Below are 57671 nucleotides of genomic sequence, written 5' to 3'. Positions count from 1 at the left end.
GTGTATGCTCGTTGTTTTAAGGCTACAAAAATAGGCAGTTTTACACAAAAAAAAAGCATCCTTTCGGATGCTTTTTTCAATATTATTCAATATTCCTAAATATTATTTTAGAATTATTTTAGTATTTTTTAACCTAAAAAGGATTAAACTGTTGGTCCTCCTGCTAAAATTTCAGCATTGGCATTTTCTTCAAATTGTTTAAAGTTTTTACGGAAAGATGCCGCTAATTTATTAGCTGTTTTATAATATTCTTCATCATTATTCCACGCTTGGCGTTGGCTTAATAATTCAGTAGGAACTCCTGGACATTTTCTTGGCTGTGCCAATCCAAATACAGAATGTGTATGGTAGTTTTCTTCATTTACCTCACCTAATTCACCGTTTAAAGCTGCGTTAATCATCGCACGAGTGTATTTAAGCTTCATTCTATGACCAACTCCGTAAGGACCTGCTGTCCAACCGGTGTTTATCAACCAAACATTTACCCCTGTTTCTTTCATTTTTTCGCTTAACATTTCTGCATAACGAGTTGGGTGTAATGGCATAAATGGTGCTCCAAAACATGCCGAAAAACTTGGTAATGGTTCAGTAACTCCTGCTTCAGTTCCTGCAACTTTTGCAGTATATCCTGAAATAAAGTGGTATGCTGCCTGACCTGGCGTTAATTTAGATATTGGAGGCAATACTCCAAAAGCATCTGCCGTTAAGAAAAATACGTTCTTAGGGTTTTTTCCTGATGATGGTGTTTGAATATTTTCAATATGATGTATCGGGTAACTTACACGGGTATTTTGTGTAATAGAAGTATCGTTAAAATCAACAGCTCCGTTAGCATCTGTAACGATGTTTTCAAGAATTGCGCCTCTTTTAATAGCTGCGTAAATTTCTGGTTCTTTATCTTTCGATAAGTCAATTACTTTTGCGTAACAACCTCCTTCAAAGTTAAAAACAGTGTTTTCAGCTGTCCAACCATGCTCGTCATCTCCAATTAAACTACGGTTAGGATCGGTAGATAAGGTAGTTTTACCTGTTCCTGATAATCCGAAGAAAATAGCCGTATCACCTTCTTTACCTACGTTTGCAGAACAGTGCATTGGTAAGGTATTTTTAAATACAGGTAAAATAAAGTTTAAAGCAGAAAAAATTCCTTTTTTAATTTCACCAGTATAACCAGTTCCACCAATTAAAGCAATTTTTTTCTCGAAGTTTAAAATAGCAAAGTTGTGCTGACGAGTTCCGTCAACCGCAGGATCTGCCATAAAACCTGGTGCATTTACAACCGTCCATTCTGGAGAAAAACCTTTCAACTCTTCAACTGTTGGGCGTAAAAACATATTGTAAGCAAACATGTTGCTCCAAGGATATTCGTTTACAACTCTAATATTTAATTTGTAATCTTCATCTGCACATGCATAGCTATCACGTACAAAAACCTCTTTTTCTGAAAGGTAATCAGTTACTTTATCATATAATTTGTCAAATTTTTCTGAATCGAAAGGTAAGTTTATATCTCCCCACCAGATTTCATCTTTTGTAATATCGTCTTTAACAATAAAACGATCCATTGGCGAACGCCCAGTAAACTCACCTGTTTTCACAGCTAATGCTCCTGAACTTGTATTTTCTCCTTGTCCTTTTTCAATAGTTATATCGTGTAACTCGTCTGAAGTTAATTGATAGCGAACCGTAGCATTCTTAATACCTAAGTTTTCTATCGATATCGTTTTTGTATCAAGATTTGTCATCTTAAAATATTTTAGTTGTGTTAAGTTCACACAAAAATAGGGATTTTTGACCTTAACAGGTTAATTATTGATTTTTTTTATGACTAATTCTTTTTATTTGATAACTTTTTAATAAACTCAAAAGCCATTACAGACCACCCCGTTATTAGTAAAACACCTCCTAAAGGCGTTACAAACCAGATGTTTTTTGCAGGCACTTCTGCTAACTCAATGGCATAAATTGACCCCGAAAAAAGCACAATTCCTGCTATAAAAAGAAAACTTATCCTATTTTTTTGCTTCAAATTAAACTCATTAAACATATTTACAAAAAGTAAAACAAATACGTGTAAAAATTGATATCTGACCGCTGTTTCAAAACTTTGCAAGGCCTCTGGGCTCAATTTTGATTTTAAAGCATGTGCGCCAAAGGCTCCTAAAATAACTCCGAGTGCTCCTAACACCGATGTAATTGTTAAATCTCTATACATTTTTACTGATTTTGTTTAATTTTAAACTTTATTTTGATTTTTTTTAACGATATTGTGCTTTAAATAGAAAACAAAAGTACACTATATATGAGAAAAATATTAATTATTGGCGCTGGTAGATCTTGTTCATCTCTTATAAAATATTTATTAGATAAATCAACAGTAGAAAATTTACACATAACAATTGGTGATGTTTCGCTTAAAAATGCGCAATCAATTATCAATAATCATAAAAATGCAACTGCTGTAGAACTAGACGTTTTTAACCAAACGCAACGTACTACTGCTATTCAAAATGCCGATATTGTTATTTCAATGTTGCCCGCTCGTTTTCATATTGAAGTTGCCAAAGATTGTGTTGCCTACGCAAAACACATGGTAACGGCTTCTTATATTTCTGATGAAATGAAAGCTTTAAATGCTGATGTAAAAGCAAAAGGCTTGGTGTTTATGAATGAAATTGGTTTAGACCCAGGGATTGATCATATGAGTGCTATGCAGGTAATTGATAAAATCCATGAAAAAGGTGCTAAAATGTTACTTTTCGAATCGTTTTGTGGTGGTTTAGTTGCCCCAGAGAGTGATACAAATTTATGGAACTATAAATTTACTTGGAACCCTAGAAACGTAGTGTTAGCGGGGCAAGGTGGTGCTGCAATGTTTATTCAAGAAAACACCTCTAAATATATTCCATATCATAAATTATTTAGAAGAACAGAGTTTTTAACTATTGATGGGCATGGTAAATTTGAAGCCTACGCAAACCGTGATTCTTTACAATATCGAAGTATTTATAACTTAGAAAACGTGCCAACAATGTACCGTGGAACGGTTAGAAAAGTTGGTTTTTCAAGAGCTTGGAATGTATTTGTTCAATTAGGAATGACCGATGATTCTTATGCTATCGAAAATTCTGAAAACCTAACATACCGTGATTTCACCAATTTATTTTTACCCTATTCTCCTTCAGATTCTGTTGAATTAAAATTCCGTTCTTATTTAAAAATAGAACAAGATGATGTAATGTGGGATAAATTTTTAGAGTTAGATATTTTTAATCCGACGAAAAAAACAGGGCTAAAAAACGCCACACCTGCGCAAATATTACAAAGCATACTTTCTGAAAAATGGACGCTTGAAGCCGATGATAAAGACATGATTGTTATGCAACATAAATTTGGATATGAGCTTGATAATCAAAAACATCAGATAGAAAGCAGTATGGTTATTAAAGGTGATGATCAAACGTATACTGCAATGGCAAAAACCGTAGGATTACCTGTAGCAATGGCTACTTTACATATTTTAAACGGTAATATTACAAACCCTGGTGTACAATTACCAATTAAAAAAGAAGTCTACGAACCTATTTTAAAAGAACTAGAAGAGTACGGAATTGTATTCGTAGAAAAAGACGTTCCTTATTTAGGCTATAATCCTGAAACTATAAAAGGGTAAAACTTTAGCACTATTTAACTAAATTTTTATACAAAAGACATCCGTAAAATGGTGTCTTTTTTTTGGCAGATAAAACACTTAAAAATTAATTAAATGACCTTATATTTACACTTTTTAATCCCCTAAATTAGTACGTAATGAAATTAAAATTAGCACTATCTTTTATCATTTTTTCAAGTTTTTACGCAACTTCTCAAAATTTTTTTATTGTCAAAAACAACAACCTTTACGGAGTTGTTAATAATAAAGGAATAGAGATTGCTGCCCCAAAATACAATAGTATCGAACCTTATAATGCTGTAAGAAAAGGATGGGCTAAGGTAGATCTTAAAAATAAAGTAGGATTTATTGATAAACTTGGAAATGAAGTTGTAGAAGCTGTTTATGACTCTATTGGTAACTTTGGTATGTTTCAAAAAAAATGGGCACTTATAAAAGAAAATAATCAATTAGGATTTATTGACAATAAGGGGCAAAAAGTAATAAACACCAAGTTTGACAAAGTATATGATTTTGACTTATATAAAAAAGGCTGGGCTTTAGTAAAAATTAAAGATAAATTTGGTTTTATCAACAAAAAAGGAAACACTATTGTTAAAATAAAATACACCGAAATTGGCGCATTTGACACCTATAAAAAAGGCTGGGCTAAAGTTTGTGTTAACAAGGTAAAATACGGTTTTATTGACACCTCAGGAAAGGAAATAATTCCTGCTGTTTATGACAATATTGATGCGTTTTTTAAAACAAAAGACAGCGAAGAAATCGAAGAATAAAACACGATACTCTTTTATAAAAAAATCATGTTACCCTAAAAGTAACATGATTTTTTTTGTTTATGATTTTATCAAAAAAAAATTAAACACTCAAAAACCCCTCAATTAAATTCGGTTCTTGCGTTGTTTTTGGTACTTTAAAATCGAAATAATCATATAACGGAATTTCAAAACCTTTGTAATTTAAGTAATTATTTAACGCCGTATTTAATCCTTGACTATACAAATGATGCTCCGCCCCTGTTGGATCTTCATGATACAAATCATTTTCGGCAAATCCTTTAAATTCAGGACCTGTAATTTTAATTTCAAAAGCATCAGGATTTTTTCCTACAGGGCTATGACTTGTACAGGCAAACTGATGCCAAAAAGCCGATTGAATACAATTATGTTGAAATAACTGACGTACAACTTCTAACGAATCAATAGTTTCTTGATCGGTTTCAGTAGGAAAACCAAACATTAAATAGGCATGCACCATAATATTTTGATCAGAAAAAGCTTTGGTAACTCGTGCCACTTGCCCAATATCTACGCCTTTTTTCATTCTAGCAAGTAATCTATCAGAAGCCACTTCTAAACCGCCTGTTACCGCAATACATCCTGATTTTGATAACAACGAACAAAGCTCAGGTGTAAAGGTTTTTTCAAAACGAATATTTGTCCACCAGGTAATAAATATTTTTCGTTCTAGTAATTTATTTGCTAAAGCTTTTAGCATTTTTGGCGGCGCTGCTTCATCTACAAAATGAAATCCTGTAACGCCTGTTTCTGATATTATTTTTTCAATTTTATTCACCAAATCATCGGCGGTGGTGTTTTCGTAATTACCGATATAATCTAACGTAACATCACAAAAAGAACACTGTTTCCAATAACATCCGTGGGAAATAGTGAGTTTATTCCACTTTCCGTCCGACCACATTCTGTGCATCGGATTCATCACATCTAAAAAAGATAAATATTTATTGGTCGGCAAGCCGATGTAACTCGGCGCTGGTAAATTTCGATGATGAAATATCGTATTCGGAATTTTATTGGCATAAATAACTTCATTATTTCTACAGATAAACGTTCTTTCTAAAGCATCTTCATTTATTTTTCCATCTAAAAATTCGGTGATTCTTAACAATGGAGATTCGCCATCATCTAGGCTTATAAAATCGACAAAATTAAAAATTCGAGGGTCAGATAAACGCCTTAATTCAGTGTTACAATAACCGCCGCCCATCGCTATTTTTATCTTTGGATATTGTTGTTTTATAAATTGTGCACATCGCAAAGCGGAAAATAAATTCCCTGGAAATGGCACGGTAAAACAAATTAAATCATACGGTTTTTCGGTTATTTCTGATGTTATTTGCTCTTTTATTTTTTCATCTAAAAGATACAGCATTTCATCTTCAACTAAGGTTGTTTCGTAGGTTAGAAACTCATCAATAGTATCAAAACTAGAAGCCGATCGCCCTAATTGCTCGGCATAACGTGTAAAAGAAAAAAACTCATCGACATTGGCATTTATAAAATCGCCCAATTCTTCGATAAACAAGGTTGCAATATGTTTTGCTTTGTCTAGAATTCCTAATTTACCAAATTCGGTGGTTAAATCTTTCGCTAATTTGATGCGTCGGTGTCCGTGGGGTAAAAAATCTTTATGTACTATTTGATACGCCGCCGTAACTTCTTGCGCTCTCAAATAATTCATCACAGAATCTACTTTATCAATATAATCTTCCTGCTGATTTCCTACCAACGGAAAATCATTATTCCCAAGCATTTCCGCCTGTTTAAAAATAGCGTCTATAAATTCTTTGGTAAATACAGCGGTAAAAAGCTCGATGCTTAAATCCATTTGCGTAGCGTTTACATCTTTAGAATTTAAAAATCCTTTGATGTACGCCGTTGCGGGATATGCCGTATTTAATTGTGTGAAAGGTGGTGTTATTAAAAGTGTATTAATTGCCATAAATATAAATGAGTCGCAAAGATACTATCTGATTTAGGAATAGTGATTAAAAATTTTGGTTGGTTTTTTATGGTGGGGGTTTTGTGTTTTAAATTTTATTTGAAATCTATTATATTTGATGTAAAATAGACGTATTTTTTTTGTGATATTATCGAAACATAATACACAAACGCACAACGTAGAGACGCAATGCATTGCGTCTCTACCACCAATAAATGCATTGCGTCTCTACCATTCAATAAATTCAGATCACAATAAAAAAATCGACATCAAAACGATATAAAATGACAAAATTCAAAGGAAAATATCGCATAGAATCCAATAGATTGAAAGGTTGGAATTACGGTTCCAATGCTATTTATTTTATTACGATTTGCTGTAAAAACAAGGAATACTTTTTTGGTGATATTATCAATGGAAAAATGATCTTATCGGAAATAGGAAAAATTGTTGAAACACAATGGATAAAAACATTTGAAATGCGTCCTGATATGAATTTACAAACAGGCGAATATATTGTTATGCCGAATCATTTTCATGCCATAATAACCATTGGTGAAAACATTTACAATACCACCAATAAACGCATTGCGAACCCCACCAATAAATTCGGATCACAATCCAAAAATTTGGCATCCATAATACGTGGATTTAAAACAGGTGTAACGGTAAATGCACGAAAAACAACTGTTAATTTCTCATGGCAACCCAATTATCACGATCATATTATTCGCAACAATAAAGCATACCACAACATTTCAGATTACATTATAAATAACCCTTCAAAATGGCATGAAGACACTTTTTACCAAACAAAATAATAAAATTAAGCACTATTAAAACCCTTTATTCATGCTAAAATATCCTTATTTATTTCTCAGACAGCATACCTAAAAATTTTTGTGACAAATGTGACATAAATATCTAAAAATATGAATTAAATTTGTTTGAAAATTTACTTTCCGATGGAAGATATGCTATTTTACGACCGATTGCAATTTGCATTTACAATCACGTTTCATTATATATTCCCACAATTAACGATGGGATTATCCTTACTAATCGTGTATTTTAAGTGGAAATACTTAAAAAATAATATTGAAAAATATAACAATGCAGCAAAATTTTTAATGAAAATATTTGCTGTGAATTTTACCATGGGCGTGGTTACAGGAATTCCGATGGAATTTCAATTTGGTACTAACTGGGCAAAATTTTCAGAATTAACAGGCGGAATTATCGGGCAAACCTTGGCGATGGAAGGCATGTTTTCCTTCTTTTTAGAATCTTCCTTTTTAGCACTTTTTATTTTTGGCGAAAAATTAATGGGGCAAAAACTCCATCTTTTAACCGCTTTTTTAGTCTTTTTAGGTTCTTGGGCAAGTGGCTGGTTTATTTTAGCCACCAACGCTTGGATGCAACATCCCGTAGGACATGAAGTTTTAGCTAACGGAAAATTCGTCTTAGAAAATTTTGGCGATTTATTTACAAATCCGTGGTTGTTACCCGCTTTTTTACACAATCAAGTTGCTTCTGTTACCACCTCTTCTTTTGTGGTGGCGAGTATTGGTGCTTTTTATATTTTGAGAAATAAAAATGTAGAATACGGTAAATTATTTTTAAAAACAGGCGTTATTTTTGGATTTATTGCCAGTTTATTATTGGCATTCCCTACGGGAGATTTAAACGCTAAAAATGTAGCAAAATATCAGCCTGCATCTTTTGCGGCGATGGAAGGGATTTTTAAAACCGAAGAAGCGGGAGCCGAAATTGTGTTAATCGGGCAGCCAAATATGGTGGAGAAAAAACTCGATAATAAAATTGCAGTTCCTAATATTTTAAGCTTTTTAACCTATCAAGAATGGGATAAACAAGTGCCAGGAATGGATTAATTTAAAAAAGAAGAATTACCCGATAATGTTCCTGCGCTTTATTATTCGTATCATATTATGGTGGGTTTAGGAACGATTTTTATCGGAATTATGGGATTGGCAGTTTTCTTTTTATATCGAAAAAAATTATACACTTTCAAGCCATTATTATGGGTTTTAATGTTCTTAGCTCCTTTTCCTTATATCGCAAATATTACAGGCTGGTACACTGCCGAACTAGGAAGGCAACCGTATTTAGTCTATGGATTATTGAAAACAAGCGACGGAATATCGCCAACGGTTTCATCAGGAAATACCTTATTTACGCTTTTAGGATTTGTAGCCTTATATATGTTACTCGGTATCTTATTTTTACTATTAGTAGGAAAAACAATTCATCAAGGACCTAAACATCAAACACATTAATTATGGAAGTATTTTGGTTTATTATCATCGCAATTGTTTTGGCGGTATTTTTTATTTTAGATGGCTATGATTTTGGTACAGGAATCATTCATTTATTTATGGCGAAAAAAGAAAAAGACAAAGAAGTTATTGCTAAATCGGCAGGATTATTTTGGGATTCTAACGAAGTTTGGCTAGTTGCCGCAGGCGGAATGCTTTTTATGGCATTTCCTACATTTTACGCATCGGTTTTTAGTGGTTTTTACCTGCCTTTAATTATTGTTTTATGGCTGATTATTTTCAGAGCGATTGGGCTAGAATTTAGATCGCAGTTTAACGTTCAAATGTGGAAAGATATTTGGGATACTTCTTTTGGAGTTTCGAGTTTATTGCTTGCTTTATTTTTTGGAATTGCCTTAGGAAATGTAATTAGAGGCGTTAATTTAGGCGGTGTTGAAAACGGAATTTCTGCCTATGAAGCTCATTATTTTTTCTTACCTCTTTGGAATAACAGCTTTAGTCCACTAGCTGAAAACCCTGGTGTTATCGATTGGTTTACCCTTGTCATCGGAATTATTGCAGTGGTTACTTTGGCTATTCACGGTGCAAATTGGATTGTTTTAAAAACCAATTCATCTATTAATGAAAAATTAAAGAAAACCGTTTTTAAATTAAATATTTTACTGATTGGTTTAACGATATTTTCATTAATTATCTGGCAAATTGTAAACCCAAATTCCTTAAATAATTTTATTGAAAATCCTTTTTTATTGGTGTTTCCGCTTATTTATATTTCAGGATTAATTGGCTTATTTTTTGTACAGAAATTCAACAACGAAATCTATGCGTTTTCTTTTTCTACCTTACTGATTTTAGGAGGAATAACCGCTTCATTAGCATCACTATTTCCTGTAATTTTGCCATCAACAAATACCGTAAACGACTCTTTAACTATTTACAATACAGCTACCACTACCTACGGATTATCGGTAGCAACTTATTGGGGTGTGGTTGGTTTTATCTTACTTTTTGTATATATGATTGTGCAAAAAAAGATTATGGGCGGAAAAATAGACAACATGGATTACGGACATTAACTAGCTAAAAACATTAAAAAAACAGTATGACCGCTACTTTAATTTCGTTAATTAGTATTCTAATAGGAATATTTGGGGCTAATATGATTGGGTATTGTTTCAAAAAATATTCCTTTGGGCTTACAGGAAATACCATTGCTGGAGTTTTTGGGAGTGTTTTTTTAATTAAATCTTTTGGACGATTAGGTTTTAGCCCTAAATTTATAGTTCAAGTTGAACACATTAATTACGCCTTATTTTCCCTGAATAGCATCGTTTCTTTTTTGGGTGGCGCAGTGGCTGTTTTTTTAATTTATCAACTAAAAAATAAACTCGGTAAGAAAAAATAGTAAAAGGGTACAAATGCCTAGCCCCGATTGTAGCAATTGTTTGAGCTCCTTTTTTTTATTTAAAAAAAGAGCGAGTGCGGAAAGCGGGAAATTGCTTCAATTAAAAAATAAATATAACTTGATTATCAGCCTATTTCCTACTATTATTGCATTGTTAAATACGATAAATTAAAAAGTTTTTTTCAATACAATTTACTATAAATCAATAAACAACGATGAAAAAGTCAATTTTACTTAATTTTTCTTTCTTATTTTTACTATTTCAGATAAGTATTAGTACTGCCCAAGAAAATTTTAAAACTCCTTACGGAAACAATAAAAAAGTAGGGGAATTCGTAAAAATAAATGGTACAAAAATTTATTATGAAGCCTATGGAAAGGGCGAACCTTTGCTGATAATTCATAGTTGTGGTACCGATATTAAGGCGATGGAATATCAAATTGATTATTTTAAAGCGCATTACAGAGTTATTACTGCCGATAGTCGTGGGCAAGGAAAATCGAAGTTAAAAACGAAAAATTTAACCTACGATTTAATGGCTGAAGATTGGGAAGAATTGGCAAAACATTTAAAATTAGACACCGTAAATATTCTTGGCTGGAGCGATGGTGGAATTATTGGTTTAAAAATGGGAATCCGCAATAAAATTAAAATCAAAAAAATAGTAACCATGGGTGTAAATTTAAGACTAGACCCTACTGCTGTTAATAAGTGGGCAATTCAACAGGTGGTTGATATGCACTCTCAAACCATAAAAATGCTAAAAAAAGGCGATACTTCTAAAGACTGGGAAAAAGAATTGCAATTAGACCGTTTGTTGTTAAACCAGCCCAATATAAGCCATGCCGATTTGAAAAAAGTTACTGCTGAGGTTTTGGTAACTATTGGCGATAGAGATATTATTAAAAATGAACATGCCGTGGAAATTTTTAATAATTTACCCAAAGCACAATTGTGTATTATGCCAGGTGCAAACCATGGAATCCCTCGTAATAATGCCACGTTTTTTAACGAAATCGCTTTCAAATTCTTAAGCAATACCTTTGATTATTCGATGGATAAATAAAATAAAACAGGCTGTATTTATACAAAATACAGCCTGTTTTTCTTACATTTTTAAATAAAAATCTTTGGTAAGATTTATATAGGCATCGGTATATTGATGTCTTTGTTTTTCTATAATTAATAGTTCTTTCTCAATTGTTATCGCTTTATTTTCCTGATTATTATCTTCTTTTATTTCATCCGAAGAAAAAGAAAATGCCAATAAACTTCTTTTTATTTCTGAATTTTCAGTTCCTTTTACTCGGCATACTTTTTTCAAAAACAACTTGTGTTTTTTTGCTAAATCGATAAAATCAGCTTCTTCTTTAAAAGGAATTATTACCGAAAAAACACCTCTTTTTGATAGAATTTGAGCAACGCCTTTTAGCAATTCGTCAAATGATAATGAAGATGTAAAACGAGCTTTATTACGAGCTTCATTTTGAGTTTCAAAAGTATCGGTATAAAATGGCGGATTGGAAACAATTACATCGTAAAACTCCTGTTCTTCGGCTATTTCTTGAGCAAAATCGGCAAAAGAAGTATTGTAGCAAAACAAGCGATCGCCCCAAGGTGATTGCTCAAAATTAGCTACGGTTTGCTCGTAAGCATCGGCATCAATTTCAACGGCATCGACGGTCATCGCATCGCTTCGTTGTGCCAACATTAAACCTATAACTCCTGTGCCTGAACCGATGTCTAAAATGGTATCTGGGTATTCTGGTAATAAAGACCAAGCGCCTAATAAAACGCCGTCTGTGCCAATTTTCATGGCAGTTTTATCTTGATGTACTGAAAATTCTTTAAATTTAAATGGCTTCATTTATAGTATTTTTCCGAGGAAATTATCGGCATTAAAAAATAAGTACAAAACTATAATAAGTACTACGATTAAAAACAATCCTTTTTTTGACTCTGTTCTTTTGCGACTTCCAAAACGTCTTTTAAATTCCATTTTTTTATCTTTTAAATTAATTATGCCAACGTTTTTGTTGCTCGAAGCATTTCTCTTTTTCCTGGAGGTCCTGCCAATCGTTCTACGGTAAAACCAACGGCTTGCATGGCACGGCGCACGCTTCCTTTTGCGCAATAGGTTACTAAAATTCCATTTTCTTGAAGCGCTTCAAACATTTTTTCAAAAATTGCTTCTGTCCATAAATCGGGCTGATGTTCGGCAGCAAAGGCATCAAAATATATCAAATCGAATGCTGCTTTATCATCAATATCTTTAAAAAATTGTTGGCGTTTTGTTAGGCTAAATGTTGGGGTAATCTCGTGTTTTTTATCCCAAGAAAAATCGTGCATTTTATCAAAAATAGCCTGGTGTTTTTCAGCCTTTAATTCGGCTACATAATTTAATTTAGCTACTTCTTGCGCTATTACAGGATAGGCTTCTACGCCTACATAATTGACCTTTTTAATGCCTTCAGATTTGTTTTCTAAAAAAGTAATAAAACTGTTTAATCCTGTTCCAAAACCGATTTCTAAAATTGAAATTGCTGGTTTTGTTTGCAATGCCAATCCGCTTTTTATAAAAACGTGATATGCTTCTTGTATTGCTCCGTGTTTTGAATGATATTGCTCATCCCAATCTGGTAAATAGATGGTTGTAGAACCATCCGACGTAATAATTATTTCTCTTTTGATAATAAAAAATTTATTTTATGAATATTTCTAGTCGCTGTAATAAAATAGGTCATCCAAAGATATGTTATTTTTAATAATGTCATTTCGGTTTGTTGTTAAATGACATAGTATTTTCGTATTTTTGCTGTATAAACACATACCTTTTTATGAAATCTAATATTCGCGTTGAACTTGTAGAGAAATCAAAAATTGACACCGTAGACTTTAACAATTTAACATTTGGTAGTATTTTTTCCGACCATATGTTTGTTTGCGATTATATTGACGGAAAATGGAGCAATCCAACCGTTCAACCTTATGCAGAAATATCATTAAATCCTTCTTCGAAAATATTTCACTACGGGCAGTCTATTTTTGAAGGAATGAAAGCCTATAAAGATGCTGATAATAATACCTTATTATTTCGTCCTTTAGACAACTGCAAACGTTTAAACAAATCTGCTGAACGCTTAGTAATTCCTCAAGTTCCTGAAGAGTTATTTATGGCTGGTTTAGAAAAATTATTAGAAATTGACGATCAATGGATTCCTACAAAAGACGGAAGTTCATTATATATTCGTCCTTTTATATTTGCTTCTGGTGAAGGTTTTCACGCCTCGCCTGCGGATGCTTATAAATTGATTATTTGTACCGCGCCTTCTGGTGCTTATTTTGCTGGAGATATTAAGGTTTTAATTGAAGAAAAATACGCGCGTGCTGCTAATGGTGGTGTTGGTTTTGCTAAAGCTGGTGGAAATTATGCTGCACAGTTTTATCCTACAAAATTAGCGACTGATAGAGGCTATCAGCAAGTTATTTGGACCGATGATAATACGCATGAATATATTGAGGAAGCTGGTGCGATGAATATTTTTATCCGAATTAACGATACCTTAATTACAAGCCCAACAAGCGATAGAATTTTAGACGGAATTACTCGTAAAAGTATTTTACAAATTGCGGAAGATCAAAAAATTTCGGTTGAAGTTCGTCAAATTACCGTAAATGAAGTGGTTGAAGCGGCTAAAAATGGTTCTTTAAAAGAAATGTTTGGTGCAGGAACAGCGGCAGTTATTTCTCCAATTAATGGTTTTGGATATAAAAATGAAGATTATGACCTTCCAAAAATTGAAAACGGATATGCAGCTCGTTTAAAAAAATACATTACCGATATACAAACAAATAAGGCAGAAGACCCTTACGGTTGGAGCGTTAAACTTTAATAAAATACATTTTTATACAAAGCATCAGGTGCTTACTTGATGCTTTTTTTATTTCATTCTTAAATAAGCTGTTATTTGAGTTCAAAATCAGAAAAAAGATTTTAAATTTACTGAAAAATTACTGAGAAAAAATGAAAAATACCCTTCCAATATTATTGTCAATTATAGTAGGTATTGCCTTGTCTTTACTTTGTTTAAATACTTTTTTAAAACCTACTACAAAAAAAAATACTTCCCCAAAAACGAAGGAAATCAAGGAAATAAAAAGCGTTGAAAAAACAATAAACGTTAAAAATGAAGCCATAAATACTGACGCGATGCAAAACAGTTACAGCAACTGGAAAGCATATATGAAGGGAAATATTGACTTAATGGCAACCTTTACTCCGATTGATAATCAAGGCGAAGAAATAACTAAAGACCTCTTTTTAACCTTACTACGAACAGGGAATTACGTTGTTATTAAATCTGACAAAGAAGGACTTTTTCAATATGAATTAACGGAAATAAAGAAACCTGTTAATCAAAAAATAAAGAAAGCTATGATTAGTAAAGCTGGTATGGCGCATCAATATTTTAAAATGGAAGGTCAGAAATTACCAAATTATGATTTTGTTGATTTAGACGGAAAATCGCACAATAAAGAAGTGCGTACTGGTAAAATAACGGTTTTAAAATCGTGGTTTATTAACTGTAAAGTATGTGTCGAAGAATTTCCTCAGCTAAACACCTTAGTTGACACTTACAAAAGTGATGATGTGCAGTTTATCAGTTTGGCTTTTAATGAAAAGGAAAAATTAAAAGAATTCTTAAAAACAAAGTCTTTTAAATACGTTACTGTACCCGACCAAAAAAAATACTTATCTAAGCATTTAAAAGTAAAACAATACCCAACACATATTATTATAAATTCAGAGGGTGTTATTATTAAAATGGTTAACAATGTAAATACTTTAACGACAGAGTTAGAACGTATTTTAGAGTAAAAAAGAACTCTTTATACAAAATATAAAATGAAGCCTCATATTTAATGAGGCTTTTTTTAAGCTTCTAAAATTGCTTTTATATTGGGTTTAAAATAATTTGATCCTTTTAAAACCTTACCATCTTCACGGTAAATTGGCTTGCCATTTTCATCTAATTTACTCATGTTGCTACGCTGAATTTCATTGAATACTGCTTCAATTTTATCCTGCATTCCATGTTCAATAATTGTTCCGCATAAAATATATAGCATATCGCCAAGAGCATCGGCAACCTCAACTAAATCGTTGTTTTTAGCTGCTTCTAAATACTCCTGATTTTCTTCTTTCATCAACTCAAAACGCAAGTTTTTTCTATCCTCAGTAATCGCAACCGTTGGTTTGTTTTGAATATTTACTTTAAATGCTTCATGAAATTTTTGTACTGCTTTTATTTTATCTTTCATTTTTAGTTGAGTTTTTAGCTGATTTATTAAGCTGTTTTTGTTTTTATTCGATTAATTATATTTTAAATAGATACAATTACCAATTTGGCTATCTTCATTATAAAATCATTCTTTAACTTTGCCGAAAATACAATTTATGTTTATTCCTTTTGCCACCATAGAATTTACCACAGGTAGAATCATTTTTTCAAGCTTATTTGTGCTCGTTTTTGTTATCGCTATGTTTTATAGCTATATAAAAGATGCTAAAAATAATAAAAAACATTATAAAAATACTGCTTTATTTGTAGCGATAGGTATTGTTACAGCTATTGCCTTTTTATTACTTTCAAAATATTTAATTAACCGTTAAGTTATTTTTTATCGATTTTATTTAATTTCTTAGGATAAAAAAATTACAACAGAAAAATATAAAATCGCATCCGTCAACCTGAATTTAGTCTTTATTTAATTTTTAAACAGGCTCTAAATTATCTCTATAAATATGGATTCATTAACACAAATTATATTAGGTGCCGCTGTTGGCGAAGTAGTTTTAGGAAAAAAGATTGGAAACAGGGCGATGTTTTACGGAGCAATTGCCGGTACAATTCCTGATTTAGATGTTTTAGCTTCACTTTTTACCGATAAAGTTACCGCACTTTATTTGCATCGTGGTTTTACACATTCCATTGTGTTTTCGGTCGTTTTTGCCCCTATTTTTGCGTGGATTGTAACCCGTTACGAAAAACATAAAAATATTAAAGATTGGGCGTGGCTTTTCTTTTTAGGATTTATAACCCATCCTATTTTAGACGCTCACACCACTTGGGGAACGCAGTTATTTTGGCCTTTTGATATTCGCCTGGCCTTTAAAACCATTTTTGTTATTGACCCACTTTATACAGTTCCTTTTTTAGTGTTTTTAATTTTTGCGATGACACAAAAGCGGATAAGTGAAAAGCGTCGTTTTTATAATAAAATGGGATTAATTATCAGTTCGTCTTATTTAGTGCTAACTTTTTTATTAAAATGGTTGGCTTTTAATCAGTTTGAAAAAGCTTTAGAAAATCAAAACATCGAATATTTACAAATTGATACCAGACCTTCTGCTTTAAACACCATACTTTGGAGTGCTAATGTGCAAACAGAAGATGCCTTTTTATTGGCTAATTATTCTTTTTTTGATACAAAACCCATCACCTTTACCAAGCATTTAAAAAAGCATCATTTATTAGGAAATCTTGCTAAAAATGAATCGGTTAAACGGATGATTTTTATTTCTGAAGGTTGGTTTACCATCAATAAAAAAAATGAAGAACTTTATTTTAACGATTTAAGATTTGGGCTTTTAAGCATGCATCCAAATGCTGAAAATTTTGTTTTTAAATATAAAATGACCGTTGATACTTTAGCCCAAAAATCAAAAAAAGTAATTTTTACAGAACAACCGAAAGATAATCGTGATGGAAAAAAATTACTTACTGAATTATGGACGCGTTTAAAAGGAAATTAACCCCTTTATCAAAGCCAAAAAAAATTAAAGCCCAAAAAAAACCGATACTAAAATAGCATCGGTTTTTTCATTTTATTAAGAAATCGCATCCTGAATTACCATAGTTCTTCTGTTAATGCGATGCTGAAATAAATTAAGCATGACCAAAATGTAGTCTTTTTTAATTTTTAACAGGTAAAAAACTATGGTTTTTAGCGTAAAATTTCATTTGTTCTTCAAAGGTTTTAGGCTGTGTAACTTTTACATCGGTAATAATCCCTTTTGCATCGGTTATCGGTACTAAAACAGGGTTTACAAAACCGCTATAAGGCGCAGAAGTAAATTGCTTATTACGTTCTAAAACTTCCTTGTGTAATGCCTGATCCACTTTTACACCATAGCCCTCAACCAAGGCTTTTGCGGCATCAAAATCTCCTTCTGATTTAATTCGTTGCGCTTCTTTTAACAAACGACCGAAAATTTCACGAAGTTTCATATAATCATGTACAACAAAATAGGTTTTACCATCTTTAATTACTTTTTCAATAACATTATCTTTTTGTCCTTGTTCAAAAGCCCAAGCCGAAACCCATTGACGGTTTACCATGTGATCTTCTTCAATATCATCACCTAATTTAATACGGATTAATTGTGCCATTAAACCATTTCTGATATACCCATCGTAAGCTGCTTTTCCTACTTTTTTCCAGTCAGAAACCAAGCCTAATTCTTGTAATTTCGGGTCCATTAAATAATACAATCCGACTAAATCCGCCCTTCCTTCTTCCATGGTAGAAGCGTAATTTTTTAAGGTTTCTTTTGGTTGCCCAATGCCTTTATTTATCTGCCCAGAAGCATGCCCGATTACCTCATGTAAAGCAGTGTGTAATTTATCAGCTAATTTACCGTGTGCAAGCTCTAAAGCTACTTCCTCTTTACTATAAGCAAATTCTTTTAACCTTCCTGAACCCCCTGCATTTCCATAAGCGCCAATAATATTTCCTAACGAAACTGACTTTGAACCGTGCTGCTGACGGATCCAATTATTGTTTGGTAAATTCACCCCGATTGGCGTACTTGGCGAAGCATCTCCAGCTTCTCCTGCAACATTTACGGTTTTATAAGAAACTCCTACTACATTTTGTTTTTTATGTGCTGGCGATAACGGCGCATTGTCTTCAAACCATTGTACGTTTTCAGATAAAACCTTCATCTTTTTAGACATGTCAAAATCTTTTATTTGCACCACCGTTTCGTACGAACCTCTATATCCTTTTGGGTCATTATATACTTCGATAAAACCATTTATCCAATCAATATTTCCTTCTGTAGATGTTGCCCAAGCAATGCAATATTCATCCCAAACATCTAAACTTCCTGTTTTATAATACTCCATTAACAAGCCTAAAGCCTTTGCTTGTTTTTGATTTTCGGCAACTTCTTTTGCTTTGTCTAACCAAAAAATAATAGTGTCAATTGCGCCACCGTACATTCCGCACGATTTCCATACTTTTTCTACTAATTTTCCGTTTTCACGAACTAATTTCGAGTTTAAACCCGCTTCTATTGGCTTACTAGCGTCTTTTCCTTTGTATGCTGTTTTGTAAAAAGCTTCAACCTCTTTACTGGTAATATCTGCTCCGTAAAAATTAATTGCCGATGCCAAAACATTATCGACACCTGCTTTTTTATTTACTTTTTTAGCGTCTTTATCGTTAAAAATAACCTCTAAAGCTTCTTCGGATAAGTTTGCTTTTGTTTGCTTTAATAAATCTGCTAAATACTCTTTAGAAAAATCAGGTTTAATTTTATCGTTCGAATAATGATGGTGAATTCCGTTCGAAAACCAAACACGTTTTAAATAGGTCGTGAATTTTTTAAAATCTTCACTGTTTTTATCGCCTGAAAAATTAGTATTAATATGCTCTAAAGCTTTTCTAATTTCAAGATTGTAACGATAATTTTGATCCCACATAATATCTCGCCCTGCCAAACCTGCTTGGGTTAAATAATACACCAACTTTTTTTCTTTTAAGGTTAGTGCTTCAAATCCTGGAATTTGATACCTCAACACTTTAATGTCGGCAAATTGCTCTACCTCATAGTTAAATTTTAAAACATCAGAAACTTCTTTGTTTACTTCTTTACTTACTGCTTGTTTGGCATCTTTTTTAGTGTCTTTTTTAGTCTCTAGTCCACAAGAAACTAATACACTAACCGCTGCGGCAGTACAAAGTATTTGTTTGATTTTCATTTTTATGATTTTAAATTGTTTTTCTGCCGATAAAGATACAAATTTTAAAATTCAGGATGCTTAAAACAGCTTGTTGTATGGTCATTAACCATGCCTATTGCCTGCATATAAGCATACATTATTGTGTCGCCTACAAACTTAAATCCACGCTTTTTTAAATTCGTTGAAATTTGTGTTGACAAAACCGTTTTAGCAGGTATTTCGGCAGTTGTTTTAAAGTTATTATAAATCGGTTTTCCTTGTACAAAACTCCAAATATAGGTTGAAAAAGACCCAAATTCTTTTTGAATTTCTATAAAAAGTTTGGCGTTTAAAATAGCCGATTTAATTTTTAGTCGATGTCTTATAATTCCTTTATTTTGAAGTAATTCTTGGTATTTATCTTCATCGTAATTGGCAATTTTAGTGTAATCAAAATTATCAAAAGCGAGGCGAAAATTTTCTCGTTTCTTTAATATAGTAACCCAACTTAAACCTGCTTGAAAACTTTCTAAAATTAAGAATTCAAACAAAACAGCATCATCATATACGGGAACTCCCCACTCGGTATCGTGGTATTTTATATACGATAAATCATCCGTAACCCATAAACATCTTTTTTTCATTTTTTGATTTTTTGATTTTTTTAATTATGAAATGTACTATTTAAATAGCTTAAAAAAATATGCTTGTTCTACTTTTTTTTATCAAAACTAAAAATATACTGATAAGCCTAGCCCCGATTGAGCAATTGTTTGAGCTCCTTTTTTGATTTTTTTCAAAAAAGAGCGAGTGCGGAAAGCGGGAAATAGCTCCAAATAATTTTTATTTTTATACGGATAAAAAAGATAATGTTAATTCGGTTTTTTGTTAGATACTAAACTTGGCGTAAAACTGTATATTTGCTTAAAAAATTAATACTATTATATGAAATTTTTACGAAATTTACTCGCATCAATTACAGGCTTTTTTATCGCCATATTTTTACTGTTTTTCTTCTTTATCGCCATTGCCGCCGTTGTAGGCTCAGGGATGGGTTCTGATGAAAAAATAGTGGTAAAATCGAATTCTGTTTTACAGTTAGACTTGGCAATGCCTATAAAAGATTATGCGCCAAAAGATGATAATCCGTTAGCAGAAATCTTAGAATTAGCCGATGAAAAATTAGCCTTAAATAAGATTATAAATGCTATTGAAAATGCTAAAACCGATACTAAAATTAAAGGAATTAGCATTAAAACAATAGGTGTAAATGCTGGTATTGCACAAACACAAGCGATTCGAAATAAAATTGAAGAATTTAAAGAAAGTGGAAAATTTGTATATGCTTATAATGATGTTTATACGCAAAAAAACTACTATTTAAGTTCGGTTGCCGATAGTATATTTTTAAATCCTGTGGGCGCTATTGATTTTAAAGGATTATCAACAGAAATTTTATATTATAAAGATTTTGAAGATAAATTTGGTGTTAAAATGGAGGTAATTCGTCACGGGAAATACAAAAGTGCTGTAGAGCCGTATTTATTAAACGAAATGAGTGATGCCAACCGTGAGCAAACTACCTCTCTTTTAAAATCTATTTGGTCGGAAATTACGGCGGATGTTAGTAAAAGTAGAAATATTTCTGTTGAAAAATTAAATATTATTGCCGATAGTGCCAATGGTAGAAATGCCGAATTAGCTAAAGAAAATAAGTTAATTGACGCTATTATTTATGAAGATCAGTACAAAGAAAAATTAGCTATTAATACTGATAAAAAAGTACATACTATTTCTTTAGCTGATTATATAAAATCGGGAAAAGGACGCATTTCTTCTTCGGCTAAAAATAAAATTGCGGTTATTTATGCGCAGGGAGAAATTAGATATGCCAAAGGAAATGAAAATATTATTGGGCAAGAGGTTACCAATAAAGCCATTCGAAAAGCTCGTAAAGATAAAAATGTAAAAGCGATTGTATTGCGTGTAAATTCACCTGGTGGAAGCGCCTTAGCTTCTGAACTTATTTGGCGTGAATTAGAATTGGCGAAAAAAGAAAAACCTTTAGTTGTTTCTATGGGGAATTTAGCCGCTTCAGGGGGTTATTATATTGCTTGTAATGCCGATAAAATTATTGCTGAACCTACAACTATTACAGGTTCTATTGGTGTTTTTGGAGCAGTTCCGAACTTTCATAAATTAGCAGGATTCATGGGGATTAACGCTGAGCAGGTATCTACAAATAGCAACCCTAATTACAGTGTTTTTGAGCCGATAAACGACAAGTTTTATACGGTTACTAAACAAGGTGTTGAGCATATTTATACTGTTTTTGTAAACCGTGTTGCCACAGGAAGAAACATGACTTTTGAACAAGTAAATAACGTGGCTCAAGGACGTGTTTGGACAGGTAAACAAGCTGTTGAAAATGGTTTGGTTGATCAACTTGGTAACTTAAATGATGCCATTGCTGTTGCGGCAAATTTAGCCGAAATTGAAAGCTATAGAGTACGTAATTACCCTGTTTACAAAAAAGATTTTAAAGAAACTTTTAACCTTTCTCTTTTTGCAAAAGCATCAAAAGAAGATATTTTAAAAGAAGCTTTAGGTGATGAAAATTATGAGTTATATAACAACATTAATGCGCTAAAAAAATTAGAAGGAATTCAGGCGAGAATGCCATATATTCTTCAGATAAAATAAGTTTTTATCTTTTTAAAACCTCAACAAAAAAGCCTTGACACAATACATTGTGTCAAGGCTTTTTTATTATAAATATTTTAAAATTTAGTTATAACTATAAACAACATCAACACGAATAGGTTCGTTGTTTTCATTTTTATTATTGCTTGTTGCAACACCTGTTCCTTTTACAGGATATCCGTCGGCATCATAGGTGTACTCAATATTTAACGTTCCTACAATGTTCTGATCAGCATCTTTATAGACTATTTTTGTTACATTATTTGTAGGCAATAACGCTCTTGCTTTTAAAACTTCTGACGCTTGCGTATTGATTCCAAAATCTAAAGAAACGCCATCTAAAATTTCAATAAGACCTGCTGATTCTAAAGTACCAAAGTATAAATTTGGGTTGGTATCGTAGGTTAATTCTGCTGTTTGAGTTTCCATAATATATTCGCCTGTTTCGTAATTATAAACCATATCACGAAAAGCAATTTTACTTGGATTTTTATTAGCGTCATATTCTAAAACGTCTCCTGTTTCATATACATTATAAGGGGCTTTATATAAATTTTGAATCGCAAAATTTTCAGAATTACCGTTACCATCTCCTGCTTTTATAACACTTCCGTCGTTTAAATAGCTTACCGAAGCAGCTTCAGAACCTTCTGTTGCTGAAACATTTACTAATTTATTGTTTACATCATAAGTAAAACTAGAAGATGCCGACTCTTTACTATTCGCTTGGTTTATAGCTGTAATCATTTTTAATGTTTTTCTCTTTGCTAGCTCGTTTGCTGCTTCAAAATCGTCCGTAGCAGAACTCGTACAAGCAGTCATTAATCCGACTAGTAAACCGATTGCAAATACACTTTTTAACTTTTTCATTGGTTTTGAATTTTTAAATTAATTTTGCACGAAAATAGCGCATAAAAAAATACCTACAATATAAATTGCAGGTATTTTTGTGTTATTACTTTACTTTATAAAGCTTAAAATCAAATCGTAAGATTATTTCATAAGCTATTTTAAAGACTCTTTTACAAACCGAAATTTTCTTTGATTACATCAACATAATCTAATTTTTCCCAAGTAAACGTTTCTACTTCTTGCGAAACAGTTTCACCCATCGGGTTTGAAAAAGTTACTGTTTTAACTTCTGATTTTCTTCCCATATGCCCGTAAGCAGCAGTTTCAGAATAAATTGGCGTTCTTAATTTTAAACGTTGCTCGATAAAATAAGGACGCATATCAAAAATGCTTTCTACTATTTTACTGATTTCTCCGTCTGTTTTATCAACTGTTGAAGTTCCGTAAGTTTCTACATTAATACTCGTTGGTTTTGCAACTCCAATAGCATACGAAACTTGTACTAAAACTTCTTTACACAATCCTGAAGCTACTAAATTCTTGGCAATATGACGTGTTGCATAGGCTCCAGAACGATCTACTTTCGATGGATCTTTTCCTGAAAATGCGCCACCTCCGTGTGCTCCTTTTCCTCCGTAAGTATCAACAATAATTTTACGCCCTGTTAAACCAGTATCTCCGTGAGGTCCTCCAATTACGAAAACTCCTGTTGGATTAATATGATAGGTAATATTATCGGTAAATAATTTTTGAATATTCGCTGGTAATTTTGCTACTACTCTAGGTATTAAAATCGAAACAATATCTTTTTTAATTTTTGCTAACATTACCGCATCATCGGCATCAAAATCATCGTGCTGTGTAGAAATTACAATCGCATCGATTCTTTGTGGCACGTTATCGTCAGAATATTCAATAGTTACTTGCGATTTTGCATCGGGGCGTAAATAGGTAATATCTTTATTTTCTCTACGTAATTCGGCTAATTCGATTAACAAACGGTGCGATAAATCTAAGGCTAACGGCATGTAATTTTGCGTTTCATCGGTGGCATAACCAAACATCATTCCTTGGTCTCCTGCTCCTTGATCTTCAGGGTTTGCTCTTACTACTCCTTGATTTATATCTGGAGATTGCTCATGAATTGCCGAAAAAACACCACAAGAACTACCATCGAACATATATTCGCTTTTGGTGTATCCTATTTTGTTAATTACATCTCTTGCAATTTTTTGAACATCTAAATATGTTTTAGATTTTACTTCACCAGCTAAAACTACCTGTCCTGTGGTTACTAAAGTTTCACAAGCTACTTTTGATGCTACATCAAAAGCTAAAAAATTATCTATTAAAGCATCAGAAATTTGATCTGCTACTTTATCTGGATGTCCTTCAGAAACACTTTCCGAAGTAAATAAATATGACATAAAACTGCTATTTTTTTAGATTAGAAAAAAGAAAAACTTGAGATTGCTTAAATAACTTAAAAGGAGTAGATATTTACTGCTTTAGCTTTTTAGTATGAACTTGTGTTCAATGAGGTTGCAATCAGTCAAATTTTTCCTCGAAAATTATGGGGCTAAGTTATTGATTATTTTACACACACAAAAACAAACAGCTAAAAAACAAAATAGAAACTATTGATATTCTTATAATAAAAAGTAATTTAGGTAAAATTGCATTGCTAAAATATTTGATTACTTTTGTAGTATTATAAATAAGGAAATAAACTAATTAAAAACATAAAAAAATGGCATTAGAAATTACAGACGCAAACTTCGAAGAGTTAGTATTAAAATCAGACAAACCAGTATTAGTTGATTTCTGGGCAGCATGGTGTGGTCCTTGTAGAATGGTAGGTCCTATTGTTGACGAAATTGGTAACGAATATGAAGGAAAAGCTGTTGTTGGTAAGGTTGATGTTGACAATAACCAAGAATTTGCGGCTAAATATGGTGTAAGAAATATTCCTACTGTATTAGTATTTAAAAACGGTGAAGTTGTAGACAAACAAGTTGGTGCAGCTCCTAAAAAAGCATATACTGATAAAATTGATGCTGCTTTATAAGCCGTATTTTTTTATAAGATATCATTAATATATTAAAAGGTTTGGCTATTTGTCAAACCTTTTTTTTATTTAAAATTAAAATTTCCCCATATATGAAACACCTCTTTATACTTTTTGCTAGCTTATTAATTTGTGGCTGTAATCAAACAAAAAGCACCCCCATTTTAATTGAAAAAGGAATTTCGAAACAATTAGCAACTTACAGAAAACAACAAGTTGATGCTGTAAAATATGCACTAACATTTAATATCCCCGAAGCTAAATCAGATGTAATTCCAAGTACTTTAAAAGTATCTGCTACTATTAAAGACCTTAGTAATGATTTAATCTTAGACTTTAATGAAAAGAAATCAAACATTAAATCAATTATAGTAAACAATAAAAAGATTGAAATTATACATCAAAAAGAGCATCTTATTATTGCAAAAAAACTACTAATAAAAGGAAAAAACAGTATAGATATTAACTTTGACGCTGGTGAAATGTCATTAAATAGAAGTGATGATTTTTTATATACTTTACTTGTTCCTGACAGAGCAAGTACCTTATTCCCTTGTTTTGATCAGCCTGATATTAAAGCCAATTACACCCTAACGATTAGTGCTCCAAAAAAATGGAAAGTATTGTGTGCAGCTTTTGAAGCTTCACAAACTGCTAAAGGAAATTTTATAGAACACAAATTTAAAGAGTCTGATACAATGAGTACCTATTTATTTTCGTTTGTTGCAGGAATATTTAACCAGGTCGGTAAAAACCCTGGTGCTTTTGATATGCAGTTATTATATCGAGAAAATAACGAAGAAAAAATAACCGAAAGTATTGATGAAATTTTTAATATTCATCAAAAATCAATTGATTTCTTAGAAAAATATACGGCTTATAAATTTCCGTTCCAAAAAATGGATTTTGCAGCTATTCCTCCTTTTCAATATGGTGGAATGGAACATGTTGGTGCCATACAATATAAAGAATCTTCTTTATTTTTAGATAAAAACGCCACACAAAACAGCAAATTATCAAGAGCCAAATTAATTGCTCACGAAACTGCTCATATGTGGTTTGGAAACTTGGTTACCATGAAATGGTTTAACGATGTTTGGATCAAAGAAGTATTTGCTAATTTTATAGCTGATAAAATAATGAATCCTGTTTTTCCTGATATCAACCACCAATTGCAATTTATTATGGCACACTATCCTAGTGCTTATTCTGAAGATAGAACCCAAGGAACAAATGAGATACGTCAAAACTTAGATAATCTTAAAAATGCGGGTTCATTATATGGTCGAATTATTTACAATAAAGCGCCAATTATGATGCGTCAACTAGAGCAAATACTAGGAGAGCAGGCTTTTAAAGAAGGTATTCAGGAGTATATAAAAACGTATGCAAATAAAAATGCCGATTGGAACGAACTTGTGGGTATTTTTAATAAAAAATCAGCTAAAGATATTGTAAAATGGAGTAATGTTTGGGTTCACAAATCTGGAAGACCTATTATTTCAGATAGTATTACATATAAAAATGGCAAAATATCATCTTTTAAAATTTATCAAAAAGCAGAAGATAAAACCGCTAACTTATGGACACAATCTTTTAGTATTGCTCTTGTTTATCCGAAGGAAATAAAAACGTTTAACATTAGCTTGTCTGATAAAAAATTTGATTTTAATCAGGTTATTGGCTTAAAAAAACCAACGTATATTGTTTATAATTACAACGGGCTAGGTTATGGTGTTTTTCCTATTGATAGCAATACTGCTCCATTTTACAATCAACTAAAAGAGCAAGTAGCTAGAGGCTACGCATATATCAATTTATATGAGAATTTATTAAATAACAACATTACAGCTCAAAAAGCGTTTGATATTTTTTTACACGGAATGTTGGTCGAAAAAAACGAACTTATAGCCAGTTATATTTCGGGTAAAATTAACACAATATATTGGTCGTTTTTTACTAAAAAACAAAGAACTACGACACAACAAGAACTAGAGTCTAAATTACTTAATTTATTAAATTCAACGATTTCTAAAAATTTAAAAAGAACAGCCTTTGGTTTATACAAATCAATTGCCATTTCTGATCAAGGAAAAGAGTTTTTATATCAATTATGGGCAAAGAAAAAATCAATTCCAAATCTTTATATAAGTAGTGCTACTTTTACTGATTTAGCTACAAAATTAGCCGTATATAAACACCCAAAAGCAAGCGAAATATTAACAACCCAACTAACTAGAATTAGCAACCCTGATAAATTAAAGCGTTTTAAATGGTTACTGCCTAGTTTGTCTGAAAAAGAACAAGAAAGGGATGATTTTATGCGTCAATTATTTAAAAAAGAAAATAGAGAAAAAGAAGCCTGGGTACAAGCAGCATTGTATAATATACACCATCCGTTAAGGCAAAAATCAAGCATTAAACATTTTAAAACCTGTTTAACTATTTTAGAAGAAATTCAATTAACCGGCGATATTTTTTTTCCAAAACGATGGTTGAGCAGTTCTGTTGGAGAGTACAGTTCAAAAGAAGCTTTTAATATTTTACAAAACTTCTTGAAAGAAAACCCCAACTACAACCCTATTCTTAAAATGAAACTATTACAAACTACCGATAACTTAATTAGAGTTCAAAATAAATAACACTCAAAATAAATAAGATATCATTAATATATTAAAAGGTTTGGCTATTTGTCAAACCTTTTTTTTATTTTCGAAAGATATGATTGATATCAAAACAATTTCTTCGGATATTAAAAACCTTGAATTACTAGCCAAACAAGTAGTTGAAGGTTTTATTACAGGCATACACAAAAGCCCTTTTCATGGGTTTTCGGTAGAGTTTTCGGAACATAAACTCTATAATAAAGGCGAAAGCACCCGTCATATAGATTGGAAGCTATTTGCTAAAACCGAAAAACTCTACATAAAAAAGTACGAAGAGGAAACGAATTTAAGGTGTCATATTATTATTGACAATTCGGCATCGATGCACTACCCTATTATTAAAAACCAAAGAATCAACCACTTAAATAAAATTGGTTTTTCGGCAGTTGCCGCAGCCTGCTTGATGGAAATTTTAAAAAAGCAACGAGATGCCGTTGGTTTGAGTATTTATTCGGATAGCTACGAATATTATGCCCCCGAAAAAGGAAGTGAACGACATCGAAAAATGTTATTGAATCAATTAGATCATTTAGTAACATCAACAAGTAAGGCGAGCACAGAAACCTATCAATATTTACATGAAATAGCCGAAAAAATTCATCAGCGTTCTTTGATCTTTTTATTTACCGATATGTTTCAGACTACAAAAAATGAAGAAGAATTATTTGACGCTTTACGACATTTAAAATTCAATAAACATGAAGTAATTTTGTTTCATACCTATGATAAAAAGACGGAATTGCTATTTAATTTTGATAATAGCCCCAAAAAATTTGTAGATATTGAAACTGGGGAAGAAATAAATTTACATCCTGATAACATTCAAAAACAATATACCGAACTTAGCAAAACACATCACAAAAACCTAAAAAACAAATGCTTACAATACAAAATAGATTATATTCCTGTTGATATAAACGAAGGTTTTGACAAAATATTAACCACTTATTTAATAAGTAGGCAAAAAAAACATCAATAATCTTTTTTCAATTAAGAAAAAGGTCTTATATTTGCACTCGCTTAGAGTAATTAGCAACGGTCTGGTAGTTCAGCTGGTTAGAATACCTGCCTGTCACGCAGGGGGTCGCGGGTTCGAGTCCCGTCCAGACCGCAATATTATTTTAAGTAAACAAGTACAAAGCTAAAAGCAACGGTCTGGTAGTTCAGCTGGTTAGAATACCTGCCTGTCACGCAGGGGGTCGCGGGTTCGAGTCCCGTCCAGACCGCAATTAGTTAAGTAAGTTAAAGTATTGCTACAAGCAACGGTCTGGTAGTTCAGCTGGTTAGAATACCTGCCTGTCACGCAGGGGGTCGCGGGTTCGAGTCCCGTCCAGACCGCAAAAGCTTCTCATTTATTTGAGGGGCTTTTTCTTTTTTATACCCTACTCTCTTTTTAAATCTAAAATTACTTCGCTATACAACCCAAATCGTATTTTTTAGTATTCCAAAAACAGCTTTTTTATATTTCTCCACCATTAATCTTTACTATCAAACCACCAAGATATTACCAAACACTATTTATTTTTTTAAAAAAAAATTAAAAACAACTAATAAAACTACTTATATTTGTCTTTTATTTAGATTAAATAAATATAATGGATTTTAAAAAAATAATTTCGGAAACAAATTCCAACGCTATTTACCTTATTAATGAAGATGGTAACATACTCGATTTTTATTCCGAAGAAAATCAATCTGATACGCTAAAAGAAAAAACAGCTACTTTTAACACCGCTATTTTTAATATGAGTAGTCATTTTTTAAGCACTTTTTACAATGCAGAATTAAAGGAACTTATATTAAAATCTAATACTCAAAATATACTGCTAATTAAACACGAGCAACATATAATAGCACTTCTATCAAATGAAAATTTCAATATTTCATTAATAGAATTAATTTTAAAAAAGAATTTAACACCACCAACATAAAATAAGTAAAATGCAAAAAATTTTAGATGACTTAGTCAATAATGTAAAAGAAAACATCCCTGGTTACATCGCTATTAGTGTAGCTGAAATAGCTTCTGGTGAATGTCTTGTATCAAACTCAAATGTTCCTGAGTTTGACACAACATTAGCTGCCGCATATAATGTTGAAATAATAAATGCCAAACGAAAAGCCATAAAAACATTAGGTTTAGAGGAGAATTTAAGAGACATACACTTTAACCTTGATAAACAAATACATATAATTGATATTGCTCCTTCTGGGGAGTATTTTGTGTATTTAGCTATCGATTCTAAAAAAGCGAACATAGCACTTAGTAGAAAATTGTTAAATAAATACACTAAAGAACTAAACGATGAATTATAATGAGCTAATTTTAAAAGAGTGTAATTTTGATACTGAATTTATCGATTTTATTGATTTGTATCAAAATTTTTATAAAAATAGCATACTTGAAATTACCCCCAATCAAGTAGCTGAAAAAGTTGAAGTTTCTAAAAAACGTACTATTAAAGACTCCTTAGAGGATTTCTTTTTCACCCCAAAGTACAATGTTTTAGATATTCTTAAATTAAGCAAGGCTTAAAATTATTATGTATACATTTTAAAAGCTTCTCATTTATTTGAGAGGCTTTTTTTTAAATTCTCCCCAATAATTATGCTTAATCCAAGATTACAGCAAATTATCCTAATAAAACAAAAACCTATTAACACCTATCAATCAACATGTTAAAAAATTTAAGTCTAAATATCACGAAAAAACACGAACTTGCAATCTATAAACTTAATATCTACAAAAAAGAAAAATATGGGAATTAAACCAGGACCAAAAAGAACAGCAAAATCAACAGGTAAACCAGACAGACGTCAAAGAGATAATAAAAGTACTCCTGGAAATACTCCGTCATTAAAACCGCATAAACATAAAAAAGGAGACTAATAAGAATTTATGAGAAATAGAATTTGGACAGAATTAACTCAATCAAAACATAATATCGTATTTACTTCGATTTATTCTGATCGACAAAGATTTATTTTAAGAATTTTTAATATAGGAATTCTTACTTTTTCCTCTGCTGGAATTATGGGCTGGAAAATATGGAAAGACCTACCACTTATTGCTTGTATTCTAATTGCTGGAATTTCATTACTAAAATTATTGCAACCTCATTTAATTATGAATGAAAAACAGTTAAAAAACCTTGACGACATTCATAAGTTTTACGCCGATTACTACAACAAAATTGAAAAATTATGGTATCAATTCGACTCTAACCGAATAACAGAAGAACAAGCTACAAATGCTTTCTTTAAACTTAAAAAATTGGAAACAGATATTAACCCAATAATAGCATGCCTCGTTATCAGGCTCCACCACCACCACCACCACCGAAGAAAAATGATTAAAAAACACAAACTTAAATAGTATATAATTTATTACTACTTCTCAACCTACTCCAAAAAATCCACACAGATTTTTAAGTAGGTTTTTTGATGGATTTAAAACCAAATCAATTATAAATATTTAATATATTTACACTCCTAAAAACCAAAAAAATAAACCTGTAGGTTGATTTTCATGAAAATAAACAATATATTTGCTATAATAAAAGACAGTTTAATTTCTGTTAAATACATAAACAATGATACGGATGAATTTGAAAGAATTTTTGACGATTGGACAGATGTTGAATTTTTATCTGATTTTTTCGAAGAACATATCCTAGATCTACAAAGCGGTTTTTTTGGAGAAATAAATATTGAACAGGCAATTGAAAGAACTATTCAAGAAGCAGAAGAACTTGAACAAACAATATTAGAAATATCAGAAAGAGGAAAAACCAACGATTATGAAACACTTCAAACCCTATTTAAACCGCTAAACAACAAAGATTACAAACTTATAAATCATTTAAAAACAAAAGTATATGGCTCTGAACGTAAAAGCTGGTTAAGGATATATGCTATTCGAATTGCAAAAAATACGTTTGTTATTTCTGGCGGTGCTATTAAATTAACCCCAACGATGAATGAACGTGAACACTTAAAAAAAGAGTTACAAAAACTAGAAATAGTAAAAGAATACTTGATTGAAAATGGATTATTTGACCAAGATGACTTCGAGTATCTAGAAATAAAATAATTATGGCAATTAAAGACCTTAATAAAAAACTAAACACACTAACTTCCGATAATAAAAGTAATTGGGAGGATAAAGCTAAAAACCGATTAGCTAATAAATCTTGGTTAAAACATTCAAGAAAAATAGCTATTAAAATTAATACCTTCCTTAAAACTAATAATATTAAACAAAAAGAATTAGCTAAATTATTAGATGTTTCGCCTCAACAAATAAGTAAAATAATTAAAGGAAGAGAAAATTTAACTTTAGAAACAATCTCAAAAATTGAAGATGTGTTAAAAATTCAATTATTAGAATTAAATAAAACACAAAAAACGCAAATAAATTTACATAAAGATTTCAGTTATACAAAATCAACTTTTAAAACGAATAGTAATTATAAAATGTCTTCAGTAAAATCAAAAGTTATTACAGTTGATTTTTCAAAGAATACAGAACTTAATAAAAAGGTATCGTAATGAATGAAATTGGATTCAAATTAGAAAAAATAAACACGGAACAATTTGCTATAATTGAAGATGCTTATGATACTTGTTGTGAAGAAATTGGATTAGAAGCAATTGTGAAATTTGGCATAAATTCAGAAAATCCAGCAATAATTTCAATCATTAAGTTTCAATTTGAACAAAATAAAAAACCGTTCTTAATTATTGAGGTTTCCTGTGAATTTGGTATTGAAGAAACTAAATGGAATATTTTTAATAAAGGCACAAAAATACATATTCCAAAAGATTTTTTAGCACATTTAGCCATGATTACAGTAGGAACAACAAGAGGAGTTTTACATTCAAAAACTGACAATACCATATTTAATGAGTTTATTTTACCAACATTAAATGTTTCGCAGATGATTACCGAAGATGGCGAATTTGAGAAATAAAATCAAAAAAAACTTCAAATTTAAAATACCATATATATATTGTATAAAAAAGGCTTTTACAATATCTTTGCAATTCTAAAATTCCCACTTGTAAGGGAATTAAACATAACACATATATAATGATTAAAATCACACTACCCGACGGAACGGTTAAAGAATTTGAAGTAAACAGCACGCCAATGGACGTTGCTAAAAGTATTAGTGAAGGTTTTGCTAGAAATGTAATTTCGGCAAATTTTAACGGCACAACTGTTGAAACCACTACCCCACTAACTACTGACGGTGCTTTAATATTGTACACTTTTAATGACAATGACGGAAAAAAAGCGTTTTGGCATTCATCGGCACACGTATTAGCTCAAGCTATTTTAACCTTTCATCCTGATGCTAAATTAACCATTGGTCCTGCAATTGACAACGGTTTTTATTATGATATTGATTTAGGTGACCGTGTTATTTCTGAAAAAGATTTTACGGCTATTGAGAAGAAATTCTTAGATTTAGCACGTGGAAAACATGAATTTAAATTGCGTTCTATTTCAAAAGCGGATGCTTTAGCGTATTATAAAGAAGCAGGAAATCAATACAAAGTTGAGTTAATTGAAAATTTAACCGATGGCGATATTACTTTTTGTGATCATAGTGATTTTACAGATTTATGTAGAGGAGGTCATGTACCTAATACTGGAATTATCAAGGCCATTAAAGTGATGAACGTTGCTGGTGCGTATTGGCGAGGTGATGAAAAAAATAATCAATTAACACGTATTTACGGAATTAGCTTCCCGAAACAAAAAATGCTTACCGAGTATTTAGCGTTATTAGAAGAGGCTAAAAAACGTGATCATAGAAAATTAGGAAAAGAATTAGAGCTTTTTACGTTTTCACAAAAAGTGGGTGCTGGTTTACCTTTATGGTTGCCAAAAGGTGCTGCACTTAGAGGTCGTTTAGAAGATTTCTTAAAGAAAGCACAAAAGAAAGCTGGATATGAAATGGTGATGACACCACATATTGGGCAAAAAGAATTATATGTTACCTCTGGTCATTATGAAAAATATGGCGCAGATAGTTTTCAGGCGATAAAAACTCCTAAAATGGAGGAGGAATTTTTATTAAAGCCGATGAACTGCCCACATCACTGTGAGGTGTATAACTTTAAACCACATTCATATAAAGATTTACCTAAACGTTTTGCAGAATTCGGAACAGTTTATAGATATGAGCAAAGTGGTGAATTACACGGATTAACTCGTGTAAGAGGTTTTACTCAAGATGATGCACATATTTTCTGTACACCAGAACAATTAGATCAAGAATTTAAAGATGTAATTGATTTGGTACTTTACGTATTTAAATCGTTAGGTTTTAAAGATTTTACAGCTCAAGTTTCTGTTAGAGACATGAACAACCCTGATAAGTATATTGGGGATGTTAAAACATGGGAAATTGCAGAGCAAGCTATTATTAATGCCGCTACTGATAAAGGCTTAGATTTTATAGTAGAAGAAGGCGAAGCGGCATTTTACGGTCCTAAATTAGACTTTATGGTCAAGGATGCTTTAGGCAGAAGTTGGCAGTTAGGAACGATACAAGTAGACTATAATTTACCAAAAAGGTTCGAATTAAGCTATAAAGGAGCCGATAACCAACTACACGAGCCTGTAATGATTCACAGAGCCCCTTTTGGGTCTATGGAACGTTTCATAGCAGTGTTATTAGAGCATACAGGCGGAAATTTCCCGCTTTGGTTAACTCCAGAACAGGTTATCTTATTGCCAATCAGTGATAAATATGAAAAATACACGAAAAAAGTTTTAACTTTGTTAGAAAATTCCGAAATTCGCGCCCTGGTAGATAGCCGAAGTGAGAAGACAGGAAGAAAGATTCGTGATGCAGAAGTGAGCAAAATACCATTTATGGTGATTGTAGGTGAAAAAGAAGAGCAAGACGGAACAGTATCTGTAAGAAAACACGGTGAAGGAGATATTGGAACATTCACTATCGCTGAATTTATTGAGTTAATACAAAACGAAGTTAACAAAACATTAGTTCCTTTTGGAAACTAGAAACTAGCAATCTAAAAAGACACTAAATAATAGTAATAACCTAAAATCATGAGTCATAGCAATTAGAAGAAGGGGCGGACGTAGACCGCTAAGGGTAATTAAAGAAGATCAACATAGGATTAATGAAAAAATTAAATATGTTGATGAAGTTCGTCTTGTAGGCGAAAACATCGAAGTTGGTGTTTATCCTTTAGAAAAAGCCAAAGAAATGGCCATTGAACAAGAGTTAGACTTAGTTGAAATTTCACCTAAAGCTGTTCCTCCTGTTTGTAAAATTATTGATTATAAAAAGTTTTTATACGAACAAAAAAAACGTGATAAAGCTTTAAAATCAAAGGCAACAAAAGTTATTGTAAAAGAGATCCGTTTCGGACCTCAAACTGACGAGCATGATTACGAGTTTAAAAAGAAACATGCTATTAAGTTTTTACAAGACGGTGCAAAATTAAAAGCATTTGTTTTCTTCAAAGGACGTTCTATTGTTTTTAAAGAACAAGGGCAAATTTTATTATTAAAATTAGCGCAAGAACTAGAAGAGTACGGTAAAGTAGAACAAATGCCAAAATTAGAAGGGAAACGTATGATTATGTTTATTGCGCCTAAAAAGGCTAAATAAACTAAAAATCGTTCACAATATATAAGCAAGATAAACTAAAAAACAGAAATGCCTAAAATTAAAACAAAGTCTAGTGCCAAGAAACGTTTCAAAGTAACAGGTTCTGGTAAGATAAAAAGAAAGCACGCGTTTAAAAGCCACATCTTAACAAAGAAGTCGAAAAAACGTAAACTTAAATTAAGACATGCAACATTGGTTCACAAAGCCGATTTGTCTAACATTAAGCGACAGTTAGTTTTAAACTAATCGTTAGCAAGGGAATTTAATTAACCATGGAGTTAGGCTTAAGTATCGAATATTCGATCGCCTACTACAAAAAACATTTGAATTATGCCAAGATCAGTAAATTCAGTAGCCTCAAGAAAAAGAAGAAAAAAAATCTTGAAGGCAGCAAAAGGTTACTTTGGAAGACGTAAAAACGTTTACACAGTAGCAAAAAATGCGGTAGAAAAAGCGATGACATACGCTTATCGTGACCGTAAAAATAATAAGAGAAACTTCCGTGCATTATGGATTCAGCGTATTAACGCTGGAGCTCGTCAGTATGGAATGTCTTACTCTCAGTTTATGGGTAAAGTAAAAGCTAATAGTATCGAATTAAACCGTAAGGTTTTAGCTGATTTAGCGATGAACAATCCAGACGCTTTTAAGGCCATTGTAGAAAAAGTAAAATAAGTTTCATATACTTGCTTATACTAAAAACCCAAACTTAAACGTTTGGGTTTTTTTAAACCCCTTAGATTCCCATCTTCACATAAAATTCTAACCAATGAAAATTCTAAGAATCCTATTACTAATTCTTATAACGCAAAACATTACTGCACAAAAGCGTTTGTCTAAAACTCAAGTAGATTCATTACCAAATACTATAGAAAATCAGTTTATTAAAGCGTATCGATTATCTAATAATTGGCAAGAATACAAATTGATTAAACGTACGCATTTTATCAGTTTTCAAAAAAATATTCTAGATAGTGTTAGTGCGATTAAAAAAGATGTTGTTGCTAAACAACTTCAATTAGATGTGCAATTAAAAAACACCAATACTTTAAAAGAAGAAATAGTTACTTTAAAAAATAATTTATCTGTTTCTCTTGAAAAAGAAGATGCGATTTCAATTGCAGGCTTCTATTTAAACAAAACAACCTACAATACCATTCTTTGGAGTATTATTTGCGGGCTACTAATAGGGTTAAGTTTTTTCATTTTTAAATTTAACAGCAGTCATTCAATAACTAAAGAAAAAAAAGAGCTATTAGTTGGGCTTGAAGAAGAATTAGAACAATACAAAAGAAGCTCAATTGATAAAGAACAAAAATTAAGACGTCAATTACAGGACGAAATTAACAAACAACGTGGTGTTTAATTAATTATTTTAATGTATTAAGATTTAAAAATTAAATAAAGACTAGATTCTCGTCATGCTGAAATAAATTTAGGTTGACCGATGCAATTTAAACAGGCTCTAAGAATACAAAAAACCTCAAGAAACAAATCTTGAGGTTTTTATGGTAAAACACTATTTTAAAATACTATTATTTTAAGATAATCCTGAAATTACACCATTATTATCAATACTCATATTTTCTGATGCTGGTACCGCTGGTAAACCTGGCATACGCATCATTTTTCCTAAAATAGGAATAACAAACTGTGCTCCTGCTGCAATTTCTATTTCACGTACATTTACCGTAAAACCTGTTGGTCTTCCAATTAATTTGTCATCATCTGAAAAAGATTTTTGCGTTTTTGCCATACAAACAGCAAAATCGTTAAATCCTAATCTGTCAATTCTACGTAAATTTAATTCGGCTTTTTTATCATAGGTTACTCCGTCGGCACCGTAAATTTCTTTGGCAATTACTTCAATTTTATCTTTAATTGGACTTTTAAAATCATATAAAGGCTTAAATTGTGTTGCTTTATTTTCAACAACATTTACAACGGCTTTGGCTAAGTTTTTAGTTCCTTCACCTCCTTTTTCCCAACCTTCTGAAACCACTGCTTCAACACCTAATTTAGCACAAGCTTCAATAACAAAATTTACTTCTTCTGCTGAATCAGAAATAAATGAATTGATTGCTACTACTGGCTCAATATTAAATTTACGAATGTTTTCAATATGCTTTTCTAAGTTTTTAAATCCGTTTTGAACACGTTCTAAACTTGGCGTATTATATTCCTCTTTTTTTGCGCCTCCATGATGACGCAATGCTCTAATGGTCGCTACTAAAACAACACATTTAGGATTTAATCCTGCGTATTGCGATTTGATATTTAAAAACTTTTCTGCGCCTAAATCGGCTCCAAAACCTGCTTCTGTTACTACGTAATTAGATAATGATAATCCCATTTTTGTAGCGATAATCGTGTTGGTTCCTTGGGCTATATTTGCAAAAGGACCTCCATGAATAATCGCTGGATTTTCTTCTAAAGTTTGTACTAAATTCGGCTTAATAGCATCTTTTAATAAAATTGCCATCGCATCTTGTGCGTTTAAATCACGGGCAAAAACAGGTTTTTTATCAAAAGTAAAACCAATAAAAATATCACCTAAACGCTTTTTTAAATCTTCAAAATTCATCGCCATACAAAGTATCGCCATTACTTCGGATGCTGGGGTAATATTAAAACCGTCTTCACGAGGAATTCCGTTTCCTGTACCACCTAAACCAATGGTAATTTGACGCAATGCGCGGTCGTTCATATCAATTACTCGTTTCCATAAAATGGTACGAGGATCAATATTTAAATTATTCACCTTGCTTTGTAAATTGTTGTCAATTAAAGCTGCTAATAAATTATTCGATTTTTCAATAGCGTTAAAATCACCCGTAAAATGCAAGTTAATATCTTCCATCGGAACTACCTGTGAATATCCACCACCAGCAGCACCTCCTTTAATACCAAAAACAGGTCCTAAAGATGGTTCTCTTAGTACAACCGTTGCTTGTTTATCTATTTTATTTAACCCTTCGGTTAAACCGATTGAAACCGTTGTTTTTCCTTCCCCTGCTGGAGTTGGCGTTAAAGCGGTTACTAAAATTAAGTTGTTTTTTGCAATTTTAGCTTCATCAATTAAATTTAAAGGTAATTTTGCTTTGTACTTTCCGTACATTTCTAAATCGTCTTCTTTTACATTAAGTTTCGTAGCAATATGCTTAATGTGTTGTAATTCTTTTGCTTGTGCAATTTCAATATCTGATAAATGTGCCATCGCTAATTATATGATTTTATGTTATTAATTTACACTTTTAAAACGTAGTAAATATACACAATCTAATTCTTTTAAAAACTCATAACCAAGCCATTTCTTTTAATCAAACATAGATGAACCATATAAATATGGCAAAATAATTGGCAAACCTTTTTCGAAATACTATATTTGCTCGTTTTAAAAAAGAATTCGTTTAAATTAAAATAGATGCAAAACAAAGGTCTTATTAAATTATTTGCTGTCCTTTTCGGACTAGTAAGCTTGTACCAATTGTCGTTTACATTTTTTGCTAATAAAGTAGAAGATAGCGCTAAGGTATATGCAAAGGAGAACGCTAAGGGTAACAGCGGTAGAGAGTTAGCTAAGTTTGAAAGAAAATATTTAGATAGCGTTGCAAACGATCAGGTTGTAAACTTAGGTATTGGTCAATATAGCTATAACGACATCAAGGAGCGTGAAATGAACCTTGGTTTAGACTTAAAAGGTGGTATTAATGCTATTTTACAAGTATCTGTAAAAGATATTTTAATTGCTTTAGCAAACAATTCTGAAAACACTGTTTTTAGATCAGCGTTAGCAAAAGCGAATGAAGCTCAAAAAGACAGTCAAGAAAACTACTTAGACTTATTTTTAACACAATTCGAAACCTTAAGTAACGGAAGTATTAAATTAAGTGATCCTGCAATTTTTGGTACAAAATCTTTACGTGAAAAGATTGATTTTAATAAAACTAATGCGCAAGTAAAAGAAGTTTTACAACAAGAAATTAATAGTTCTATTAATACTTCTTTTGAAGTATTACGTAGCCGTATTGATAAATTTGGTGTAACTCAACCAAACATTCAACGTATCGGAAACTCTGGAAGAATTCAAATTGAATTACCAGGTGCTAAAGATATTGAGCGTGTTACAAAATTAATTACAAGTACTGCCGAATTACAATTTTGGGAAGTATATACAAATGCTGAAGTTCAAAACTTTTTCTTTAGTGCAAACGCTAAAGTTGCTGAATTATTAAAAGATGATTCAATAACAGCAACCACACAGGTTAAAGATTCTGCAAAAGCAGATGATATTGATGATTTATTAGGTGAATCAACTGATGCAGCTGCAAAAGCAAATACTCAAAAGAACTTATTTACGTATTTATATCCTAATGTAGCTCAAAATCAACAACAAATGAGCTCTTTAGTTGCACAGGCTAAAGTTCAAGATACGGCACAGGTAAATAGCTTACTTGCTCATAAAAGTGTACAAGCTTTATTACCTGCGAATTTAAAATATGTTAAATTTTTATGGGATTATAAAGCACAAAAAAGTGCTGACGGTACTGCTGAAATTATTGGTTTATATGCCATAAAATCAAACAGAAATGACAAAGCGACTATTGATGGTGATGTAATTTCAGATGCTAATCAAGATTTTGATCAGTTAAGCAAGCCAGTTGTATCAATGACAATGAATGCTAGTGGAACTAAAAAATGGGCAAAAATGACTGGCGATAACGTTGGGAAATTCGTTGCCGTTGTTTTAGATAACTACGTATATACAGCGCCTGTGGTAAACGGAGCAATTACAGGAGGAAGTACTCAAATTTCAGGAGGAACGATGACTGTTGAAGAAGCACAAGATATTTCAACAGTATTAAAAGCGGGTAAATTACCTGCTCCTGCTAGAATTATTCAGGCAGAAGTTGTTGGACCGTCATTAGGACAAGAATCTATTAACGCAAGTATTTGGTCATTCGGATTAGCGATTTTATTAATTTTAGGTTGGATGTTTTTATACTACGGTAAAGCGGGTATTTACGCCAACATTGCTTTATTAGTAAACATTTTATTTATCTTCGGATGGTTAGCCTCGTACAATGCGGTATTAACCTTACCTGGAATTGCAGGTATTATTTTAACAATCGGTATGTCGGTTGATGCGAATGTTATTATTTTCGAAAGAATTAAAGAAGCCTTAAGAGGTGGACAAACTTTAGAAACTGCCGTTGATGAAGGATTTAGTTTTAAAGGAGCTTTATCGGCAATTATTGATGCAAATATTACGACATTCTTAACGGGTGTTATTTTATTTATCTTCGGAACAGGACCTATTAAAGGTTTTGCTTATACCTTAATGCTAGGTATTGCAACTTCATTATTTACAGCAATTTTTATCACTCGTTTATTTATTGATAAATCTATTGAAAAAGGAACTGGATTACCTTTTAACACGAGTATTTCTAAAAACTGGTTTCAAAATATCAATATTGAATTTTTAAAGAAACGTAAGTTAGCTTATATTATTTCTGGATTCTTTATTTTAGCTGGATTGGTATCAATCTTTACCTTAGGATTAAAACAAGGTGTTGATTTTAAAGGAGGTCGTTCTTACGTTGTACGTTTTGATCAGCCAATGAATGCAACACAAGTTGCAACGAGCTTAAAAGATGCTTTCAAATCGGCTCCTGAAGTAAAAACTTACGGATCTGATCATCAATTAAAAATAACTACTGCTTTTAAAATTGATGAAGATGGTAGCGAAGTTGATGAAATAGTTCAAAAATCATTATTTACAGGATTAAAAGCGTATTTAGGAACTACTTCTTACGAAGACTTTAAACCAGGATTCGAAAAAGCAGGTAGCGGAATTATGAGCTACATGAAAGTAGAACCAACCATTGCTGATGATATTAAAAAATCAGCATTATGGGCAGTAATCGGTTCATTAATTGTAGTTTTCTTATATATTTTATTACGTTTTAGAAAAATAGCCTTCTCTATCGGTGCAGTTGTTGCTGTATTCCACGATGTATTAGTGGTATTAGGTGTATTTTCTATCTGCTACAAATTCATGCCTTTTGACATGGAAATTGGGCAATCATTTATTGCTGCTATTTTAACAGTAGTTGGATATTCATTAAATGATACCGTAGTAATTTTTGATAGAATTAGAGAATTTACTCAAGAAAAAACAACCATATCGGCAAGTTTAGTAAACAAAGCCTTAAACAGTACGCTAGGTAGAACCATAAATACTTCTTTAACAACATTATTAGTAATGTTAGCCATTTTCTTCTTTGGAGGAGATAGTATTAAAGGATTTATGTTTGCCTTAATTGTAGGAGTTGTTGTAGGTACGTATTCATCATTATTCGTAGCAACACCAATTATGTTCGATGCTTCTAAAAAAGCAGAAGCTGTAACAGAACAAGAAGAAAATCAAGAAATAGCATAACAACAATATCTATTTTACAAAAACCGTTTTGAATTTTATTCAAAACGGTTTTTTCATTTACTATCAAGCAACTATCTTTGCAAAATTATTTGCACTATTATGAAAATTACAAAACTTCACGATTTATACTTTAAAGAATTCATTTCTTCAAATGAAATAACTACGATTGTTAAAAGATTAGCAAAACAAGTAAAGGCTGATTTGCCCAAAAATGAAGTTCCTATTTTTATTGGAATTTTAAATGGGTGCATTGTTTTTGCTGCCGATTTTTTACGTGAATATAAAGGTGATTGTGAAATTAGTTTTGTAAAGTTGGCTTCTTACCAAGGAACAACATCAACCCAAAAAGTAAAAAACCTAATCGGTATTAATGAAGATTTAACCAACCGAACGGTTATTATTTTAGAAGATATTATTGATACAGGAACAACATTACAGGAGATTTATGAAATCTTCAAAACAAAAAATATTAAAGAATTAAAAATAGCAACACTTTTTTTCAAACCTGATGTTTACAGAAAAGAACTGCCTATAAATTATATCGGAAAAAGTATTGAAGATAAATTTATAGTTGGTTACGGCTTAGACTATAAAAATTACGGTAGAAATTTACCCGCTATTTACCAATTAACAACAGCACCAAAAATGAAAAATATCGTATTATTTGGCCCTCCAGGCGCAGGAAAAGGAACACAGGCAGATTTATTAAAAGAAAAATATAATTTAGTACATATTTCTACTGGTGACGTTTTTCGTTTTAATATTAAAAATAAAACTGAATTAGGTTTGCTTGCTAAAACCTATATGGATGATGGAAATTTAGTTCCTGATCAAGTAACTATCAATATGCTAAAAGCAGAAGTTGAAAGAAATGCTGATGCTAACGGGTTTATTTTTGATGGTTTTCCAAGAACACAATCGCAAGCGGAAGCTTTAGATGCTTTTTTAGGTGAAAAAAACGAACGTATTAACGGAATGGTAGCTTTAGAAGTATCTGAAGATTTATTAGTGAATCGTTTATTAGAAAGAGGAAAAACAAGCGGAAGAACTGATGATACTGACGAGAGTAAAATCAGAAATCGTTTTAATGAGTACAATACTAAAACCGCTATTTTAAAAGAATTTTACCAAGATCAAGGTAATTATTATGGTGTAAATGGTGTTGGAAATATTCAAGAAATTACACAACGTTTATCAGAAGTATTTGATACATTATAAAAATTACTATTTTTAAACGAAGAGCAATAATTTTAAAGAAATATAAAAAAACTTCTTTATCTTGCTCAAAACCATAGTAGTTATAACGATTACTGCTGTTTAAATAAAACAGCCAATAACTTAGAAAAAATGACTGAAGGAAATTTTGTTGACTATATAAAAATCTACGCATCTTCTGGTAAAGGAGGTCGAGGATCTGTGCATTTACATCGTGAAAAGTATATTACTAAAGGTGGTCCTGACGGAGGTGACGGTGGTCGTGGAGGGCACATCATTTTACGTGGTGATAAAAGTATGTGGACACTTTTTCATTTAAAATTTAAACGTCATTTTAGAGCTGAACCAGGTGGTGACGGTAGTGCAAGTCGTAGTACAGGGCACGATGCGAAAGACATTATTGTACCTGTTCCATTAGGTACTATTATTCGTGATGCCGATACCGATGAAATTTTATATGAAGTTTCAAAACACGATCAAGACGTGGTATTGTTAGAAGGAGGAAAAGGTGGTTTAGGTAACTGGCACTTTAAATCGTCAACAAACCAAGCACCTCGTTACGCACAGCCAGGTATTGACGGTATAGATGGATGGTTCCGTATTGAACTTAAATTATTAGCTGATGTTGGTTTAGTTGGTTTCCCAAATGCAGGAAAATCTACTTTATTATCAGTAATAACAGCGGCAAAACCGAAAATTGCGGATTATGCTTTTACAACTTTAAAACCCAATTTAGGTATTGTAGAACACCGTAATCACAAGAGTTTTGTGGTAGCAGATATTCCTGGAATTATTGAAGGAGCTGCCGAAGGAAAAGGATTAGGGCATTATTTTTTACGTCATATTGAACGTAATTCTACCTTATTATTTTTAATTCCTGCGGATAGTGATGACATTAAAAAGGAATATGAAATTCTATTAAACGAATTGCGTAAGCACAATCCTGAATTGTTAGACAAAGACCGTTTATTAGCTATTTCGAAAGCAGATATGCTAGATGACGAACTAAAAGAAGAAATTAAAAAAGATTTACCAGAAGGTATTGATGCTTTATTTATTTCGTCTGTAGCCCAATTAGGTTTACAAGAATTGAAAGATAAATTATGGGATATGTTGAATTAATTTTCAACCTTAATTTATTTCAACTAATTTCATATAAAAACCCTGAACAATTACTGTTCAGGGTTTTTAGTTTTTTATCAAACCGAATCCGTCATGCTGAGTTTAGTTCAGCATCGCATCCTGATTTGCCGTATTTTTTAACTTTTTTTGATGATTATTTGTCAATTCGAATAATTTTAATGACTAAAAGGAATTAAAACTGTATCGATAATTTGAATTCTTTTATCTTCATTTATTTTGATGATAAATACGTTCTCGATACTATTTTTTTGAAGGAAAAAAATCACTCGAACTGACAGTTTATCTAATTTTACAAAACCCTTTTAGCTTTTACAAAGGTTTTTCGCCAGTAATTATCTTGCAAAGAACTAATCATTACGCCACTTGAAGTGCTTGCATGAATAAAACGAATATTTCTATTTTTAACAGAAGTAACCAAACCAACATGATTTACACGCCCACTTCTTCTTGCAGTTTTAAAAAATAATAAATCGCCACGTTTTACTTTTTTAAGTGAAACCTGATACCCTTTGGCATACATTTGACCCGACGACCTTGGTATTTGTACTTTCCGATGTTTAAAAGATGTATAAATTAAACCAGAACAATCCATACCTCTTTTAGAAGTTCCGCCATATTTATAGGGAGCGCCTTTGTAACTTACCGCTGTCCAAATAATTTTATCGGCAAGACTTGCTGTTTTTGTTGATTTTACAGCAACTTTTTTAGTCGATTTTTTGGGGGTATTTTTAGGATATTTTTTGGTTGATTTTACCAATCGAACCGATCTATGTATCGATTTTGACGCTTTATGATATTTGCTTATATTTTTTGATGATCCACAAGAAATCATTAAAAAAGAAGCTATTAAAACATATATTATTTTTTTAATCATAAAGCTATGTATTCTTTTTTATCACTAGTTATTACTTTTTTAATCCGTTTACAATTAATTTTGCTGTTTTTGCAGATGCTCCTTTTCCTCCTAGCATTTCTTCTAAATCAAAATAAGCTAAAAACAGTTCTTTTCGGTCTTCAGGTTGTAAAATACGTTGTAATTCTTTGGATAAATTTTCTTTGGTAAAATCGTCTTGAATTAGTTCTTTAACCACTTCTTTATCCATAATTAAATTAACCAACGAAATATATTTTAAGGTAATAATTCGCTTTGCAATTTGATATGAAATGTTACTTCCTTTATAACAAACCACCTGAGGAACTTTAAACAAAGCAGTTTCTAGCGTTGCCGTACCCGAGCCCACCAAAGCCGTGTTTGAAATACTTAATAAGTCGTAGGTTTTATTGTTGATAAACTTCACATTTTTACTACCAATAATCGTTTTATAAAATTCATACGGCTGACTAGGAGCACCACCAACCACAAATTGATACTCAGAAAAATCATCGACTAAAGATAACATAACCGATAACATTTTTGTAATTTCTTGCTTTCTACTCCCTGGCAATAAAGCAATAATATCTTTATCTCCTAAATTATGCGTGGTTCTAAAAAGCGCTTCATCGATTTGTTTTCTACCTTCAATACCATCAATTAACGGATGCCCAACAAAAGTTACCTCGTAATCATATTTTTGATAAAATTCTTTTTCAAACGGAAGAATTACAAACATCGCATCAACATCACGTTTAATATCGGCTACCCTACCCGCTCTACTTGCCCAAACTTGTGGCGAAATATAATAATTTGTTTTAAAATCTTGTTGTTTAGCCCATTTAGCAATACGTAAGTTAAAACCTGAATTGTCTATAAAAAGAAGTACATCGGGCTTAAAATCAGCGATATCTTTTTTACAAAAAGACATCATACCTAGTATTTTAGGTAAATTTAACAACACCTCAACAAAGCCCATAAAAGCACGCTCTTTGTAATGTTTTACAAGTGTCCCGCCTACTTCTTGCATTAAATCACCACCCCAAAAACGAATATCTGCTTTTGGATCTTCTTTTAATAAAGATTTCATCAAATTAGCGCCGTGTAAATCACCCGAAGCCTCGCCTACAAGAATGTAATATTTCATATATTATACAAATTTTAAAATAAGTGTCGCTACTGCTATTGCAACAGTTGTTATTAAAACACCTCTAGCTCTATAATCTTGTTTCTTTTTTAAAAACACCCAAAAAACGAATAAATTAGGAAGTGCCGCCAACGCCAATACAGCGCCTAAAACACCCCCTTGTTTTACTTTTTTTAAAGTTTCGATAATTGTAGCATCCGAAATAAATTCTAAATACACAAAAAGACCACAAGCCGTAGCTAGTAAACCAGTTAAAACACCGATTAATACTTCTTTATTTATATGTCCCATGAGTTTAATTTTTGAATTGCATGATGTGCTGTCATATCAAATTGCACAGGAACCACTGAAATAAAATTATTTTCTAGCGCCCAAATATCAGTATCTTGTCCTTTGTCTCTATTTACAAATTCACCCGATAACCAATAATATTCTTTACCATTTGGATTTTTACGTTTGTCAAAACTCTCTTTCCAATAGCCATTTGCCTGACGACAAACACGAATCCCTTTAATTTCTTCTTCTTTTAATTTTGGAATATTTACGTTTAAAACAACCCCATCAGGCAAGCCGTTTAACAATACATTTAACACTATTTTTTCTATGAATTTTTTAGCAGCTCTAAAATCGGCATGCCAGTCAAAATCTAATAACGAAAAACCAATTGCAGGAATTCCTTCAATACCAGCTTCAACAGCAGCACTCATAGTTCCTGAATAAATAACATTTATAGATGAATTTGCACCGTGGTTAATTCCTGAAACACATAAATCGGGCGTGCGATTTAAAATTTCATTTTTAGCCATTTTAACACAATCGGCAGGCGTACCAGAACAACTGTATTCTATTTGCGGACCTTGGTCAATTGTAATAGGATTACAATGCAATACATTGTTTACTGTAATGGCATGCCCCATACCACTTTGTGGGCTATCGGGTGCTACTACAACTACATCGCCTATTTTATTCATTATTTCAATAAGCATACGAATACCTGGTGCGGTAATTCCGTCATCATTGGTCACCAAAATTAAGGGTCTTTCTTGCATAGTGTGTTAGTTTTACAACAAATGTAACATAAAAAAAGCACTCTTATTTTAACATTTTATAAAGATAAAAACCTGTATTTTATACGTAAAATTGTAAGAATCAAAGCCCAACAAAATGCTACAATTAATTATATATGTATCTATTTATATTCTTAACACGTTTTTTTGATCATAATTCCTTTAAATAAAGGAAAGAAGTTGTTATAAAAAACATCAAAATTAATAAATTGGCATTATTTTAGTAGATTAGCAATGCTAAGTACATCATTAAAAATATAGAAGAGATATGAAGAAGAAATTTATCATTCCATTTTTAGCCGTTATTGTATTTTTTTCAAACACCATTTATTCAAATACAACTTCAGATAAAAACCCCAACAAAGACCCTGAAAAAGATCGGGTAATTGTATATGTTTTAAAAAATATTTTAAGTCGATATCATTATGTTCAAAAAGAATTAAATGATGAATTTTCCGAACATGTTTACACCTCTTTTATAGACGGTTTAGACCCTAATAAACGGTATTTTACTCAAGAAGATTTAACCGAATTTTCGCAATTTAAGTATCAGATAGACGATCAATTAAAAAACACAGAAATTCATTTTTACAAATTGGTTTACAATCGGTTTTTAGAAAAATTAACTGCCGCAAAAAATAATTACCGTGCTTTATTATCCCAACCTTTTAATTACAAAAAAAATGAAGTAATTAATGTTGATTACGAAAAAATTCCGTTTGCTAAAAATGAAAGCGAATTGGTTGATTATTGGAGAAAACAGCTTAAATTATCAATATTAAGCAGAATTGAAGATGCCGATGACACACAAAATAAAAAAGCTAAAAAAGATAAAAAATTAAAGCTTAAAAAATTCTATCAGCTAGAAATTGAGGCTCGAAAAGAAGTTTTAAAAAACATGAACGAATTATATGAGCGTATTGATGAGCTTGAAAATTCTGATTGGTATTCTACCTTTTTAAACAGTGTGGTTAGCGGTTTTGACCCTCATACTACGTATATGTCGCCAAGAATAAAATCTCGTTTTGACCAAGAAATGTCGGGTAAACTAGAAGGAATTGGCGCTCGTTTACAAAAAAAAGGAATGTACACACATATTGTAGAGCTAATTTCAGGCGGTCCGGCATGGAAACAAGGCGAATTAGAACCTGAAGATATTATTTTAAAAGTAGCCCAAGGCGATGCTGAACCTTTAGATATTGTAGGAATGCGCTTAGACGATGCCATTAAATTTATCAAAGGAAAAAAAGGAACAGAAGTTCGTTTAACGGTTAAGAAAAAAATTGACGGATCAACCCAAATTATTCCAATTATTAGAGATGTTGTTGAATTAGATGAGACCTTTGTAAAATCGAGCATTGTTGAAAAAAATGGTCAAAAATATGGCGTTATCGACCTGCCACGATTTTATATCGATTTCAATGATTTAAGCCGTAGGGATGCCGCTAAAGATATGGAGCAAGAAATTGAGCGTTTAAAGAGTGAAAACGTAAAAGGAATTATTGTTGATTTGCGTGACAACGGCGGAGGATCGTTAAAAACAGCCATCGAAATTGGCGGATTATTTATTAAAAAAGGTCCTATTGTACAAGTAAAATACCGTGGAGAAGATCCTTTAATTAAAAACGATACCGATTCAAAAATACAGTGGAACGGTCCTTTGGTGGTTATGGTGAATGAGTTTTCGGCTTCGGCTTCTGAAATTTTTGCCGCAGCAATGCAAGACTATAAACGTGGTGTTATTATTGGCGGAAAACAAACTTACGGAAAAGGAACTGTTCAAAATGTGATGCCAATTAATCGTTTTTATGAAAAATACCCAAGCGATTTAGGTGCCTTAAAAATGACCATTCAAAAATTTTATAGAATTAACGGTGGTTCTACTCAAATTGAAGGTGTTTATTCTGATATTTCATTGCCTACCAGATATAGTTATATGAAATTCGGCGAACGTGATTTAGACGGTGCCTTGCCCTGGGATAAAGTGTTACAAGCCGATTATAACCCGACAAATTCGTATAGTAATTTTAACGATGCTGTTTATAATAGCAAGCAACGTGTATTAGAAAATGAGCGTTTTAATAAAATTAATAAATACGCAAAATGGCTAAAGAAAAACCAGGAAGAAAGAATTTATTCATTAAAATATAGTACTTTTAAGAAGGAAAGTACTAAAAAAATTAAAGAAGGTGAACTTTTTAAAGACATCTTTAAATTCGATTCTAACTTAACTTTTAATTCGCCTAAATACGAAATAAATCTTTTTACAAAAGACACTGTTTTAAAAGAAAAACGTGTGGTTTGGCATAAAAATTTAAAGAAAGATATTTATTTAAACGAAGCATTAAATGTTTTGAGTGAATTAAAAATGAATCAAAATTACACGCTTGTAAAACAATAATTAGATAAAAAAGAGACTGCTAAAAAGTAGTCTCTTTTTTAATATTTTAAATTCTTATTTTTTTTGAAGCAACTTCCCGCTTTACGCACTCGCTTTTTTTATTTTTTAAAAATAAAAATAAAAAAGAGCTCAAACAATTGCTTCAATCGGGGCTAGGCATTTTTACTCACTTAACACTTCTAGTTTAACCACCAAACCTTCGTTAGAACGTACATTAAAAACAGTATCGTCTTCAAAAATTAAATACTGCCCTTTTACTCCAACTAAAACTCCCGTATAAGTTTCTGATTTTACAATATTTAAACTCTTTGGTTTTAAAGGGTATTTATCAACAGGAAAATTAATTGCCGTTTCTTTATTATTTTCAATAATATATTGCTGTGCTTGTTCAGGAATAAATTCTTTTAATTTCTCTTTCCAAGATAGCAAACTTTCATCTTCAATATCGTTTTTTAGCATTTTTCGCCAATTGGTTTTATCGGCAACATGTGCTTTTAAAGCAACCTCTGTAATTCCTGCTAAATACCTGTTTGGCACTTCAACGATTTCAATAGCTTCGTGTGCGCCTTGATCTATCCAACGAGTTGGCACTTGTGTTTTTCTTGTAACCCCCACTTTTACATTGCTAGAATTGGCTAAATACACAATATGTGGTTTTAATTGTACACTTTTTTCATAAGCTAAATCTCTATCTTGAATATCTAAATGAGCTTTACTTAATTCAGGGCGCATAATCCAATCGCCAGCATTTGGCGTTTCAAAAAAACACTTTTTACAAAACCCTTGACGATATATTTCTTTTTCTAAATGACAACTTAAACATTCATACCCTGCAAAACTTAGCGTTATTTTGTTCTGTAACAACTGATTCATATTTATAAAATCAGTTTTCATATCTAAATAATACTGAACTGTATCTAAATTTTCAGTGCGCATTTTTTTTAAAACTCCTTGGTATTCCATGTCTTAAATTTTATTACTTTTAACCTTACAAAATTACAGTAAAAAAACTGAATTAAATCGAATTAAGTTGTAACCTATGTCGTTTCCATTTATAAATTCAATCATTTCTTGGTTTTTAAAAAAGCGTAAACACCAAGTAGAATTATTTTTAAAATATCCTATTGATGTTCAAAATGAATTGCTTCTAAAATTAATAAATACAGCTAAAAACACCGAATTTGGAGCTTCACATAATTTTTTATCCATAGAAAACTATACTGATTTTTCAAAAAATGTGCCGATACAAAAATATGAAAGCATCGAACCGCTTATTGAACGCTGCCGAAAAGGAGAACAAAACCTATTTTGGCCTACGCCTATTCGTTGGTTTGCAAAAAGTAGTGGAACAACCAATGCGAAAAGTAAATTTATTCCTGTTAGCAATCAGGCAATTGAAGATTGTCATTTAAAGGCAGGGAAAGACATGTTGTGTTTGTATGTTTCGAACAACGAAAATTCGAAAATGTTTAAAGGAAAAGGCTTAAAATTAGGCGGTAGCACGGCTATTTACGAAAACAACAATTCATCTTTTGGTGATTTATCGGCAATTTTAACTAAAAACCTACCTTTTTGGGCCGATTTTAGCTCCGCTCCTAGCCACGAAGTTTCTTTAATGGCGGAATGGGAAACCAAAATGGAGGCTATTATTAATGAAACTATTGATGAAAATATTACTAGCTTAGTAGGCGTTCCTAGTTGGATGTTAGTGCTTTTAAATAGGGTTTTAGAAAAAACAGGAAAAGATAATATATTGGAGGTTTGGCCTAATTTAGAGGTTTATTTTCATGGTGGCGTAAATTTTAGCCCTTACCGTGAGCAGTATCAAAAATTAATTCCTAAAAAAGAGTTTAAATATTACGAAACCTATAATGCTTCGGAAGGTTTTTTTGCCATTCAGGATGTAAATAATTCAGATGAATTACTGCTAATGCTAGACTATGGTATTTTTTATGAATTTATTCCAATGACACAATATGACGGCGAAAATTCTACTGCAATTCCGTTATCGGAAGTAAAAACAGGTGTTAATTATGCTATAATAATTACCACAAACAGCGGTTTATGGCGTTATTTAATTGGCGATACTGTTCGTTTTACCAACACAAATCCGTATCGTATAAAAATTACAGGGCGCACCAAACATCATATTAATGTTTTTGGCGAAGAGTTAATTATTGAAAATGCCGAAGATGCCTTAAAAATTGCCTGCAAAAAAACAAAAGCAAGTATTAAAGAATATACAGTTGGTCCTATTTTTATGGTTGATAAAAAAAGTGGCGGGCATCAATGGATTATCGAGTTTGATAATTTACCTGAAAATATGGCGTATTTTACCGAATTATTAGACGATAATTTAAAGAAGATAAATTCTGATTATGAGGCTAAACGCTATAATAATATGACTTTAGCAATGCCAATAATACACATAGCACGTACAAATTTATTTTACGATTGGTTTACTAAAAAAGGAAAGTTAGGTGGGCAACATAAAGTGCCTCGTTTGTCTAATTCTCGTAATTTTGTAGAAGAATTACTCGAATTATAAAAGCCGAAGTAGTACTTCGGCTTTTAAGTATTTTATTTATTCAACATTAAAACTAATTGGCAAAACATAACCTGTTTCTACTACTTTTCCGGCTATTTCTCCTGGTATTATTTTAGGTAATTTTTGTAGTACTGCTATAACTGCTTCTTCTATTTTTTTATGTGGCGTACGTGCTTTAATATCAATAATAGCACCTTTTTTATCAATTTTAAACTGAACATAAGCTCTCTTTTTTCCTGCGGATAAACCTAATGAATTTACTAATTTAGTATCAAAATTTTCTTTCACAAAATGTAATAAACTGTTATTAAAACATTCTTTATCATTTTCTTGACAACCTGGAAATGTTGGTGTTTTATCTAAATCTGAAAAAGTAATATTATTATTATCTACTAATTTTTTTAACCTTTTAGATTCAGATTCAAAAAAAATCATTTTTCTATTATTAGCAGTTTCAAAAATTCTCATTTTAATTGGTAAAGAAATATCTTCTAAACTATTTAATAAATCTTGATATTCCTCTTTTTCTTCAGATGTTAATTCTGATACTAAAACTTCTTTGGTATTAGGCATACCATTTCCTGAATAAATATCAAGATATTTACTCTGATAACCACTAGAAGGTACGGCTGTTATTTTACCATTTATAGTTTCATAAACCGTTATAGGTTGTTTTACTGATGGTTTAATTTCATTTTTTTCAACATTACAAGAAGTATATAAAACCATGCTTACTAACATCGGAATTAGCACCAAATACTTCAATTGTTTTACTTCTTTTGATTTTCCTTTTGTCATCATAATAACTCGTTTTTTAATTAATGAATGTTTATAAAATTGATTGATAAATGAAATATTATCTATCTGAAATACATCTGACAATAAATTATTTATATAATTTTCTTTTAAGGTGTTTTTACTTAATTCATCATCAGAAAGATATTCATGTACTAAGGTTATTCGGTTTTGATACACGTAAATCATCGGATTAAACCACATCACTATTCTAAGAATTTCAAAGAATAATAAGTCAAATGTGTGTTTTTGTGTGCTGTGCACCAACTCGTGTTGAATTATTTTTTCTTGTTTTTCTTCAGAAATTCCAACAGCTAAAAAAATATAATTAAAAAATGAAAAAGCTTTTGAATTTTCAGGAAGTAAAACTAATTTGTAGCTTCGTTTGTTTTCGCTTCCATATTTGAAAATTAAATAAATTATTTGATGCAGCTTTATAATGAATATTATAAAAAATAATAAACAGCCACTAATAAAAAATACTTCTACATAATTTATAGATTGATAAAATGCTGATTTTTCGAATACACTTTGAGGTGATAAAACTACTTCTGGCAATAAAATACGATACTCTTTTGTTACTGCTTTTTGTAAGCTTGGTATTTTTAAAAATGGCAATAAAAATGAAATAACCGAAGTACTTAACAAATACCACCTGTTTTTAGCGAAAAATGTTTCTTTACTTAAAAACAAATCATAAACAGTCACAAATAATACTTGAAATAAAATTACCTGAATACTATAATTTATCATGGCTTTTTGTTTTTATCGACTTCTTTTAAAATGCTTTCTAATTCTTTAATATCCATTTTATTTTCTTTCATAAAAAAAGACACCATACTTTTAAAAGAACCTTCAAAATAACTGTTCATTAGTTTATGTAAACTATCATTACTATACGCCGTTTTTTCTACCAACGGATAATAGACATAACCTCTACCCTTTTGCTGATGTCCTACAAATTTTTTGGTTTCTAAAATTCTAATGATGGTTGATACCGTATTATAAGCAGGTTTTGGTGCTGGTAATTCCGTTATAACTTCTTTTACCGACGCTATTTTTAAATTCCATAATACCTGCATTATTTGCTCTTCGGCTTTTGTTAATTGTTTGCTCATTTTTTTTGGATAGTCTATTTGTTTGTTACAAATATAACTAAATAACTAGTTACAACTAATTATTTAGTTGAAAAGTATTTTTTTAGATATAAACGTCATGCTGAATTTATTTCAGCATCGCATAAAACTAAGAACTACGGAAAATTAGGATGTGAAACTGAAATAAATTCAGTTTGACGGACTCGATTTTTTAGAGGTAAAAGATTTTTTAATGAAATTTTGTTTAAAATAATAAATCGAGTAAATATGCCTAGCCCCGATTGAAGCAATTGTTTGAGCTCCTTTTTTTGATTTTTCTTCAAAAAAAGAGCGAGTGCGGAAAGCGGGAAATTGCTTCAAAAATTAAAATTTAGCACAAAAAAAAAGCGACCCATCTCAGGGAAGCTTTCCATTGGTTAACAAAACCATGACACTATTTAAAGTGCCTAACAACACAACTAAATTGCTGACCTTTAAAAAAAAATCAGCCTGCAAATATACACTTTTTTACACATTTACCAAACTTTTTTCGTTTTTTAACAAAAAAGGTGATTTTGTTAATCATTGTGTACTATTTCAATTGATTGTATCTTTGCTCCTTCATTAAAAATAAAAAAACAAGCCATGCAATTATCAGAACAAGAAGTTGTACGTAGAGAAAAATTAGGGAAATTACGTGAATTAGGTATCAACCCATATCCTGCTGATTTATTCCCATTAGATTCAAATTCTAAAGAAATAAAAGAAAACTTTGCGCAAGATAAACAGGTAGTTATTGCTGGGCGATTAATGGCTATCAATATACAAGGAAAAGCTTCTTTTGCTCAATTACAAGATAGTGAAGGTAGAATTCAACTTTATTTTAATAGAGATGAAATTTGTACTGGAGAAGATAAAACTTTATATAATGATGTTTTTAAAAAATTATTAGATTTAGGTGATTTTATCGGTGTTGAAGGTGAGTTATTTACCACGAAAGTTGGTGAGAAAACAGTAAAAGTAAAATCTTTTAAATTATTGAGCAAATCTTTAAAACCTTTGCCAATGCCAAAGGTAAAAGATGGTGTTACTTATGATGCTTTTACAGATCCTGAGATGCGTTACCGTCAGCGTTATGCTGATTTAGTGGTAAATCCGCATGTAAAAGAAGTGTTTGTAAAGCGTACAAAGTTATTTACTGCAATGCGTAACTTTTTTAACGATTCTGGTTATTTTGAAGTTGAAACGCCAATTTTACAGCCTATTGCTGGTGGTGCTTCTGCAAGACCTTTTATGACACATCACAATGCTTTAGATGTGCCTTTATATATGCGTATTGCGAACGAATTATACTTAAAACGTTTAATTGTTGGTGGTTTTGATGGTGTTTATGAGTTTTCTAAAAACTTCAGAAATGAAGGGATGGACAGAACGCATAATCCTGAATTTACTGCTATGGAAATTTATGTAGCTTATAAAGATTACAACTGGATGATGGACTTTACTGAAAAGTTATTAGAACATTGTGCAATTGCGGTAAACGGAACGAGTGAAGCAACTTTTGGAGAGCATAAGATTGATTTTAAAGCGCCATACGCAAGAGTTACTATGGCTGATTCTATCAAACATTTTACTGGTTTTGATATTAACGGAAAATCGGAAACGGAGCTTTTTGAGGCTGCTAAAGAAATGGGTATCGAAGTGGATGCAACCATGGGGAAAGGAAAATTAATTGATGAAATGTTCGGTGAAAAATGTGAAGGAAATTACATTCAGCCTACTTTTATTACTGATTATCCGAAGGAAATGTCTCCTTTATGTAAAGAACACAGAGATAATCCTGAATTAACAGAGCGTTTTGAATTAATGGTTTGTGGTAAGGAAATTGCCAACGCTTATTCTGAATTAAACGACCCGATTGACCAACGTGAACGTTTTGAAGCGCAGTTAAAATTAGCCGAACGTGGTGATGATGAAGCTTCGGAATTTATCGATAATGACTTTTTACGTGCTTTAGAATACGGAATGCCTCCTACTTCTGGTTTAGGAATCGGAATGGACAGGTTAATTATGTATTTAACGAATAATGCGTCTATTCAAGAAGTGTTATTTTTTCCTCAAATGAGACCTGAGAAAAAAGCACCTTCTGTTGAATTAAGTGACGATGAAAAAGCGGTTTTAGCGATTATTGAAAAATCTGAAAGAATAGATTTGAATAATTTAAAGATACAATCGAGTTTATCTAACAAAAAATGGGATAAAACAATTAAAGGTTTAACTAAAAATAAATTAGCGAAAGTTGAAAAAACTGAAGAAGGTTTATTTGTTGAATTAGTGTAATTTTTTCTTACATATACTATAAAAAAGCAATCTCATTTGAGGTTGCTTTTTTTGTTTGATAATCTATCAAAGCTTGTTTAAAAATTAAAGAAATTGTTAGTTCGAGTGATTTTTTCCTTCAAAAAATGGTATCGAGAACTTGTTTAAAAATAAAGTACCTAAATTATTTAGTTAAACTTAGACCTCACAGGTTTTAAAAACCTGTGAGGTCTGTTGCTACTCGAAGACTATTTTAATTTTATTGTGAAAATTTCGGCTATCTTTATTCAAAACTGAATTTATTTTATCAAAAAGCTAAAAACTACGGAAAATAAAGATGCGAAGCTGAACTAAATTCAGCTTGACGGATTCGGTTTTCTGCTATAAAAAGCAATCTTAAAAAGGGTTGTTTTTTTTGTTTGATTCTTATTTTATTTTATCCTAACTTGGCTAAACAGAATGTAAGTAACTGATAATGACTTGCGTTTATCTATTATTGCTAATAAATGGAACTAAATAAAAACTATGGAACTACACAATCAACTAAAAGAACTCGCTGAAAAAGTTTTACTATTAAAAGATAAAATTGAAACAGAAGAAAGCACAAAACATGCTTTCACTTTGCCTTTCATAAATATTTTAGGCTATGACGCTTTTAATCCCCTGGAAGTTGTTCCTGAATTTACAGCAGATTTAGGGCTTAAAAAAGGTGAAAAAGTAGATTATGCTATTTTTCAAAATGGAGAACCTATTTTAATTGTAGAATGTAAAAATTGGAAACAAGATTTAAACGTTCACAACTCTCAATTGTTTAGATATTTTCATGTAACAAAAACACGGTTTGCGCTTCTTACAAACGGAATTATTTACCGATTTTATACCGATTTAGATGCTTCTAATAAAATGGATGAAAAACCATTTTTAGAATTTGACATCACCAATATAAAAGAAAGTACCTCGAAAGAAATTGAAAAATTTCACAAATCAAAATTTGATGTTTCAAAAATTGTTAGCAATGCTAGTAATTTAAAATATACTAGAGAAATAAAAAATTTAATTGATATTGAGTTAAAAGCTCCTTCAAATGAATTTGTTAAATTATTTGCTAACAAAGCCTACAGCGGTAGGTTACACGCAAGTATTATGGAAGAATTTAAAGAAATAGTTGGTAAAGCTTTTACACAAATAATTAGCGAAAAAGTAAACGACCGTTTAAATTCAGCTTTAACCAAAGAGGTTGAAAAACAAAAAATTGAGGAAGAGGAAATCGAAGAAGAGCCTAAAAGCAAAATTGAAACTACCGAAGAAGAAATGGAGGCTTATCGAATAGTGGTTGCTATTCTTCGCCGAAAACTAAAAACAAGTAGAATTGTATTTAGAGATACCCAATCTTATTTTGGTATTTTGTTAGATGATAATAATAGAAAACCGATTTGCAGACTCCATCTTAACGGAATAAATAAATATATTAGTGTTTTTAATGAAGATAAAAAAGGAACAAAAATACCTATCGAAACTATTGATGCTATTTATGACTTTGAAAAACAATTATTAAAAACCGTAGAAAATTATGA

Annotated in this window: 53 protein-coding genes, 3 tRNA genes and 1 pseudogene (1 of these 57 cut by a window edge); 39 read left to right on the top strand and 18 right to left on the bottom strand. The window is 31.4% G+C overall.

Going from position 1 to position 57671, the window contains the following annotated elements; all coding sequences use genetic code 11:
* Positions 1–143: 143 nt before the first annotated feature.
* A complete protein-coding gene (pckA, locus tag AQ1689_RS06975) occupies positions 144–1745 on the bottom strand; it encodes a phosphoenolpyruvate carboxykinase (ATP) (protein WP_101955612.1) in 1602 nt (533 codons plus the stop codon).
* A gap of 83 nt (positions 1746–1828) precedes the next feature.
* Complete coding sequence (locus tag AQ1689_RS06970; protein WP_101955611.1) at positions 1829–2215, bottom strand: DUF423 domain-containing protein; 387 nt, start codon at positions 2213–2215, stop codon at positions 1829–1831.
* A gap of 87 nt (positions 2216–2302) precedes the next feature.
* On the opposite strand from AQ1689_RS06970, the gene AQ1689_RS06965 reads away from it, so the two are divergent.
* Entirely contained in the window at positions 2303–3673 is a 1371-nt protein-coding gene (locus tag AQ1689_RS06965; RefSeq protein WP_101955610.1) for a saccharopine dehydrogenase family protein, read from the top strand.
* A 137-nt stretch (positions 3674–3810) separates the two neighbouring features.
* On the top strand, positions 3811–4449 hold the full coding sequence (locus AQ1689_RS06960; protein ID WP_101914771.1) for a WG repeat-containing protein: 639 nt from the start codon (positions 3811–3813) through the stop codon (positions 4447–4449).
* 82 nt (positions 4450–4531) lie between these two features.
* Here AQ1689_RS06960 and AQ1689_RS06955 read toward each other — a convergent pair whose 3' ends face one another.
* Positions 4532–6415: a B12-binding domain-containing radical SAM protein gene (locus AQ1689_RS06955; protein ID WP_101955609.1), complete on the bottom strand. Its 1884-nt coding sequence runs from the start codon at positions 6413–6415 to the stop codon at positions 4532–4534.
* Positions 6416–6699: 284 nt separating this feature from the next.
* Between AQ1689_RS06955 and AQ1689_RS06950 the strand changes: the two genes are divergently transcribed.
* The 5 genes and pseudogenes from AQ1689_RS06950 to AQ1689_RS06930 all read left to right on the top strand — a co-directional run bounded on the left by AQ1689_RS06950 (position 6700) and on the right by AQ1689_RS06930 (position 11184).
* Positions 6700–7236: a transposase gene (locus tag AQ1689_RS06950; RefSeq protein WP_101955608.1), complete on the top strand. Its 537-nt coding sequence runs from the start codon at positions 6700–6702 to the stop codon at positions 7234–7236.
* A gap of 144 nt (positions 7237–7380) precedes the next feature.
* A pseudogene (locus AQ1689_RS06945) lies at positions 7381–8712 on the top strand (cytochrome ubiquinol oxidase subunit I).
* Between the two features lie 2 nt (positions 8713–8714).
* The gene (gene cydB, locus AQ1689_RS06940; protein WP_101955607.1) at positions 8715–9788 is read left to right on the top strand and encodes a cytochrome d ubiquinol oxidase subunit II; all 1074 of its coding nucleotides are present in this window, start codon (positions 8715–8717) and stop codon (positions 9786–9788) included.
* A 26-nt stretch (positions 9789–9814) separates the two neighbouring features.
* Positions 9815–10117 (top strand): hypothetical protein, encoded by a 303-nt coding sequence (locus AQ1689_RS06935; protein WP_101955606.1) that lies wholly within the window; start codon positions 9815–9817, stop codon positions 10115–10117.
* A gap of 215 nt (positions 10118–10332) precedes the next feature.
* Positions 10333–11184, top strand: a complete 852-nt coding sequence (locus AQ1689_RS06930; protein WP_101914765.1) for an alpha/beta fold hydrolase — start codon at positions 10333–10335, stop codon at positions 11182–11184.
* Positions 11185–11226: 42 nt separating this feature from the next.
* Here AQ1689_RS06930 and AQ1689_RS06925 read toward each other — a convergent pair whose 3' ends face one another.
* On the bottom strand, positions 11227–11985 hold the full coding sequence (locus tag AQ1689_RS06925; RefSeq protein WP_101955605.1) for a tRNA1(Val) (adenine(37)-N6)-methyltransferase: 759 nt from the start codon (positions 11983–11985) through the stop codon (positions 11227–11229).
* A gap of 152 nt (positions 11986–12137) precedes the next feature.
* On the bottom strand, positions 12138–12809 hold the full coding sequence (gene mnmD, locus AQ1689_RS06920) for a tRNA (5-methylaminomethyl-2-thiouridine)(34)-methyltransferase MnmD (RefSeq protein WP_101955604.1): 672 nt from the start codon (positions 12807–12809) through the stop codon (positions 12138–12140).
* 146 nt (positions 12810–12955) lie between these two features.
* Between mnmD and AQ1689_RS06915 the strand changes: the two genes are divergently transcribed.
* Positions 12956–14011, top strand: a complete 1056-nt coding sequence (locus AQ1689_RS06915) for a branched-chain amino acid aminotransferase (RefSeq protein ID WP_101955603.1) — start codon at positions 12956–12958, stop codon at positions 14009–14011.
* Positions 14012–14142: 131 nt separating this feature from the next.
* Positions 14143–14997, top strand: coding sequence for a TlpA family protein disulfide reductase (locus tag AQ1689_RS06910; protein WP_101955602.1), 855 nt, complete (start codon positions 14143–14145; stop codon positions 14995–14997).
* Between the two features lie 56 nt (positions 14998–15053).
* On the opposite strand, the gene AQ1689_RS06905 is transcribed toward AQ1689_RS06910, so the two are convergent.
* Positions 15054–15440, bottom strand: coding sequence for a pyrophosphohydrolase domain-containing protein (locus AQ1689_RS06905; RefSeq protein WP_058885798.1), 387 nt, complete (start codon positions 15438–15440; stop codon positions 15054–15056).
* 136 nt (positions 15441–15576) lie between these two features.
* Between AQ1689_RS06905 and AQ1689_RS06900 the strand changes: the two genes are divergently transcribed.
* Both AQ1689_RS06900 and AQ1689_RS06895 read left to right on the top strand, forming a co-directional pair.
* Positions 15577–15792: a hypothetical protein gene (locus AQ1689_RS06900; protein WP_101914760.1), complete on the top strand. Its 216-nt coding sequence runs from the start codon at positions 15577–15579 to the stop codon at positions 15790–15792.
* A gap of 132 nt (positions 15793–15924) precedes the next feature.
* On the top strand, positions 15925–16935 hold the full coding sequence (locus AQ1689_RS06895) for a metal-dependent hydrolase (protein ID WP_101955601.1): 1011 nt from the start codon (positions 15925–15927) through the stop codon (positions 16933–16935).
* A gap of 160 nt (positions 16936–17095) precedes the next feature.
* Here the strand turns inward: AQ1689_RS06895 and AQ1689_RS06890 are convergent, their stop codons facing one another.
* On the bottom strand, positions 17096–19168 hold the full coding sequence (locus AQ1689_RS06890) for a dipeptidyl-peptidase 3 family protein (RefSeq protein ID WP_101955600.1): 2073 nt from the start codon (positions 19166–19168) through the stop codon (positions 17096–17098).
* Positions 19169–19212: 44 nt separating this feature from the next.
* A complete protein-coding gene (locus AQ1689_RS06885) occupies positions 19213–19773 on the bottom strand; it encodes a DNA-3-methyladenine glycosylase I (protein ID WP_101914757.1) in 561 nt (186 codons plus the stop codon).
* Between the two features lie 301 nt (positions 19774–20074).
* On the opposite strand from AQ1689_RS06885, the gene sppA reads away from it, so the two are divergent.
* Positions 20075–21832 (top strand): signal peptide peptidase SppA, encoded by a 1758-nt coding sequence (gene sppA, locus AQ1689_RS06880; protein WP_101955599.1) that lies wholly within the window; start codon positions 20075–20077, stop codon positions 21830–21832.
* Between the two features lie 84 nt (positions 21833–21916).
* Here the strand turns inward: sppA and AQ1689_RS06875 are convergent, their stop codons facing one another.
* Together AQ1689_RS06875 and metK are read right to left on the bottom strand one after the other, a co-directional pair.
* The gene (locus AQ1689_RS06875; RefSeq protein ID WP_101955598.1) at positions 21917–22702 is read right to left on the bottom strand and encodes a hypothetical protein; all 786 of its coding nucleotides are present in this window, start codon (positions 22700–22702) and stop codon (positions 21917–21919) included.
* 152 nt (positions 22703–22854) lie between these two features.
* Positions 22855–24111 carry a methionine adenosyltransferase gene (gene metK / locus AQ1689_RS06870; RefSeq protein ID WP_101955597.1) on the bottom strand — a complete coding sequence of 419 codons (1257 nt, stop codon included), beginning with the start codon at positions 24109–24111 and terminating at the stop codon, positions 22855–22857.
* Positions 24112–24434: 323 nt separating this feature from the next.
* On the opposite strand from metK, the gene trxA reads away from it, so the two are divergent.
* The 19 genes from trxA (at position 24435) to AQ1689_RS06780 (ending at position 36439) form a co-directional block, all read left to right on the top strand.
* Positions 24435–24752 (top strand): thioredoxin, encoded by a 318-nt coding sequence (gene trxA / locus AQ1689_RS06865; protein ID WP_058885805.1) that lies wholly within the window; start codon positions 24435–24437, stop codon positions 24750–24752.
* A 92-nt stretch (positions 24753–24844) separates the two neighbouring features.
* A complete protein-coding gene (locus tag AQ1689_RS06860) occupies positions 24845–27394 on the top strand; it encodes a M1 family metallopeptidase (RefSeq protein ID WP_101955596.1) in 2550 nt (849 codons plus the stop codon).
* 79 nt (positions 27395–27473) lie between these two features.
* Positions 27474–28397, top strand: coding sequence for a DUF58 domain-containing protein (locus AQ1689_RS06855; RefSeq protein WP_101955595.1), 924 nt, complete (start codon positions 27474–27476; stop codon positions 28395–28397).
* A gap of 58 nt (positions 28398–28455) precedes the next feature.
* A tRNA-Asp gene (locus AQ1689_RS06850) sits at positions 28456–28529 on the top strand.
* 41 nt (positions 28530–28570) lie between these two features.
* A tRNA-Asp gene (locus AQ1689_RS06845) sits at positions 28571–28644 on the top strand.
* A 38-nt stretch (positions 28645–28682) separates the two neighbouring features.
* Positions 28683–28756: transfer RNA gene (locus AQ1689_RS06840), tRNA-Asp, on the top strand.
* 257 nt (positions 28757–29013) lie between these two features.
* Positions 29014–29349, top strand: a complete 336-nt coding sequence (locus AQ1689_RS06835; RefSeq protein WP_101914751.1) for a hypothetical protein — start codon at positions 29014–29016, stop codon at positions 29347–29349.
* A 10-nt stretch (positions 29350–29359) separates the two neighbouring features.
* On the top strand, positions 29360–29734 hold the full coding sequence (locus AQ1689_RS06830) for a hypothetical protein (protein ID WP_101914750.1): 375 nt from the start codon (positions 29360–29362) through the stop codon (positions 29732–29734).
* On the top strand, positions 29724–29954 hold the full coding sequence (locus tag AQ1689_RS06825; protein ID WP_101914749.1) for a hypothetical protein: 231 nt from the start codon (positions 29724–29726) through the stop codon (positions 29952–29954). The genes AQ1689_RS06830 and AQ1689_RS06825 overlap by 11 nt, the downstream gene beginning before the upstream one ends.
* Before the next feature lie 222 nt (positions 29955–30176).
* Entirely contained in the window at positions 30177–30308 is a 132-nt protein-coding gene (locus AQ1689_RS13375) for a hypothetical protein (protein ID WP_010134019.1), read from the top strand.
* Between the two features lie 144 nt (positions 30309–30452).
* On the top strand, positions 30453–30794 hold the full coding sequence (locus tag AQ1689_RS06820) for a hypothetical protein (protein ID WP_101955594.1): 342 nt from the start codon (positions 30453–30455) through the stop codon (positions 30792–30794).
* 153 nt (positions 30795–30947) lie between these two features.
* The gene (locus tag AQ1689_RS06815; protein ID WP_101955593.1) at positions 30948–31511 is read left to right on the top strand and encodes a hypothetical protein; all 564 of its coding nucleotides are present in this window, start codon (positions 30948–30950) and stop codon (positions 31509–31511) included.
* Between the two features lie 2 nt (positions 31512–31513).
* Positions 31514–31969 (top strand): helix-turn-helix transcriptional regulator, encoded by a 456-nt coding sequence (locus AQ1689_RS06810; RefSeq protein WP_101914746.1) that lies wholly within the window; start codon positions 31514–31516, stop codon positions 31967–31969.
* Positions 31969–32391 (top strand): hypothetical protein, encoded by a 423-nt coding sequence (locus AQ1689_RS06805; protein ID WP_101914745.1) that lies wholly within the window; start codon positions 31969–31971, stop codon positions 32389–32391. Before AQ1689_RS06810 ends, AQ1689_RS06805 begins: the two co-directional genes overlap by 1 nt.
* Positions 32392–32510: 119 nt before the next feature.
* The gene (thrS, locus tag AQ1689_RS06800) at positions 32511–34457 is read left to right on the top strand and encodes a threonine--tRNA ligase (RefSeq protein ID WP_101914744.1); all 1947 of its coding nucleotides are present in this window, start codon (positions 32511–32513) and stop codon (positions 34455–34457) included.
* 97 nt (positions 34458–34554) lie between these two features.
* Positions 34555–35073 carry a translation initiation factor IF-3 gene (gene infC / locus AQ1689_RS06795; RefSeq protein WP_083501091.1) on the top strand — a complete coding sequence of 173 codons (519 nt, stop codon included), beginning with the start codon at positions 34555–34557 and terminating at the stop codon, positions 35071–35073.
* A gap of 48 nt (positions 35074–35121) precedes the next feature.
* Positions 35122–35319 carry a 50S ribosomal protein L35 gene (gene rpmI, locus AQ1689_RS06790; RefSeq protein ID WP_101914743.1) on the top strand — a complete coding sequence of 66 codons (198 nt, stop codon included), beginning with the start codon at positions 35122–35124 and terminating at the stop codon, positions 35317–35319.
* 84 nt (positions 35320–35403) lie between these two features.
* The gene (rplT, locus tag AQ1689_RS06785; RefSeq protein ID WP_101914742.1) at positions 35404–35748 is read left to right on the top strand and encodes a 50S ribosomal protein L20; all 345 of its coding nucleotides are present in this window, start codon (positions 35404–35406) and stop codon (positions 35746–35748) included.
* Between the two features lie 94 nt (positions 35749–35842).
* Complete coding sequence (locus tag AQ1689_RS06780; protein WP_101914741.1) at positions 35843–36439, top strand: hypothetical protein; 597 nt, start codon at positions 35843–35845, stop codon at positions 36437–36439.
* A gap of 174 nt (positions 36440–36613) precedes the next feature.
* On the opposite strand, the gene AQ1689_RS06775 is transcribed toward AQ1689_RS06780, so the two are convergent.
* A complete protein-coding gene (locus AQ1689_RS06775; RefSeq protein WP_101955592.1) occupies positions 36614–38290 on the bottom strand; it encodes a formate--tetrahydrofolate ligase in 1677 nt (558 codons plus the stop codon).
* A 207-nt stretch (positions 38291–38497) separates the two neighbouring features.
* Here AQ1689_RS06775 and secDF point away from each other — a divergent pair, with 207 nt between their 5' ends.
* From secDF to AQ1689_RS06755, 4 genes are all read left to right on the top strand, one after another.
* Positions 38498–41515, top strand: a complete 3018-nt coding sequence (secDF, locus tag AQ1689_RS06770) for a protein translocase subunit SecDF (protein WP_101955591.1) — start codon at positions 38498–38500, stop codon at positions 41513–41515.
* A gap of 99 nt (positions 41516–41614) precedes the next feature.
* Entirely contained in the window at positions 41615–42733 is a 1119-nt protein-coding gene (locus AQ1689_RS06765; RefSeq protein ID WP_101914738.1) for an adenylate kinase, read from the top strand.
* A 129-nt stretch (positions 42734–42862) separates the two neighbouring features.
* Positions 42863–43852, top strand: coding sequence for a GTPase ObgE (gene obgE / locus AQ1689_RS06760; protein ID WP_101914737.1), 990 nt, complete (start codon positions 42863–42865; stop codon positions 43850–43852).
* A complete protein-coding gene (locus AQ1689_RS06755) occupies positions 43834–44049 on the top strand; it encodes a hypothetical protein (protein ID WP_101955590.1) in 216 nt (71 codons plus the stop codon). The genes obgE and AQ1689_RS06755 overlap by 19 nt, the downstream gene beginning before the upstream one ends.
* Before the next feature lie 113 nt (positions 44050–44162).
* Here AQ1689_RS06755 and AQ1689_RS06750 read toward each other — a convergent pair whose 3' ends face one another.
* Genes AQ1689_RS06750 through surE form a run of 4 tightly spaced genes read right to left on the bottom strand, consistent with a single transcriptional unit; the run spans position 44163 to position 46940 of the window.
* Complete coding sequence (locus AQ1689_RS06750; RefSeq protein ID WP_101955589.1) at positions 44163–44747, bottom strand: C40 family peptidase; 585 nt, start codon at positions 44745–44747, stop codon at positions 44163–44165.
* Positions 44748–44778: 31 nt separating this feature from the next.
* Positions 44779–45891, bottom strand: a complete 1113-nt coding sequence (gene lpxB / locus AQ1689_RS06745; RefSeq protein WP_101955588.1) for a lipid-A-disaccharide synthase — start codon at positions 45889–45891, stop codon at positions 44779–44781.
* A 3-nt stretch (positions 45892–45894) separates the two neighbouring features.
* Entirely contained in the window at positions 45895–46182 is a 288-nt protein-coding gene (locus AQ1689_RS06740; protein WP_058885819.1) for a hypothetical protein, read from the bottom strand.
* Entirely contained in the window at positions 46170–46940 is a 771-nt protein-coding gene (gene surE, locus AQ1689_RS06735) for a 5'/3'-nucleotidase SurE (protein ID WP_101955587.1), read from the bottom strand. The genes AQ1689_RS06740 and surE overlap by 13 nt, the downstream gene beginning before the upstream one ends.
* A gap of 286 nt (positions 46941–47226) precedes the next feature.
* Between surE and AQ1689_RS06730 the strand changes: the two genes are divergently transcribed.
* Complete coding sequence (locus AQ1689_RS06730; protein WP_101955586.1) at positions 47227–49359, top strand: carboxy terminal-processing peptidase; 2133 nt, start codon at positions 47227–47229, stop codon at positions 49357–49359.
* Between the two features lie 162 nt (positions 49360–49521).
* Here the strand turns inward: AQ1689_RS06730 and AQ1689_RS06725 are convergent, their stop codons facing one another.
* Positions 49522–50322 (bottom strand): DUF2797 domain-containing protein, encoded by an 801-nt coding sequence (locus tag AQ1689_RS06725; RefSeq protein WP_058885822.1) that lies wholly within the window; start codon positions 50320–50322, stop codon positions 49522–49524.
* 76 nt (positions 50323–50398) lie between these two features.
* Between AQ1689_RS06725 and AQ1689_RS06720 the strand changes: the two genes are divergently transcribed.
* Entirely contained in the window at positions 50399–51907 is a 1509-nt protein-coding gene (locus AQ1689_RS06720; RefSeq protein ID WP_101955585.1) for a GH3 auxin-responsive promoter family protein, read from the top strand.
* Positions 51908–51943: 36 nt separating this feature from the next.
* Here AQ1689_RS06720 and AQ1689_RS06715 read toward each other — a convergent pair whose 3' ends face one another.
* Together AQ1689_RS06715 and AQ1689_RS06710 are read right to left on the bottom strand one after the other, a co-directional pair.
* Positions 51944–53455: a M56 family metallopeptidase gene (locus tag AQ1689_RS06715; RefSeq protein WP_101955584.1), complete on the bottom strand. Its 1512-nt coding sequence runs from the start codon at positions 53453–53455 to the stop codon at positions 51944–51946.
* On the bottom strand, positions 53452–53820 hold the full coding sequence (locus AQ1689_RS06710) for a BlaI/MecI/CopY family transcriptional regulator (RefSeq protein WP_101955583.1): 369 nt from the start codon (positions 53818–53820) through the stop codon (positions 53452–53454). The genes AQ1689_RS06715 and AQ1689_RS06710 overlap by 4 nt, the downstream gene beginning before the upstream one ends.
* A gap of 603 nt (positions 53821–54423) precedes the next feature.
* On the opposite strand from AQ1689_RS06710, the gene lysS reads away from it, so the two are divergent.
* Together lysS and AQ1689_RS06700 are read left to right on the top strand one after the other, a co-directional pair.
* Positions 54424–56118: a lysine--tRNA ligase gene (gene lysS, locus AQ1689_RS06705; protein WP_058886308.1), complete on the top strand. Its 1695-nt coding sequence runs from the start codon at positions 54424–54426 to the stop codon at positions 56116–56118.
* Between the two features lie 504 nt (positions 56119–56622).
* Positions 56623–57671: the 5' portion of a type I restriction endonuclease gene (locus tag AQ1689_RS06700; protein ID WP_101955582.1), read on the top strand. 85 nt of this gene lie beyond the right edge of the window; only the first 1049 of its 1134 coding nucleotides appear in the window; it begins with the start codon at positions 56623–56625; its stop codon lies off the right edge, out of view.

The sequence above is a fragment of the Tenacibaculum finnmarkense genome, assembly GCF_900239185.1.
In the GTDB taxonomy this organism is placed as follows: Bacteria; Bacteroidota; Bacteroidia; order Flavobacteriales; family Flavobacteriaceae; genus Polaribacter; species Polaribacter finnmarkensis.
Note: the sequence above shows the minus strand (reverse complement) of the source record. Positions and strands in the feature narration are given on the sequence as shown.

Coding starts and splice junctions, on each gene's coding strand:
- thrS (WP_101914744.1), top strand. CDS start 32,511: ATGATTAAAATCACACTACCCGACGGAACGGTTAAAGAATTTGAAGTA.
- secDF (WP_101955591.1), top strand. CDS start 38,498: ATGCAAAACAAAGGTCTTATTAAATTATTTGCTGTCCTTTTCGGACTA.
- pckA (WP_101955612.1), bottom strand. CDS start 1,745: ATGACAAATCTTGATACAAAAACGATATCGATAGAAAACTTAGGTATT.
- AQ1689_RS06775 (WP_101955592.1), bottom strand. CDS start 38,290: ATGGCACATTTATCAGATATTGAAATTGCACAAGCAAAAGAATTACAA.
- AQ1689_RS06965 (WP_101955610.1), top strand. CDS start 2,303: ATGAGAAAAATATTAATTATTGGCGCTGGTAGATCTTGTTCATCTCTT.
- AQ1689_RS06895 (WP_101955601.1), top strand. CDS start 15,925: ATGGATTCATTAACACAAATTATATTAGGTGCCGCTGTTGGCGAAGTA.
- AQ1689_RS06855 (WP_101955595.1), top strand. CDS start 27,474: ATGATTGATATCAAAACAATTTCTTCGGATATTAAAAACCTTGAATTA.
- AQ1689_RS06715 (WP_101955584.1), bottom strand. CDS start 53,455: ATGATAAATTATAGTATTCAGGTAATTTTATTTCAAGTATTATTTGTG.
- AQ1689_RS06720 (WP_101955585.1), top strand. CDS start 50,399: ATGTCGTTTCCATTTATAAATTCAATCATTTCTTGGTTTTTAAAAAAG.
- metK (WP_101955597.1), bottom strand. CDS start 24,111: ATGTCATATTTATTTACTTCGGAAAGTGTTTCTGAAGGACATCCAGAT.
- AQ1689_RS13375 (WP_010134019.1), top strand. CDS start 30,177: ATGGGAATTAAACCAGGACCAAAAAGAACAGCAAAATCAACAGGTAAA.
- obgE (WP_101914737.1), top strand. CDS start 42,863: ATGACTGAAGGAAATTTTGTTGACTATATAAAAATCTACGCATCTTCT.
- AQ1689_RS06960 (WP_101914771.1), top strand. CDS start 3,811: ATGAAATTAAAATTAGCACTATCTTTTATCATTTTTTCAAGTTTTTAC.
- AQ1689_RS06925 (WP_101955605.1), bottom strand. CDS start 11,985: ATGAAGCCATTTAAATTTAAAGAATTTTCAGTACATCAAGATAAAACT.
- lysS (WP_058886308.1), top strand. CDS start 54,424: ATGCAATTATCAGAACAAGAAGTTGTACGTAGAGAAAAATTAGGGAAA.
- AQ1689_RS06950 (WP_101955608.1), top strand. CDS start 6,700: ATGACAAAATTCAAAGGAAAATATCGCATAGAATCCAATAGATTGAAA.
- AQ1689_RS06935 (WP_101955606.1), top strand. CDS start 9,815: ATGACCGCTACTTTAATTTCGTTAATTAGTATTCTAATAGGAATATTT.
- AQ1689_RS06755 (WP_101955590.1), top strand. CDS start 43,834: ATGGGATATGTTGAATTAATTTTCAACCTTAATTTATTTCAACTAATT.
- AQ1689_RS06765 (WP_101914738.1), top strand. CDS start 41,615: ATGAAAATTACAAAACTTCACGATTTATACTTTAAAGAATTCATTTCT.
- AQ1689_RS06810 (WP_101914746.1), top strand. CDS start 31,514: ATGGCAATTAAAGACCTTAATAAAAAACTAAACACACTAACTTCCGAT.
- rplT (WP_101914742.1), top strand. CDS start 35,404: ATGCCAAGATCAGTAAATTCAGTAGCCTCAAGAAAAAGAAGAAAAAAA.
- AQ1689_RS06820 (WP_101955594.1), top strand. CDS start 30,453: ATGGGCTGGAAAATATGGAAAGACCTACCACTTATTGCTTGTATTCTA.
- AQ1689_RS06930 (WP_101914765.1), top strand. CDS start 10,333: ATGAAAAAGTCAATTTTACTTAATTTTTCTTTCTTATTTTTACTATTT.
- AQ1689_RS06875 (WP_101955598.1), bottom strand. CDS start 22,702: ATGAAAAAGTTAAAAAGTGTATTTGCAATCGGTTTACTAGTCGGATTA.
- AQ1689_RS06905 (WP_058885798.1), bottom strand. CDS start 15,440: ATGAAAGATAAAATAAAAGCAGTACAAAAATTTCATGAAGCATTTAAA.
- AQ1689_RS06730 (WP_101955586.1), top strand. CDS start 47,227: ATGAAGAAGAAATTTATCATTCCATTTTTAGCCGTTATTGTATTTTTT.
- AQ1689_RS06910 (WP_101955602.1), top strand. CDS start 14,143: ATGAAAAATACCCTTCCAATATTATTGTCAATTATAGTAGGTATTGCC.
- AQ1689_RS06860 (WP_101955596.1), top strand. CDS start 24,845: ATGAAACACCTCTTTATACTTTTTGCTAGCTTATTAATTTGTGGCTGT.
- surE (WP_101955587.1), bottom strand. CDS start 46,940: ATGCAAGAAAGACCCTTAATTTTGGTGACCAATGATGACGGAATTACC.
- AQ1689_RS06710 (WP_101955583.1), bottom strand. CDS start 53,820: ATGAGCAAACAATTAACAAAAGCCGAAGAGCAAATAATGCAGGTATTA.
- AQ1689_RS06825 (WP_101914749.1), top strand. CDS start 29,724: ATGAATTATAATGAGCTAATTTTAAAAGAGTGTAATTTTGATACTGAA.
- sppA (WP_101955599.1), top strand. CDS start 20,075: ATGAAATTTTTACGAAATTTACTCGCATCAATTACAGGCTTTTTTATC.
- AQ1689_RS06835 (WP_101914751.1), top strand. CDS start 29,014: ATGGATTTTAAAAAAATAATTTCGGAAACAAATTCCAACGCTATTTAC.
- AQ1689_RS06750 (WP_101955589.1), bottom strand. CDS start 44,747: ATGATTAAAAAAATAATATATGTTTTAATAGCTTCTTTTTTAATGATT.
- AQ1689_RS06890 (WP_101955600.1), bottom strand. CDS start 19,168: ATGAAAATCAAACAAATACTTTGTACTGCCGCAGCGGTTAGTGTATTA.
- rpmI (WP_101914743.1), top strand. CDS start 35,122: ATGCCTAAAATTAAAACAAAGTCTAGTGCCAAGAAACGTTTCAAAGTA.
- AQ1689_RS06805 (WP_101914745.1), top strand. CDS start 31,969: ATGAATGAAATTGGATTCAAATTAGAAAAAATAAACACGGAACAATTT.
- AQ1689_RS06955 (WP_101955609.1), bottom strand. CDS start 6,415: ATGGCAATTAATACACTTTTAATAACACCACCTTTCACACAATTAAAT.
- AQ1689_RS06885 (WP_101914757.1), bottom strand. CDS start 19,773: ATGAAAAAAAGATGTTTATGGGTTACGGATGATTTATCGTATATAAAA.
- AQ1689_RS06900 (WP_101914760.1), top strand. CDS start 15,577: ATGTTTATTCCTTTTGCCACCATAGAATTTACCACAGGTAGAATCATT.
- AQ1689_RS06780 (WP_101914741.1), top strand. CDS start 35,843: ATGAAAATTCTAAGAATCCTATTACTAATTCTTATAACGCAAAACATT.
- AQ1689_RS06725 (WP_058885822.1), bottom strand. CDS start 50,322: ATGGAATACCAAGGAGTTTTAAAAAAAATGCGCACTGAAAATTTAGAT.
- AQ1689_RS06830 (WP_101914750.1), top strand. CDS start 29,360: ATGCAAAAAATTTTAGATGACTTAGTCAATAATGTAAAAGAAAACATC.
- AQ1689_RS06915 (WP_101955603.1), top strand. CDS start 12,956: ATGAAATCTAATATTCGCGTTGAACTTGTAGAGAAATCAAAAATTGAC.
- AQ1689_RS06815 (WP_101955593.1), top strand. CDS start 30,948: ATGAAAATAAACAATATATTTGCTATAATAAAAGACAGTTTAATTTCT.
- lpxB (WP_101955588.1), bottom strand. CDS start 45,891: ATGAAATATTACATTCTTGTAGGCGAGGCTTCGGGTGATTTACACGGC.
- AQ1689_RS06740 (WP_058885819.1), bottom strand. CDS start 46,182: ATGGGACATATAAATAAAGAAGTATTAATCGGTGTTTTAACTGGTTTA.
- trxA (WP_058885805.1), top strand. CDS start 24,435: ATGGCATTAGAAATTACAGACGCAAACTTCGAAGAGTTAGTATTAAAA.
- AQ1689_RS06970 (WP_101955611.1), bottom strand. CDS start 2,215: ATGTATAGAGATTTAACAATTACATCGGTGTTAGGAGCACTCGGAGTT.
- cydB (WP_101955607.1), top strand. CDS start 8,715: ATGGAAGTATTTTGGTTTATTATCATCGCAATTGTTTTGGCGGTATTT.